This is a genomic window from Micromonospora sp. NPDC018662, from assembly GCF_044391475.1.
Classification (GTDB): Bacteria; Actinomycetota; Actinomycetes; order Mycobacteriales; family Micromonosporaceae; genus Micromonospora.
Window position 1 is genome coordinate 800,145 of record NZ_JBISAC010000001.1, and the last position, 47,453, is coordinate 847,597.

46 protein-coding genes, 1 tRNA gene and 2 pseudogenes are annotated in these 47,453 nt (G+C 71.9%); 33 read left to right on the forward strand and 16 right to left on the reverse strand.

Annotation, left to right across the window (positions count from 1 at the left end; all coding sequences use genetic code 11):
* Positions 1–203 precede the first annotated feature (203 nt).
* Complete coding sequence (locus ACH495_RS03935; protein WP_396856231.1) at positions 204–1,604, forward strand: glycoside hydrolase family 6 protein; 1,401 nt, start codon at positions 204–206, stop codon at positions 1,602–1,604.
* Between the two features lie 120 nt (positions 1,605–1,724).
* On the opposite strand, the gene ACH495_RS03940 is transcribed toward ACH495_RS03935, so the two are convergent.
* Positions 1,725–2,558 carry an alpha/beta fold hydrolase gene (locus ACH495_RS03940; protein WP_396856232.1) on the reverse strand — a complete coding sequence of 278 codons (834 nt, stop codon included), beginning with the start codon at positions 2,556–2,558 and terminating at the stop codon, positions 1,725–1,727.
* Between the two features lie 206 nt (positions 2,559–2,764).
* On the opposite strand from ACH495_RS03940, the gene ACH495_RS03945 reads away from it, so the two are divergent.
* Positions 2,765–5,044, forward strand: coding sequence for a helix-turn-helix domain-containing protein (locus ACH495_RS03945; RefSeq protein ID WP_396856233.1), 2,280 nt, complete (start codon positions 2,765–2,767; stop codon positions 5,042–5,044).
* Positions 5,045–5,063: 19 nt separating this feature from the next.
* On the opposite strand, the gene ACH495_RS03950 is transcribed toward ACH495_RS03945, so the two are convergent.
* Positions 5,064–5,981 carry an alpha/beta hydrolase family protein gene (locus ACH495_RS03950; RefSeq protein ID WP_396856234.1) on the reverse strand — a complete coding sequence of 306 codons (918 nt, stop codon included), beginning with the start codon at positions 5,979–5,981 and terminating at the stop codon, positions 5,064–5,066.
* Positions 5,982–6,082: 101 nt separating this feature from the next.
* Between ACH495_RS03950 and ACH495_RS03955 the strand changes: the two genes are divergently transcribed.
* The 6 genes from ACH495_RS03955 (at position 6,083) to ACH495_RS03980 (ending at position 11,517) form a co-directional block, all read left to right on the forward strand.
* On the forward strand, positions 6,083–6,652 hold the full coding sequence (locus tag ACH495_RS03955) for a TetR/AcrR family transcriptional regulator (RefSeq protein ID WP_396856235.1): 570 nt from the start codon (positions 6,083–6,085) through the stop codon (positions 6,650–6,652).
* A gap of 98 nt (positions 6,653–6,750) precedes the next feature.
* Positions 6,751–7,284: a SigE family RNA polymerase sigma factor gene (locus ACH495_RS03960; protein ID WP_396856236.1), complete on the forward strand. Its 534-nt coding sequence runs from the start codon at positions 6,751–6,753 to the stop codon at positions 7,282–7,284.
* Entirely contained in the window at positions 7,271–8,512 is a 1,242-nt protein-coding gene (locus ACH495_RS03965; RefSeq protein WP_396856237.1) for a hypothetical protein, read from the forward strand. Before ACH495_RS03960 ends, ACH495_RS03965 begins: the two co-directional genes overlap by 14 nt.
* Positions 8,513–9,033: 521 nt before the next feature.
* On the forward strand, positions 9,034–9,330 hold the full coding sequence (locus tag ACH495_RS03970) for a helix-turn-helix domain-containing protein (RefSeq protein WP_396856238.1): 297 nt from the start codon (positions 9,034–9,036) through the stop codon (positions 9,328–9,330).
* A gap of 214 nt (positions 9,331–9,544) precedes the next feature.
* Positions 9,545–10,432, forward strand: a complete 888-nt coding sequence (locus ACH495_RS03975; protein WP_396856239.1) for a helix-turn-helix transcriptional regulator — start codon at positions 9,545–9,547, stop codon at positions 10,430–10,432.
* Positions 10,433–10,527: 95 nt separating this feature from the next.
* Positions 10,528–11,517, forward strand: a complete 990-nt coding sequence (locus ACH495_RS03980) for a hypothetical protein (protein WP_396856240.1) — start codon at positions 10,528–10,530, stop codon at positions 11,515–11,517.
* Positions 11,518–11,564: 47 nt separating this feature from the next.
* Here the strand turns inward: ACH495_RS03980 and ACH495_RS03985 are convergent.
* A pseudogene (locus ACH495_RS03985) lies at positions 11,565–11,828 on the reverse strand (bifunctional ornithine acetyltransferase/N-acetylglutamate synthase); the annotation flags it as partial.
* A 97-nt stretch (positions 11,829–11,925) separates the two neighbouring features.
* Entirely contained in the window at positions 11,926–12,486 is a 561-nt protein-coding gene (locus tag ACH495_RS03990) for a hypothetical protein (RefSeq protein WP_396856241.1), read from the reverse strand.
* Between the two features lie 618 nt (positions 12,487–13,104).
* Here ACH495_RS03990 and ACH495_RS03995 point away from each other — a divergent pair.
* Together ACH495_RS03995 and ACH495_RS04000 are read left to right on the forward strand one after the other, a co-directional pair.
* The gene (locus ACH495_RS03995) at positions 13,105–13,485 is read left to right on the forward strand and encodes a hypothetical protein (RefSeq protein WP_396856242.1); all 381 of its coding nucleotides are present in this window, start codon (positions 13,105–13,107) and stop codon (positions 13,483–13,485) included.
* Positions 13,486–13,500: 15 nt separating this feature from the next.
* Complete coding sequence (locus ACH495_RS04000) at positions 13,501–15,696, forward strand: NB-ARC domain-containing protein (RefSeq protein ID WP_396856243.1); 2,196 nt, start codon at positions 13,501–13,503, stop codon at positions 15,694–15,696.
* A 325-nt stretch (positions 15,697–16,021) separates the two neighbouring features.
* On the opposite strand, the gene ACH495_RS04005 is transcribed toward ACH495_RS04000, so the two are convergent.
* Positions 16,022–17,167: a hypothetical protein gene (locus tag ACH495_RS04005; RefSeq protein ID WP_396856244.1), complete on the reverse strand. Its 1,146-nt coding sequence runs from the start codon at positions 17,165–17,167 to the stop codon at positions 16,022–16,024.
* A 266-nt stretch (positions 17,168–17,433) separates the two neighbouring features.
* On the opposite strand from ACH495_RS04005, the gene ACH495_RS04010 reads away from it, so the two are divergent.
* On the forward strand, positions 17,434–20,346 hold the full coding sequence (locus ACH495_RS04010; RefSeq protein WP_396856245.1) for an AfsR/SARP family transcriptional regulator: 2,913 nt from the start codon (positions 17,434–17,436) through the stop codon (positions 20,344–20,346).
* An 85-nt stretch (positions 20,347–20,431) separates the two neighbouring features.
* On the opposite strand, the gene ACH495_RS04015 is transcribed toward ACH495_RS04010, so the two are convergent.
* The 3 genes from ACH495_RS04015 to ACH495_RS04025 all read right to left on the reverse strand — a co-directional run bounded on the left by ACH495_RS04015 (position 20,432) and on the right by ACH495_RS04025 (position 22,527).
* Complete coding sequence (locus tag ACH495_RS04015; RefSeq protein ID WP_396856246.1) at positions 20,432–21,160, reverse strand: ANTAR domain-containing protein; 729 nt, start codon at positions 21,158–21,160, stop codon at positions 20,432–20,434.
* 467 nt (positions 21,161–21,627) lie between these two features.
* Entirely contained in the window at positions 21,628–22,206 is a 579-nt protein-coding gene (locus tag ACH495_RS04020; RefSeq protein WP_396856518.1) for a DUF5994 family protein, read from the reverse strand.
* Positions 22,207–22,209: 3 nt separating this feature from the next.
* The gene (locus ACH495_RS04025; RefSeq protein ID WP_198039703.1) at positions 22,210–22,527 is read right to left on the reverse strand and encodes a lipopolysaccharide assembly LapA domain-containing protein; all 318 of its coding nucleotides are present in this window, start codon (positions 22,525–22,527) and stop codon (positions 22,210–22,212) included.
* A gap of 552 nt (positions 22,528–23,079) precedes the next feature.
* On the opposite strand from ACH495_RS04025, the gene ACH495_RS04030 reads away from it, so the two are divergent.
* The 7 genes from ACH495_RS04030 (at position 23,080) to ACH495_RS04060 (ending at position 29,480) form a co-directional block, all read left to right on the forward strand.
* A complete protein-coding gene (locus ACH495_RS04030; RefSeq protein ID WP_396856247.1) occupies positions 23,080–23,613 on the forward strand; it encodes a GAF domain-containing protein in 534 nt (177 codons plus the stop codon).
* Between the two features lie 13 nt (positions 23,614–23,626).
* Positions 23,627–24,358, forward strand: a complete 732-nt coding sequence (locus ACH495_RS04035; RefSeq protein ID WP_396856248.1) for a GAF and ANTAR domain-containing protein — start codon at positions 23,627–23,629, stop codon at positions 24,356–24,358.
* A gap of 477 nt (positions 24,359–24,835) precedes the next feature.
* A complete protein-coding gene (locus tag ACH495_RS04040) occupies positions 24,836–25,009 on the forward strand; it encodes a hypothetical protein (protein WP_396856249.1) in 174 nt (57 codons plus the stop codon).
* Positions 25,010–25,049: 40 nt separating this feature from the next.
* A complete protein-coding gene (locus tag ACH495_RS04045; protein WP_396856250.1) occupies positions 25,050–25,808 on the forward strand; it encodes a glycosyltransferase in 759 nt (252 codons plus the stop codon).
* Positions 25,809–25,927: 119 nt separating this feature from the next.
* On the forward strand, positions 25,928–27,064 hold the full coding sequence (locus ACH495_RS04050) for a glycosyltransferase (protein ID WP_396856251.1): 1,137 nt from the start codon (positions 25,928–25,930) through the stop codon (positions 27,062–27,064).
* The gene (locus tag ACH495_RS04055; protein WP_396856252.1) at positions 27,061–28,113 is read left to right on the forward strand and encodes a glycosyltransferase; all 1,053 of its coding nucleotides are present in this window, start codon (positions 27,061–27,063) and stop codon (positions 28,111–28,113) included. The genes ACH495_RS04050 and ACH495_RS04055 overlap by 4 nt, the downstream gene beginning before the upstream one ends.
* Positions 28,114–28,349: 236 nt before the next feature.
* On the forward strand, positions 28,350–29,480 hold the full coding sequence (locus ACH495_RS04060; RefSeq protein WP_396856253.1) for a fatty acid desaturase family protein: 1,131 nt from the start codon (positions 28,350–28,352) through the stop codon (positions 29,478–29,480).
* Positions 29,481–29,533: 53 nt separating this feature from the next.
* On the opposite strand, the pseudogene ACH495_RS04065 reads toward ACH495_RS04060, so the two are convergent.
* Positions 29,534–30,400: pseudogene (locus ACH495_RS04065) on the reverse strand (TOTE conflict system archaeo-eukaryotic primase domain-containing protein).
* Positions 30,401–30,452: 52 nt separating this feature from the next.
* On the opposite strand from ACH495_RS04065, the gene ACH495_RS04070 reads away from it, so the two are divergent.
* The 4 genes from ACH495_RS04070 (at position 30,453) to ACH495_RS04085 (ending at position 33,474) form a co-directional block, all read left to right on the forward strand.
* Positions 30,453–30,764 carry a hypothetical protein gene (locus ACH495_RS04070; protein WP_396856254.1) on the forward strand — a complete coding sequence of 104 codons (312 nt, stop codon included), beginning with the start codon at positions 30,453–30,455 and terminating at the stop codon, positions 30,762–30,764.
* Positions 30,765–30,770: 6 nt separating this feature from the next.
* Positions 30,771–31,916, forward strand: a complete 1,146-nt coding sequence (locus ACH495_RS04075) for a hypothetical protein (protein WP_396856255.1) — start codon at positions 30,771–30,773, stop codon at positions 31,914–31,916.
* A 170-nt stretch (positions 31,917–32,086) separates the two neighbouring features.
* Positions 32,087–32,632 (forward strand): RNA polymerase sigma factor, encoded by a 546-nt coding sequence (locus ACH495_RS04080; RefSeq protein WP_396856256.1) that lies wholly within the window; start codon positions 32,087–32,089, stop codon positions 32,630–32,632.
* Positions 32,629–33,474, forward strand: coding sequence for a hypothetical protein (locus ACH495_RS04085; protein WP_396856257.1), 846 nt, complete (start codon positions 32,629–32,631; stop codon positions 33,472–33,474). The genes ACH495_RS04080 and ACH495_RS04085 overlap by 4 nt, the downstream gene beginning before the upstream one ends.
* Before the next feature lie 47 nt (positions 33,475–33,521).
* Here the strand turns inward: ACH495_RS04085 and ACH495_RS04090 are convergent, their stop codons facing one another.
* Positions 33,522–33,830, reverse strand: a complete 309-nt coding sequence (locus ACH495_RS04090; protein WP_396856258.1) for a hypothetical protein — start codon at positions 33,828–33,830, stop codon at positions 33,522–33,524.
* Between ACH495_RS04090 and ACH495_RS04095 the strand changes: the two genes are divergently transcribed.
* The 7 genes from ACH495_RS04095 (at position 33,801) to ACH495_RS04125 (ending at position 37,620) form a co-directional block, all read left to right on the forward strand.
* On the forward strand, positions 33,801–34,271 hold the full coding sequence (locus ACH495_RS04095; RefSeq protein ID WP_396856259.1) for a transposase: 471 nt from the start codon (positions 33,801–33,803) through the stop codon (positions 34,269–34,271). The two genes, ACH495_RS04090 and ACH495_RS04095, sit on opposite strands and share 30 nt — an antisense overlap.
* A gap of 193 nt (positions 34,272–34,464) precedes the next feature.
* A tRNA-Arg gene (locus ACH495_RS04100) sits at positions 34,465–34,537 on the forward strand.
* A gap of 512 nt (positions 34,538–35,049) precedes the next feature.
* Positions 35,050–35,424, forward strand: a complete 375-nt coding sequence (locus ACH495_RS04105; protein ID WP_396856260.1) for an ArsR/SmtB family transcription factor — start codon at positions 35,050–35,052, stop codon at positions 35,422–35,424.
* Positions 35,421–35,903, forward strand: coding sequence for an SRPBCC domain-containing protein (locus ACH495_RS04110; RefSeq protein ID WP_396856261.1), 483 nt, complete (start codon positions 35,421–35,423; stop codon positions 35,901–35,903). The genes ACH495_RS04105 and ACH495_RS04110 overlap by 4 nt, the downstream gene beginning before the upstream one ends.
* Positions 35,904–35,914: 11 nt before the next feature.
* Positions 35,915–36,478, forward strand: a complete 564-nt coding sequence (locus tag ACH495_RS04115; RefSeq protein ID WP_396856262.1) for a dihydrofolate reductase family protein — start codon at positions 35,915–35,917, stop codon at positions 36,476–36,478.
* Between the two features lie 19 nt (positions 36,479–36,497).
* Entirely contained in the window at positions 36,498–36,947 is a 450-nt protein-coding gene (locus tag ACH495_RS04120) for a GNAT family N-acetyltransferase (RefSeq protein WP_396856263.1), read from the forward strand.
* A 37-nt stretch (positions 36,948–36,984) separates the two neighbouring features.
* Positions 36,985–37,620: a LysE family translocator gene (locus ACH495_RS04125; protein WP_396856264.1), complete on the forward strand. Its 636-nt coding sequence runs from the start codon at positions 36,985–36,987 to the stop codon at positions 37,618–37,620.
* A 20-nt stretch (positions 37,621–37,640) separates the two neighbouring features.
* Here ACH495_RS04125 and ACH495_RS04130 read toward each other — a convergent pair whose 3' ends face one another.
* Complete coding sequence (locus tag ACH495_RS04130; RefSeq protein WP_396856265.1) at positions 37,641–38,378, reverse strand: class I SAM-dependent methyltransferase; 738 nt, start codon at positions 38,376–38,378, stop codon at positions 37,641–37,643.
* 174 nt (positions 38,379–38,552) lie between these two features.
* Here ACH495_RS04130 and ACH495_RS04135 point away from each other — a divergent pair, with 174 nt between their 5' ends.
* Positions 38,553–39,329, forward strand: a complete 777-nt coding sequence (locus ACH495_RS04135; protein ID WP_396856266.1) for an HAD-IIB family hydrolase — start codon at positions 38,553–38,555, stop codon at positions 39,327–39,329.
* Positions 39,330–39,384: 55 nt separating this feature from the next.
* On the opposite strand, the gene ACH495_RS04140 is transcribed toward ACH495_RS04135, so the two are convergent.
* Positions 39,385–40,230: an SDR family oxidoreductase gene (locus ACH495_RS04140; RefSeq protein ID WP_396856267.1), complete on the reverse strand. Its 846-nt coding sequence runs from the start codon at positions 40,228–40,230 to the stop codon at positions 39,385–39,387.
* A 163-nt stretch (positions 40,231–40,393) separates the two neighbouring features.
* Between ACH495_RS04140 and ACH495_RS04145 the strand changes: the two genes are divergently transcribed.
* A complete protein-coding gene (locus ACH495_RS04145; protein WP_396856268.1) occupies positions 40,394–42,181 on the forward strand; it encodes an adenylyl cyclase in 1,788 nt (595 codons plus the stop codon).
* 48 nt (positions 42,182–42,229) lie between these two features.
* Here ACH495_RS04145 and ACH495_RS04150 read toward each other — a convergent pair whose 3' ends face one another.
* The 3 genes from ACH495_RS04150 to ACH495_RS04160 all read right to left on the reverse strand — a co-directional run bounded on the left by ACH495_RS04150 (position 42,230) and on the right by ACH495_RS04160 (position 44,912).
* Positions 42,230–42,820, reverse strand: coding sequence for an ATP-dependent Clp protease proteolytic subunit (locus ACH495_RS04150; protein ID WP_396856269.1), 591 nt, complete (start codon positions 42,818–42,820; stop codon positions 42,230–42,232).
* A 126-nt stretch (positions 42,821–42,946) separates the two neighbouring features.
* Positions 42,947–43,588: a helix-turn-helix domain-containing protein gene (locus ACH495_RS04155; RefSeq protein WP_396856270.1), complete on the reverse strand. Its 642-nt coding sequence runs from the start codon at positions 43,586–43,588 to the stop codon at positions 42,947–42,949.
* A 262-nt stretch (positions 43,589–43,850) separates the two neighbouring features.
* Positions 43,851–44,912 (reverse strand): hypothetical protein, encoded by a 1,062-nt coding sequence (locus ACH495_RS04160; protein ID WP_396856271.1) that lies wholly within the window; start codon positions 44,910–44,912, stop codon positions 43,851–43,853.
* Positions 44,913–45,092: 180 nt separating this feature from the next.
* On the opposite strand from ACH495_RS04160, the gene ACH495_RS04165 reads away from it, so the two are divergent.
* The gene (locus ACH495_RS04165) at positions 45,093–46,106 is read left to right on the forward strand and encodes a potassium channel family protein (RefSeq protein ID WP_396856272.1); all 1,014 of its coding nucleotides are present in this window, start codon (positions 45,093–45,095) and stop codon (positions 46,104–46,106) included.
* 7 nt (positions 46,107–46,113) lie between these two features.
* Here the strand turns inward: ACH495_RS04165 and ACH495_RS04170 are convergent, their stop codons facing one another.
* Positions 46,114–46,587: a MarR family winged helix-turn-helix transcriptional regulator gene (locus ACH495_RS04170; RefSeq protein ID WP_396856273.1), complete on the reverse strand. Its 474-nt coding sequence runs from the start codon at positions 46,585–46,587 to the stop codon at positions 46,114–46,116.
* Between the two features lie 83 nt (positions 46,588–46,670).
* On the opposite strand from ACH495_RS04170, the gene ACH495_RS04175 reads away from it, so the two are divergent.
* Positions 46,671–47,312, forward strand: a complete 642-nt coding sequence (locus ACH495_RS04175; protein WP_396856274.1) for an FMN-dependent NADH-azoreductase — start codon at positions 46,671–46,673, stop codon at positions 47,310–47,312.
* Positions 47,313–47,453 lie beyond the last annotated feature (141 nt).

Sequence of the window (47,453 nt, forward strand, 5' to 3'; positions counted from 1 at the left end):
CCCGCTGTGGGTGGGGGGGGGGGGGGTTGGGGTGTGGGGGGGGGGGGGCGGCCCGGGGGGGGGGGGGGCCCGGGGGGGGGGCGCCCCCCCCCACGGCGCATTGACGGGGTTCACATCTTGGCAGCGGTGCCGCGCTCCGCTACCGTCCATGGGAACGCTCCCATGAACTTAGATACATCTATGTGATCAGGAGGAAACACATCGTGGCTATCCTCTCCCCGCTGCGCCGCAGACCGGCGGCTCTCGGCGTGGCGGCCGTGGCGGCCGTGGCGGCCGTCGCCGCCGGCGTCGGCCTCACCGTCGGCAACGCGTCCGCCGGCACGGTGTCCGGCTCGCTCTACCGCGACCCGAGTTCGGCGGTCGTCCGCTGGGTCGCGGCCAACCCCGGCGACTCGCGGGCCGCCGTCATCCGCGACAAGATCGCGAGTCAGCCGCAGGCCCGCTGGTTCGCCAACTTCAACCCGTCGACCATCCAGTCCGAGGTCTCCGGCTTCGTCGGCGCCGCCAACGCCGCCCAGCAGATCCCGGTGCTCTCGGTCTACGAGATCACCAACCGGGACTGCGGCGGGGCCAGCGCGGGTGGGGCGCCGGACCTCAACCAGTACCAGACGTGGGTGTCCAACTTCGCCCGCGGGCTGGGCAGCCAGACGGTCCTGATCATCCTGGAGACCGACTCGCTGGCGCTCCAGACGTGCCTGAGCAGCGGTGAGCTCAACGCCCGCAACCAGGCGATCTCGACGGCCACCCGGACCATCAAGTCGGCCAACCCCAACGCCAAGGTCTACCTCGACGGCGGCCACTCCACCTGGAACAGCGCGAACGAGACGGCCAACCGCCTCCGGGCGGCCGGTGTGCAGTACGCCGACGGCTTCTTCACCAACGTGTCGAACTTCAACCCCACCTCCAGTGAGGCGAACTTCGGCCGGGGGGTCATCTCCGCCCTGAACGGCATGGGCATCTCCGGCAAGCGCCAGGTCATCGACACCAGCCGCAACGGCGGCGCCAGCGGGGACTGGTGCGGCGACGACAACACCGACCGGCGCATCGGGATGTACCCGACCACCAACACCGGCGACGCCAACATCGACGGGTACCTCTGGGTGAAGCCGCCGGGGGAGGCCGACGGCTGCCGCTACACGGCCGGTTCGTTCCAGCCCGACCTGGCCTTCAGCCTGGCCAACGGCGCACCGAACCCGCCCACCACCACGCCGCCGACGACCGCGCCGCCGACCACGACGCCGCCGACGACCGCGCCCCCGACCACCGCGCCCCCGACCACGCCGCCGCCCACCACCACGCCGCCGCCGACGGGTAACGGCTGCTCCGCGTCGGTCTCGCTCAACCAGTGGTCCGGCGGTTTCACCGCGAGCGTGACGGTCACCGCCGGCTCGGCGGACCTGAACGGCTGGACCGTGACCATCACGCTGCCCGGCGGCGCCGCGATCACCGGCGCCTGGAGCACCCAGGCCAGCGGCTCCAGCGGCACCGTGCGGTTCACCAACGTGAGCTACAACGGGCACGTCGGCGCCGGGCAGTCGACCAACTTCGGCTTCCAGGGCACCGGCACCGGCCCCGGTGCGACGGCCGTCTGCGCGGCCGCCTGACCCCACGCGACACCACGGGCCCGGCGCGGAGGACGACTCTCCGCGCCGGGCCCGGCGGTGTTCACCACAACGGCCGACCTCCCACGGCCGGTGGCGCGGCTCATGGCGTGCCCCTCCGGCTCAGGCGGCGATGAATTCGAGCAGGTAGCGGTTGACCAGCTCCGGGTGGGTCCAGGCGATGTTGTGCGGGCCGCCCGGGATGACCTCGAAGCGCAGGTCGGCGATCAGCCCCGGCAGCCGGTTGGCGGTGGCGTCGATGGGCAGGATCCGGTCCGCGTCGCCGTGCAGCAGCAGCGTCGGCACGTCGATCTTGGCGACGTCGTCGCGGAAGTCGGTGAGCCAGCTGTCGACGCAGGCGTACGCCGCGTAGGCCGAGGCGCCGACCGCGGTGATGAAGCTGTTCTGCCACGCCTGCTCGCTGATCCGGGTGCCGCCGAGCACGTCGACGTTGTAGAAGTTGTCCAGGAAGTCCTTGAAGTACGCCGGCCGGTCGGCGACCACCGCCGCCTTGATGTCCTCGAACACCTGCTTGTCGACGCCGTCCGGGTTGTCGTCGGTCTTGAGCAGGAACGGCGGGATCGCGCCCATCAGCACCGCCTTGCGGACCCGCCCCGAGCCGTACGTGCCGAGGTAGCGGGTCACCTCACCGGTGCCCATCGAGAAGCCGACCAGGATGATGTCGCGCAGGTCGAGGTGCTCCAGCAGGGCGTTCAGGTCCCCGGCGAACGTGTCGTAGTCGTACCCGATCGTCGGCTGGCTCGACCGGCCGAACCCGCGCCGGTCGTAGGTGACCACCCGGTGGCCGGCGGCGAGCAGCTCCCGGGTCTGCTTCTCCCAGGACGCCCCGCTGAGCGGGTAGCCGTGGATCAGCACGACGGCCGGGCCGCTGCCGTGGTCCTCGTAGTAGATGTCGATGTCCGCGCTGTTCTCTTCGCCGACCTTGACGTAGGGCATGTGGGTGTCCTTCCGGAGCGGGGGTCGAGGTGTTCGCCGCGGTCCGGCACCCCCGATGCCGCCGGCCCGTCGCACCACCCAGTCAACCGGCCGGGACCTCCGCGGACCACGAAGAAGACATGCAGAAGTACGCCCGCGGCGGTCTGGCGCCACCCGTACCCGTGGAACACTTGATCTGTCAGAGCGGCAGTTCAGGGAGGCTCCGGGTGACCGACGGTGCGATCGCGTTCGGGCCTCGGCTGCGGGAGTTGCGGCTCGCCGCCGATCTGACGCTGGAACAGCTCGCCGAGCGGTCCGGCGTCAGCGACCGGGCCATCAGCGACATGGAACGCGGCGTCAGTCAGGGGCCGCAGGCCCGTACCGTGCAGGCCATCGCCGACGCGCTGGGTCTCGGGGCCGACGACCGCGCGGAGCTGGCCGCGGCGGCCCGGGCGGGCCGTCGCCGCAGCGCCGGGCCGGTCACCTGGGGCCGGTGTCCGCTCCCGCGACGGGTGATCGACTTCGCCGGCCGCCGGGACGAACTGGCCGCGATCCGCGCCCGGCTCACCGCTGCGGGTGCCGGTGACCCCGCGCCGGTGGTGCTGCTCAGCGGCGCGCCGGGGATGGGCAAGACCTCGCTGGCCGTGCAGGCCGCGACGGAGTTGGCCGACCCGATGCCGGACGGGCGGTTCTTCGTCGACCTGCGCGGGCTCGACGACCGGCCGTTGACCGCGGCCCAGGTGCTGGAGCGGTTGATCCACGCGATCGATCCCTCGGTCGGGGCGGTCCCGCAGGACCTGGACGAGCTCTCCGCGCTGTGGCGGACGCGGGTCGACGGCCGACGGGTCGTCGTGGTGCTCGACAACGCCGCCGGCGACGGGCAGGTGCGACCCGTGCTCCCCGGCACCGGGCCGGCGGCCGTGCTGGTGACCAGCCGCCGCACCCTGAGCGGGTTGGAAGGCGTCCACCGGATCCCGCTCGGGCCGCTGCCCGACGCGGCCGCCGTCACGCTGCTGGCCGGGATCGTCGCCGGCCCTCCGGAACGGGCCGCCGGGCTGGACCGGCTCGCCCGGCTCTGCGCCAACACCCCGCTCGCCCTGCGGATCGCCGGCAACCGCCTGGCCAGCCGTCCGGGGTGGACGGTCGGTGACCTGGCCGACCGGCTCGGTGCCGAGGAGCGCCGGCTGGACGCCCTGACCGCCGGCGACCTCCAGGTCAAGGCCGCGTTCCGGCTGTCGTACCAGCAGTTGTCCGGGGTGGGCCGGCGGCTGTTCCGCCGGCTCGCGCTGGTGCCGGGGCCGTCCACCGGGGCCGAGCTGGCGGCCGTGCTCGCCGAGGAGTCCCTCGTCGGCACCGAGGACGCCCTCGACGAGCTGATCGACCTGGGCCTGCTGCAACACGGCGCCGACGACCGATACTCCCTGCACGACCTGCTGCGGCTCTACGCCGACCTGGAACTGCGGCAGGAGGAGTCCGCCGACGACCGGCGTGCCGCCCGCCGCCGGGCCGTCGACTGGCTGCTCGACACCACAGTCGTCGCCGGCCGCTGGTACGAACCGGGCTTCGGCGCCCCGCCGCCGGACGCCACCCGGCTGGTCGGCTTCGACACCGCCGACGCGGCCCGCGACTGGCTCCAGGCCGAGGCCGAGAACTGGCTGCCCGCCCTGGTCCAGGCCGCTGCGGCCGGGGCACACCAGCGGGTCATCGACGTCGCCGAGTCGCTGCACTGGTTCTCCGACCTGTGGCCGCACTGGGGGCACTGGCACGAGGTCTTCGCGCTCTCCGTCGAGGCCGCCGACCGGCTCGACGACGACCACCTGCGTGCCGTACACCTCGGGTACCTCGCCTGGGCGCACATCTCCTGCCGGGGCGAATTCGACGTCGGCTTCCGACACGCCGAACGCGCCGCCGAGTGCGCCGGTCGGGCCGGCGACGCCCGCCAGCAGGGGTGGGCCCGCTTCTACTGCGCCTGGGCCCGGCTGGAGGCCGGACGCTACGCGGACGCCCTCGCATACGCTCGCGAGTCCGCCGACCGGTTCCGTCAGGCCCGGGACTGGGACGGGCTCCCGCAGGCGCTGCTCGGCATCGGCCAGAGCCTGGGCGGGCTGGAGCGCGACGACGAGGCGGTCGCCGCCTACCAGGAGGTGACAGCGGTCGTCCGCAGCCCGGAGACCGCCCCGTCGGAGCAGGTCGCGCAGATCGCCGACGTGATGGCGGCCCGCATGACGGCCCGGCTCCACCGGCGACACGGCCGGTGGAGCGAGGCGAAGGACCTCATCGACGGCGCCCTGGACCTCGCCGAACGACTCCGGCTCCTGCGGGTGGTGGCGTGGGCGCTTGTCGACCGCGCCGACGCGTTCCTCGGCCTCGGTGACCCGGTGGCCGCCGCGGCCGACCTGCGCCGGGCGGTGGCGGTCCACCGGGAGATCGGCGACGAGTCGCAGGCCCGGCAGCTCCAGGATCGGCTCGACCGGATGCCGGCACCGGACCCGCCGCAGGAGCCGTGACCGGGCACGACCTCTCCGCCTACCGGTGCTCGACGTGGTACGCGCCGTCGCCGGGCACGGCGCGTTCGCTGAGCGCCTTCCAGGCGGTGCCGTCGAGGTCGAAGGCGTCGAGCAGGTAGGCCGAGACCGCGTCCGCGACGAGGGCGACACGGGCCGGATCCTCGTCGGTGGTCTCGGCGACCTGCTCGCCGGCGACGCCGCCCAGGGTGTGGTGGCCTTCGACGATGGTGAGCAGGCTCTTGGGCGCGGGGCTGAGGTGGTAGGCGTCGGTGAACCAGTCCGGCCCTCGGGTGGACATCGCCGACTGGTCCCTGCCGCCGGCGACGACGAGGGCCGGGGTGGTCATGGTGGAGTAGTCCGGCCGCATGAACGGCAGGTGCTCGACGGCGAACGGGGTGAGCGTGTCGCCGGTGCCGGTCGCCGCGATGAGCGCGCCCGCCCTGACCGCGGGGTGGGAGAAGTCCTCGCCGGGCGTGCCGTCGGCGTCGAGGACGCGGGCGCCGAGCAGGGTGCCGGCGGTCTGGCCGCCCCAGGAGTGTCCGACGACGGCGATCCGGTCGTGGTCGACGCTCGCCCGCAGCCCGGCGGCCCGGGCCTGGTCGAGGAGCTCGTCGAGGTGGTCGAGGACGGCGTGCAGGTCGGCGATCCGGACGCGCCAGATGGTGCCGAATCTCGGGTCGTCGAACCCGATGCCGTGCCGGCGGGAGTCGAGGTGGGTGGGTTGGACGACGACGAACCCGGCGCCGGCCCAGCGGTCGACGAGCGGCCCGTACCCGTCCATCGACCAGGCGTTGCCGTGGGAGAAGACGATCACGGGGAGGTTGGTGCCGGAGACCGGCGCGGTGACCTTGACCCGGAGGTCGATGTCGCGTCCGGTGGTGGGGACCGGGAGGGGCTTGACCGTGGCGATCAGGGTCGTGGGTTGGTCGATGGGCATCGTGACGCCTGCCTTCTCAAGGGGTCTGTCATACTCAAGCGGAACCTTGTTCCGCCACCAACGTTAGCGGAACAATGTTCCGTCAGCAAGGAGGGGAAGCGGTGACCGAGTCGTCCGGCGCGCGTCAGGCAGGCGTACGGCGCAACCGCGAGGCGCTGCTGGCCGCCGCCGCGGCCGTGTTCGTGGAGCAGGGGGTGCAGGCGCCCATCCGGGACATCGCCGGTCGCGCGGGCGTGGGCCTGGGCACGGTCTACCGTCACTTCCCGAGCCGCGCCGAACTGGTCACCGCCGTCTACCGCCACCAGCTCGAGGAATGCGTCGCGCTGGCCGCCACGCTGCGACAGGAACCCATCGCCCCCGGTGAGGCGCTGACGCGCTGGATCGACGCGTTCGTGGAGTTCCTGGTGACCAAACACGGCCTCGGGGTCGCCCTCCAGTCCGAGGACCGGAGCCTGCTCACCCTGCACACGCTGATGCTCGACGAGCTCGTCCCGGCATGCGCCTCGCTGATCGACGCGGGCGTGGCGGCCGGGGACATCGACCCCGAGGTGACCGCGTACACGCTCATGCGCGCGGTGGGGAACCTGTGCATCCTCGGCCCGGGCTACGAGCGCGCGCACGCCCAGGACATGGTGGCCCGCCTGCTCGTCGGGTGCCGCCCCGACCGCTGACACGTGCTCCCGGGGCATCCGCACAACTACTTCTGCGCACCGTGCAACGTCCCGGGTGGGTGGCTCCGTTCTACCTCCGTCACGAGGAGGCAGTCGACGTGAGAGCCGAAGACGAGCAAGCATTCCGCGAGTTCGTGACGTCGCAGATGGCGGCGCTGCGCAAGCTGGCGTACATGACCTGCGGCGACTGGCACGCGGCGGAGGACGCCGTGGCCAACGCGCTGGTCAAGCTCTACCCCCGCTGGCGGAAGCTGGACCGGCCCGATCTCTACGTCAAGACCATGGTCTACCGGGCCGCGGTCGACGAGACCCGCCGGCCCTGGCGGCGCGAGCGGTCGGCCGGCGACGCCATGCCGGACGTGGCGCTGCGGGACCCGGCCGGTGCGACCGACGAGCGGATGCGCCTGCGCGCGGCTCTCGACGCCGTGCCGGCCCGGCAGCGGGCCGCGGTCGTGCTCCGGCACTACCTGGACCTGAGCCTGGAGGACACGGCCGGCGTCCTCGGCTGCACCGTGGGCACGGCCAAGAGTCAGGTCTCCCGGGGCCTGGCGAAGCTGCGCGAGTCACTCGGCGGCGAACGCATCGAACTCACCGGGAAGCCGATGGAGGAGTGGACAAATGCAGTTGCATGACCTGGTGGACGCCGTGACGGGCGACGAACCGCCGATGCGCCGCAGCGCCGACGACATCGTCGCGGCCGGGCGGCGGGCCGAGCGACGGCGCCGGACCGGGTTCGCGTCGGCCGGCGCGGCCGGCCTCGTCGTGGTCGCGGTCGCCGCCGCGTTCACGGTGCCCACCCTGGGCGCCGAGCGGAAAACCCCGGTCACGCCGGCCCCGGTCGGCGCGGCGGCGTCCGGGCCGGCCGGGGCCACCTGGCCCGCCGCCGCGCCGTTCACCTTCACCTTCCAGGGGTACGACGCCGGCACGCTGCACGTGCAGAACCCGATCGTCACGTCGACCGCCTACCAGATCGCCTCCGTCTACTCCGACCGCCACACCTCGAACGACAAGCCGATGACGGCGGAGGAGGCCGAGGCGCAGGGCGACGCCGTCGGGCAGAGGCGGAAGGCCGCCCACGGGAAGCCGTCCCTGTGGGCGTACCTGACCGTCTACCGGCCGGGTGCCTTCGACCCCGCCGGGATCCGGAACGGCAGGAAGGTCACCGTGGCCGGGCACCGGGCGGTGCAGGCGACGCTGCCGGTCGGCCTGGACCCGAAGAACCCGATCGACGCGGGCAACAAGCTGTTCGCCTGGGAGTACGCCGCCGACGCGTGGGCGGCTGTCACGTCGATCTCCAGCGACGAGGCCACGCCGAGCTTCGCGGACCTGGGCGGTCTCGTCGAGGGGCTGAAGCCCGCCGCGCCGACACCGGCCCTGGTGCCGTTCCGGGTGGGCTACGTGCCGGCCGGCTACGTGCCGGTGCAGACCGGCACGCACGCCATGCCCGGCCTCAGCGGCATCGCCACCGCCCGCGCCGGTGACTACGGCGGCGCGACGTACACCCGGCCGGCCGCGCCCACCTCGGGCCTGACCGCGCCGTACGACGCGGTCGAGGGCGGCATCAGGGACGGCTTCCACATCTTCGTCCTCCCGAGCACAAGCGCGAACCAGTCGCCGGAGCCCGGCACGACGAGGTGTCACCAGGTGCCCAAACGGCGGGCGCGGGAAGCGGGCCTCGCGATCGGCGACTTCTGCAACATCTGGAGCGCCGACGGCACGGTCGTCCTCCAGGTCACTGCCACCGGCCTCGGCGACACGTTGCCATGGGCCGAGCTGGAGAAGATCGCCAAGGGGATCACGGTCGCCGACGTCGGGGACGAGTCGACCTGGACCCCGGCCGCGACCGCGCTGCGGCCATGACGATCGACGTCGGCTCGTCAGACCAGAAAACCTGGTCCGACGAGACTAGACATCCTCAAGGGCGTGGCATACTCTTACTCGAGTCGAGAGAGAAGATCCGTCAAGACGTGGACGGACCGTCCGGCCGTGAGGTCATGACGGACGGTGAAGTGCAGGTGGAGCCAGGGCACTTTTCGGGGCTGCACCTGATGCTCGCCGCGCGTGTCGAGGCCATGAAGTCGCGTGGGCTCCGACACCGGCGGGCCGTACGACAGCACGTGCAGGAAGTAAGCAGAGGAAAGGGAGGGCCGTACACCGTTGGATCGCCCGCCCTCGGCCGTCACGTCAGGCCGGGCGGACACCGCAGTTTCCATCGAACGAGAGGTGGTCTCCGGTCACGCATACGCGATCCTCGCGCCCGAAGCCGTCCATGACGGCCGGCGCGGATACGACAAACCGACGTTCCGGTCGGCAGATGGTGTTCTGACCCGTAACCCTGGGCCCCGGCGCTTGTGCGCCGGGGCCCTCGACGTGGAGGTGACATGGGGCAGCAGCCCGACGACATGTTCGGCGATGAGAACTACCCGGCCTACACCATCGGCCAGGCCGCGGAGATGCTCGGCGCCACGCAGGACTTCCTGCGCCGCCTGGACGAGGCAAAACTGATCAACCCGCACCGCTCCGGCGGCGGGCACCGCCGCTACTCCCGCTACCAGTTGCGCCTGGCCGCCCGGGCCCGCGAGATGGTCGACCAGGGCACCGCCCTCGATGCCGCCTGTCGGATCATCATCCTGGAGGATCAGCTCGAGGAAGCCCTCCGGCAGAACGGGAAGCGGTGACGGGACCGGCCGGAGGGTGGGCCGTGAGCGCGGTCAGGAGACCCGCAGCGATCGGAAGGACGGGGTTCGGCTCCCAGGACCCGCCGGGCATGGCGTCGCCCTGCCGCGGAGCACATCGACGAGCTTTCCCAGAAGTACCTCGACCCCTCGCCCCGCGGTGCCTACCCCTGGCAGGGAGTGGTTGGCGCAGGCAGCGCTCGCAATACTTCGAGTCATGAACGCGAGGGGACAGCTCGGCGACTTCCTCCAGGCCCGGCGCTCCCAGCTCCGGCCGGAGGACACCGGCGTGGCGACGTACGGTGAGCGGCGCCGGGTGCGCGGGCTGCGCCGGGAGGAGTTGGCGCTGCTGGCCGGCGTGAGCGTGTCGTACTACTCCCGGTTGGAGCAGGGGCAGGCCGTGAACGCCTCACCCGAGGTGCTCGACGCGCTCGCCCGGGCACTGCGGCTCGACGACGCGGAACGCCGCCACCTGGGCGAGCTGGCGGCCGTGACCCGCCGCCGGCCCGCCGTGCGCCGCCCGGCCGCGGAGCGGGTGAGCCCGGCGGTACGCCAGCTCGTCGCGACGCTCGGCGACGTACCCGTGGTGGTGCTCGGTCGCCGCGCGGACGTGCTGGCGTGGAACACCGCGGGCCATGCCCTGTTCGCCGGTCACCTCGCTCCGGAGATCCCGGAACGGCCGAACCAGTACCCGAACATGGCACGGCTGGTGTTCCTGGACGCGCACACCCGCGACCTGTACGCCGACTGGCCCACCAAGGCCCGCGCCGTGGTGGCGACGCTGCGGATGGCCTCCGGGCAGCACCCGGACGACCCGCTGATGGCCGCACTGGTCGGCGAGTTGACGGTACGGAGTCCGGAGTTCGCCGCCATGTGGGCCGACCACCGGGTGAAGGCCGGCGGCGACACCGTCCACCGGATGCGCCACCCACTGGTCGGCACGATGGACGTGACGCAGCAGACCCTGCGTACCGAGGACGGTCAGACCGTCGTCGTCGCCACCACCGAACCCGGCTCGGCATCGCACGCGGCGATGACGTTGCTCGTCCACAGCGCCGTCACCACCCGGGCCGGCGCTCCACAGCAGCCTGTCCGGCGCGAATAGCGCCACCCCGACGCTCGACGCGAGGTGCTCCGCAAGGAGCGCCGGACCCGTCGCGCCCACTTCACGCCCGTCAAAAAACCAGTAAGGGGACAAGAATGCGCACCAGAATGATGACCCTCGCAGTCGCGCTCGCCGCGGCGGGAACCGGCGTCTTGGCTGCCGTGTCGCCCAGCGCCGCGCCGGCCGCGACCGTGGGGCCGGTCCGGCCATCCGCCTCGCCGGTGTCCTCGCGGATCGCGGTCCACTTCGACCTGGCGAAGGGACAGATGCCGGAGAATGTCGCCGTCGGCCCGGACGGCACCGCCTACGTCACCTTCGCGGCCTCTCGACAGGTCGCCGCGGTCACCCCGTCCGGCGCGACGCGGATCCTGGCGACGCTCCCGGCCCCGGCCGACGGCGGCGTCAACACGCCGGTGCTCAGGTTCGCGCTGACCACGGGCATCATCCGAATGACCGACGGCACCCTCTATGTCCTGTACGCGAGCGGCGACGCCGCCTCCACCGGTCTGTACCGGCTGCGCCCCGGCGGGGCCCCGCACCGCATCGCGGCCCTGCCGGCCGACGGACTTCCCAACGGCCTGGCGTTCGACGCGGCGGCGAAGCGGTTCTACCTCACCGACTCGGTGCTCGGCACGATCTCGACAGTCGCTCTGGACGGCGGCCGGGTCGAGGTCTGGTCCTCGGCACCCGAGCTCGCCGCGACCGGTTTCCTCGGTGCGAACGGCGTCAAGGTACGCGCCGGCGCGGTCTGGGCGACCAACCTCGACCAGGGCACGCTGCTGCGTATCCCGCTGCGGCACGGCCGGCCCGGGCCGGTCCGGGTGGCGGCGACCGGTCTGGTCGGCATCGACGACTTCGCGTTCGTCGGTGCCGGTGACCGCCGGGTCGTCGCCACCCTGAACGGACCGAACACGGTGGTGAGCATCGACGCGGCCGGCCGTTCGCGAACGCTGATGACCGCCGCCGACGGGCTGCAGAACCCGACCTCGGTGGCCGTACGCGGCCGTACCTTCTACGTGCTCAGTGCCGCGTACACCACAGGTGTCGACCCCAACCTGGCACTGGCCACCCTGCCGGGTCGCTGAGCCGGGATCCGGGGTGGTTCCCTCCGAGGGAGCCACCCCGGCGGGCGTCAGGTGGTGTAGTCGGGCCGGATGTCGTCGTCCTCCTCGCACTTGCCCACGGCCATCGCCACCCGCCCCCAGTTCGGGTCCGCGCCGTGCACGGCGGTCTTCACCAGCGGGGAGTTCACCACCGCCTTGCCGACCCGCTTGGCCTGGCCGTCGTCACGGGCGCCGGTCACCCGGACCTCGACGAGCTTGCTGGCGCCCTCGCCGTCACGTGCCACCATCCGCACCAACTCCAGCGCGCAGGCGTGCAGCGCCTCCTCGAACTCGCCGAGGTCGACCGGTCGCGGCTCCCACGGGTGGCGTGACCGCCGGCGTCAGCGACGGGCCACCGCCGGTGGCTGACAGAGGCTGCGACATCGGTCCTCACTCACGGGTCAGCCCCGGTGGCAGCGCGTCCTCGTCGGGTCGGACCCGGCGGGCGTTGGCCAGGAGGTCGCGTTCGAGGGTGCGGATCAGTGGTTCCGGGCCGCCGACGCAGGTCCAGGTGTCGTCCCAGAGGGCGGAGACCAGCCAGGACCGGTCGGCGGGGAAGAACAGGTCGGGTAGCGCTCCGTGCGCGTCGCGCATGTGTCCATCGGTGCGCCAGGTGAGGGCCTGCTCGGGACCGGCCTCGACCAGCACGTACGGCCAGTCCCAGTAGAGCGACACCCGCGGGGCGTGCGGAAAGACGACATCGTGGGCGCCGGTGTCGAGATAGGCCAGCCACCAGGGCTGCTCGGGGGTGTGCATCATGAGTTTCTCGACCAGGGCCTGCTCGTAGGCGGCGGCGGTGACGTCGGCAGCCTGGTACGTGGTGGCGTAGGCGGCGAAGATCTCCGGGATGGCGGTGGCGATCGAGACGCCGGCAGTGGTGTGACCGGCGATCCAGTCCACGTCGGCGGCAGCGCCGATGCGCCAGCTCCGCCCGTCCTTGATGACCTGCACCCCACTATTCAAGCGGCCGCAGCCCGGTCCTGCTGTGCTGACCGGGCCGCCCTCGGGGGTACGTCCATGTCCCGGCAGCCTCCACCACGGTCGCAGCGGCATCGGCCGCGGCTGGTCGTGGGCAAGCAAGTGCGCCGCCGGCCCGGGCCGGCGGCGCACACGCAACGGGTGGACGCGTCGAGCGTTAGACGATCGTCAGGCCACCCACTTCACCCAGAGGGGCCATACGGCTGCCTCGCCCAACCCTGCTGCGCAGGAATGGACCGTCGCCAGTGCGGGCTCGGTGAGCAATGCCAGGGAGTGTGCGGGTAGGGAGAACAGGAGGTCGACAGTGACCTGGAGGCCCCAGCTGAAGATCATGTGGGGCACGCTAGTGCCTGTCGATCTTGCGGGTGAGGGAATTTCGCATCGTGGGATGTGTCTGTTATGTGGCCTTCAATATTATTTAGTAATAAGTCTCCTTGTTTAGATAATCATAAATGACATGCAAGGATGGCGATGATTCTAGCGATCTGTGCCGACTGCGGAGACCCGTTGTCGGTTGCCCGCTGGCGTTAGGCTCGCCGATGACGGCAATGCGAAGCGTCTATGTGAGTCGTCGTTCGTGGGAGGCCGGGCATGGAGGACCAGATCGTTCTGGCTGTCGCGACCGCACTGGCGACCAAGGGCGCGGAGGCGCTCGGTGTCGGTGCCCGGAGTGCGATCGGTTCGCTGTTCAGTCTGGTCCGCAGCCGATTCGGGGCGGGGACGCGAGAATCGGCGGTGCTCGACGCCGCGGTGGCGCACCCACAGGAGCGTTGGCGGCAGACTGCGCTCGCCTCGGCTCTGGCCGACGTGATGGCACGGGACCCGGACTTCACCGCTGCTCTCACCGACGAATGGCGCAGGCTGGCGGGGGCGGGCGTCGTCACCGGTCAGGGCCAGGTGGTGAACCACTTCAGCGGGACGGCCGGGAAGGTCGTCCAGGCGCGCGACGTGCAGGGCGACATCACCTTCTAGGTCCGGCCGACTCGGATGTGCGGCGGGCGGGTTGGGGCGCGGCGGTTGGGAACGGACTCCTGCGGAACCGAGCGAACGGTGCCGTCCGGCACGTCGAACGAGCAGTCCGGGAACGTTTCCGGATTGAGCGTCCAGGCCGGTGTCATCCACGGCGGTGTGCATTTCGGTGGCGCTCCCGTCGATCGTCCTCGGATCCCGCGGCAGCTACCGGCACCGTCGCCGAACTTCACCAACAGAACGAGCGAGCTGTCCGCACTGGACGGGTACCTCGCTGAGCGGGGAAACCTCGTCGCCGTCCTGTTCGGGCCGGGCGGCGTAGGAAAGTCGGCACTGGCGAGGCAGTGGGCGCACGGCAGGCTGGACCGTTTCGTGGACGGGCAACTCTATGCCGACCTGCGGGGGTTCAGCGGCACCGAGCCCCTGGACCCGGGCGTGGTGCTGTCCGCCTTCCTCCGGGCCCTGGGGGTGGCCCCGGATCGGATTCCCCTGCACCTGGCAGAACAGGCCACCCTCTACCGCACGGTGACCGCGAACAGCTCCCTACTGGTGGTCCTGGACGACGCGTACTCGGCAGCTCAGGTCAGGACGCTGCTGCCGGCGTCGACCTCGGCGGTGGTCGTGGTGACCAGCCGCCGCCGACTGACCGGTCTGCTGCCCGACGGCGCCCGTCTGGTCGAGGTGGGTCCGTTACCGGCTCCGGAAGCGGTGGAGTTGCTGAGGCGGTCCGTCGGCGAAGAGCGGATCCTCAACGAGTTCGCACCGGCTGAGGAGTTGGCGGGAATCTGCGGCGGTCTGCCCATCGCGCTCGTCGTCGCGGCGGCGCGGCTGGCGTCCCGTCCCAAGTTGACAGTTCGTCGGATGGTCGCCGAGTTGGCCGACGAGGCGCAGCGGCTGACCCGGCTCTCGGTGGTGGACGGTTTGTCGATCAGGACGACGTTCCAGTTCTCGTACCAGACCCTGACGCCAGAGGCGTCGGCGTTGTACCGGAAGCTGGCTCTGCACCCGGGGGCGGAGTTCGGGATGGATCTGATCGCGGCGGTGGCCGGAGCGGGGAGGGCCGACGGGGTCCAGGCCGGCGCCGTGGTGGGGGAGTTGCTGGACGCGAACCTGCTGGAGGAGGTGGCCGAGGATCGCTTCCGCTACCACGACCTGCTCCGGCTGTACGCGCGTGAGATGTCGGAGCAGGACGACCCGCCCGACCGGCGGCAGGCGGCGGTGCGCACGATGCTGGAGTTCTACCTCGCCGCCGCCCGCCGGGCGGACCTCGTGGTGACCCCCTACCGGCGGCGGCTGCCGTACGTCTATCAACATGCGGCGGACGGGCCACCCGAGTTCTCCGACCGGGCTGCTGCCCTCGGCTGGTTGGATCGGGAACGGAGCAACCTGCTGGAGGCCGGCCGGGTCGCCTTCGACCTGGGCCTCCATGAGCTGGCCTGGCAGCTCAGTGACGTGGCCTGGCCACTCCTTCTCTATTTCAAGGGCTACCAGGACCGGGTGGAGATCGACGAGCGCGGTGTGCGGGCCGCTCGGGCCTGGGGAAACGTATGGGCCGAGGCGGTCATGCTCAAACGGCTGGGCCGGGCGTACAGCCGCGTCGGCGCCCACGAGGCGGCCGAGCGCCATGGTCGGGCGGCGGTGGACCGGTATCGGCAAGTGGGCGACATCCAGGGCGTCATCGACGCCGAGGAGGGGTTGGCCACGCTCTATGCCGACACTGGCCGGGAGGAACAGGCGGCGGAGGCGTACACCCGGGTCCTCGCCGGACGGCGGACCCTGCCGAACGTCCGAAGTGTGGGCCTGTCCTGTCTCAACCTGGGCATGCTCCGGACCCGGACCGGCCGGCCGGCCGAGGCGTTACCGCTGTTGGTGGAGGCCGGGCAGATCTTCGCCGAGCTGTCCGAGGTCGACCCCTACAACGCCGCCCGGGTGCTGATCGGCCTGGCCGATGCGTACCTCGGCACCGACGACCTGGGCGCCGCCGAGGCGTCCGCGGTCGAGGCGGTACGCCGGATGGCCGAACTCGGAGCCGACAGTGAACGGGCAGAGGCGGTGTTCCTGCTCGGCCGCATCGCCCGGCGACGCGGCGACGACGAGGCCGCACGACGACACTATCGGGAGGCCGCCGCCGTCTTCGCCGCACTCGCCGCGCCCCGGCTGCCCGACGTGCTCCGCCGGCTCGACGAGTTGGGCGGCGGCGCGGACCAGCAATAGCACGTTCTCGCTGGTGCGCCGGTGGTGCAGGGTTCCGGTCACCCACTGGCGGTGGAGCACTCGAGCCGTAACGGTGAGCAGACCGATCGTCAGCCGGCCAGGTGCGGCCACCTGGCCGAGGCGAAGTGGCGGGTCGCCGCGTACCCCGACGGCGACGTCCCCCCACGAGGTGCCGACGAGGGCGAGGGCCAGCCCGGGATACGCCGTCAGCAGGCCCGCGACGGCCTCGGCCGGATCGCCGCCGTCGACGATGGTCACGACGATGTCGGCCAGCCGGGCCGAGCGGGGCGCCCGCCGGCCGGCCGACAGCGCCACGACGACGGGCTCAGCCGGCGAGGTCATGCCGGGCCTTCCAACGGCGGGGGCGAGGCATCGGCACCGGGCCCGTCTGTCGGTGCCGGCCGGGCTCGGTCAGCTGGAGCAGGCGGTACATGGTGCGCCGCAACAACACGCGGGCATCCCCCGGGCGGCTGGTCAGCGCGGCCATCACCGCCTGCTGGTCGACTCCCGTGGCCATGGAGAGCTGGGGAGTGAACGGCCGGTGTGGGTCCAGCCGGTTGGCGCTCGCGGCCAGTAGGTGCTGAGGCGTGCCGGCGGCGGGCACCGACCGTAGCCCGGGTAGCAGCAGGGTCGGGCGTCCGATGGCGGCGGCGTACGCGGTGACGGAGCCATGGTCACCGATGACGTGGTCAGCGGCGACCACCGGGCCGCGCCAGTCCTCGGTCGGGTCGGGCAGCAGCAGCCCGACGTCGAGGCAGTCCCGGAGCCAGGCTCGGATCTGGCGGTGTCCGTGTGCGTCCCAGACCGCCGGGTGCAACAGCGCGGCGATCCGGTACCGGCCCGGCGGGAGCTGCGTCATCAAATGCGGAAGCAGGTCGGGCCAACGTCCGAAGACGCCGTCCCGGCCCCAGGTGGAGGAGACCACGACGAGTTCCTGCCGCTCGCGCAGCCCCAGGCCGCGCCGGTAGTCCCGCCGCCAGGGGAGGCTGGCGACGAGCCGGTCGGCGCAGGGGTCACCGACGACCACGGCGGCCTCGACCGCCTCCGGACACTGCCGGCGCAGCACCTCCAACTCGTGATCGTGGGAGAGCGCGAGGGCCGTCGGAAGGACTCGTCCGCCATGGGTCAGTCGCTGCGCGTCGAGGCCGTACACCGGCGGGTTCGCGAGCACCGGTCCGCCGTACGGCCCGGGTCGCACCCGTTTGCCGCGTCCTGCTCCGTGGGCCATCAGGAGCAGGGGCGCGTGCAGTTGGTGGAGTCCGCCGTGGGCGGCGGCGAGGCCGAGGTCGAACCGTTCCCGGATGGCCTGGTGCCAGGGGAGGACGAGCGCGCCCAGCCGGTCGAGGAGCCGCTTCACCTGGTGGTTGAAGACGTCCGGCGCCACCGTGAAGACCAGCTGCACCCTCGGGTCGCTCTCGACGTACTCGATCACGTCAAGGAGCCGCCGGCAGCTCGCGATGGTGTGTGCCACGACGAGCACCGTCCGGCAGCCTGACCGGCTTGCCCAGTGGCTGGCGTCGATGCCGACGGGCGTGGATGACCATTCCAGCGACGTCATTGGTGTCCCTCCAACATTGAATATCGGCGGGATTCAGCATCGAGGAGATGGCTGCGGATCAGCTTGCCGGTCGCCTTGCAGCGGGCTTGCAAAGGGCTGGGAAGTGGAATGTCTGATTTTTGATTCTGCGGAGAAAGGTTTGAAGCATCTGGTCGTCGGAAGAAGAATAAAATAGGCAGATGTCGATCAAGAATGGGTGGGCGGAGCCGATGGAGTTCACGATTCTGGGTGCCACGAAGCTCACGGTCGAGGGGCGATCGATCCCGCTGGGCCCGGCAAAGCAGCGCGGTCTGCTCGCCGTCCTTCTCTACCATGCCGACAATCCGGTGCGGATCGAGACGATCGTGGAATTTCTATGGCAGGACTCGGCTGTCGATGCCCGCCGCCCGCTGCTCTACACGCTGGCCAGTCGGGTGCGGGCCGCCTTGCGGGCGGTCGATCTGCAGGATGCCCTGGTACGGCCACCCGGTACGGGCGCCTACCGCCTGACAGTCGATCCTGATCTGGTCGACTACCACCAATTCCTGCGGTTGACCGCCGAGGCGCGGCAGGCGGTCGACCGGGATCAGCATGACCGGTGCGTCGCCCTGCTCACCCGCGCGGACGAGCTCTGGCGGGGTGATCCCCTCGCGGACCTGCGTGGTGCGCGGTGCGAACACCTTCGACGGGATATGCGGGAAAGGCAATTCGGCGCAGCGAAAATGCTGGCAGAAAGCGAGCTGGCCACCGGCCAACACAACCGGGCGCTGGCCCGGCTGGAACCGTTGCTGATCGAGAACCCACTCGACGAGGGCCTGGCGAGGTTGTGGGTCACCGCGCTGCACGCGGCCGGTCGCACCTACGACGCGCGGGACTTCCTGGCCGCCTACCGGCGCCGCTACCGCCGTACGATGCGCACCGATCCGGTACTGGACATCGCGGATCTCCAGCCCACCGCGTCCGCCAGGAACCACCTCGCCGTCGTGGACGCGGAGGTGCCGACGCCCCGGCAGTTGCCGAACGACGTACCCGACTACACCGGGCACCGCGGGCTGCTGGACGAGTTGGACGTCCTCGCCGCCGGCGAGGGCACCTCGAAGGTGGTGGTGCTGACCGGGATGCCTGGGGTGGGCAAGACCACCCTCGCCGGGCACTGGGGGCGTCGCCGGCAGGGGTGGTTCCCCGACGGGCAGCTCTACCTCAACGCGGAGGCGCACGGCCCGGTGCCGCCCGTAGGTGCGCAGGAAGCGCTGCACCGCTTTCTCGTCGCCCTCGGTGTCCCGGCGGATCGGGTGCCCGCTGACGCCCACCGACGCGTCGAGCTGTACCACCGGCTGATGGATGGGCGGCGGATGCTCGTCGTGCTGGACAACGTCGTCGACTCCGACCAGGCGCAGCAGCTCCTGCCCCGCTCCGACGCCAGCCTCACGGTGGTGATCAGCCGCAATCGGCTCCGCGGGTTGAGTGTCCGGCACGGCATCCGCAGCCTCACCGTCGCACCCCTGTCGCCCCTCGAACGACATCACATGCTCGGCCGAATCATCGGACCCGAACGCACCGACGCGGAGCCCGCAGCGCTGGAGACGCTGGCCTGGCTGTCGGGCGGGCTGCCGCTCGCGCTACGGGTCATCGGCGAGCACGTGGCCTCCCGGCCCCAGGCGCGGCTCGGCGACCTGGCCGACGAACTCACCGGCCGGCTGCTCGACATCGAAGGCGACGACACCGATGAGATGACCCTGCGGACCGTCTTCGCCTGGTCGGTCAATGCGCTCGCCCCGATGCCCACCCGGCTCTTCCTGAGCCTCGGCCTCTTTCCGGGCGGCACCATCGGGGTCGAGGCCGCGGCGGCGATGATGGCGGTGGACGTCGCCGGGGCTGAGCGGGCCCTCGACCGACTCGCCCGCGCCCACCTGGTCAACCACGACACCGTCCGGCGGTATCGGATGCATGACCTGCTGCGCCGGTACGCCGCCGACCGAGCCCAGGCGGAGGAGCCGGCCGAGCAGCGGCAGGCGGCACTGCACCGACTGCTGGACTGGTACCTGCTGACGGCCGTCAACGCCGTCACTGCCCTGGAGCCGAACCGCGCACCCGTCCCCGACCTGCCCGACCCGGGCGCGGTGACACCGATGACCTTCACCTCGGTCGGCGTCGCCCTGCGATGGTGCGAGACGGAACGGACCAACGTGCTCGCTCTGGTCCGCAGCGCGGCGGCAGAAGGCTTCCACCGGTACGCCTGGCAGATCGTCGACACGGTCCACGAGGTCTTCGACCGCTCTGGAAGCCAGGAGGACATGCGGGAGATGTTGCGCATCGCCCTCGACGCCGCGACTGCCGACGGTCACGACCCGGGCCGGGTAGGCACCCTCGTCAACCTTGGAGCCACCTACTTCACCACCCACGACCACGAGCGCGCCGGCAGCCTGTTCGCCGAGGCTCTGCGTCTCGCCGAGGAGAACGGCTTCGCCGAGCTGCAGACGGTCTGCCGGCACAATCTCGCCTCCGTGCACCTGCGGACCGGGGCGACCACCACCGCCATCGAGACCTTCCAGTCGGTCCTGACCGACTGTCGCGCGGCCGAGAACGCGACAGGTGAGGCGTACACGCTCTACCACCTCGGTGACGCCCACCGCCAGCTCGGACAGTACGACCAGGCCCGTCTTCTCTACCAGCAGGCCCTCGCCATCTGGGACCGGATCGGCTCGCTGCGCGGTCGAAGCCTCAACCACGTTCGGCTCGCCGAGCTCAGCCTCGACACGGGCCAGCCCGAGATCGCACTCGACCTTGGCCGGGCCGCTCTCGACCTGCACGACCGGGTCACCGACGACACGATCCGTTGCGACGCCCTCACCATCTCGGCCGAAGCGCAACTCCGCCTGGGGCGGCACCGTGGCGCGCTGGCCGACGCCACCCTCGCCCGGGTGATCGGCGACGAGCTGGCCGACCCGCTACGCCAGGCACGCGCCCTCGCCGTACTGGCGGAGGCCCTCCGCGCGGTGGGCGACCACGACAACGCTCTCCGTCGGGGCCGGGAAGCCCTCGACCTGCTCGACGACATCGACGACCCGCAGCGACAGGCCATCCGGGAGCGCGTCTCCGCGCACATCCAATAGGAGCAATCGGTGCCCTCGCCGAGGCGGTTCTGGGTCCTGACCGGCCTGAAGGGACTGACCACCCGCCCGGACGACCGAGCTGAGTTCACTGGACAGGATCAGGACGTGGACGAACTTCTGGCCGCCGGTCGACCATGGCCTGTGCCGCTTCGCCGATCGGGCGGTCGGCGTCCTGGGACACCTTGGTCAGGATCGCGAACGCCTCGGTGGGGGTGCAGTGGCGTTCGGCCATGATGATGCCCTTGGCCTGCTCGACGGCCACGCGGCCGGCCATCGTCTCCTGCATCCGCCGAGCCAGCGTGGCGGTGATGTCATAGAGGTGCGTGTTGGCCAGGGCGACTGCGGCGTACGTTGCGAAGGTCTCCAGGATCTCGATGGTGTCGTCGTCGAAGGTGTGCGGTGTGCGGGCGTAGACGTTGAGTGCGCCGACGACCGCTCCCTCCATCGGCAGGCCGATCGACACGAAACTGCCCATGCCGGTTTTCGATCCGCGTTCGGTCCGGTCGGGCCGGCGGTCCTCGGCGGCGGGGTCGGATACCGGCAGGATGTCGACGCTGGCAGCGGCTTCTCGGCAGGGGCGGCGCGCGTGGGCGTACTGCCGCTCGTTCACGCCGCGAGCCGGGTTGTGGGTGGACACCGGGGTGTGCCCGGTCCCACCACGGACGAGCGTGACCCAGACCTCAACCGGTGTGGGCAGGACGCGTGTGGCGAGATCGGCGACGTGTTGCAGGACGTCGTCGAGGTCGACCTCGCCGAGCTTGATGCCGCTGAGTTCGGCGAAGACGTCGGCGGGGTCCGTCGGTGGGCGGCTCATGGCGTCAGGTCCTCACGGCCGGCGCGCCCGTCGAGGAGCCGGGGCGGGCGCGCGGGTGGCAGCCCGCGCAACGCGGGCCGCTGCACGGACCCCACGGGACGGAGCCGGGACCAACGCCGTTGCTAGACGCCGATTCGCCACACCCGATACGGCGGATGTGAACTACAGGGCCGTCAGGGTACCCCGCTTCCGTCGAGTACGTCGGATGCGTGACGTCGGCGGCGGCGAGTTGAGATTCGAGGTGGTCCCTGGTCGGGCGGCAGCGTGTCCAGTACGCGGATCACGTTCTCGTGCGGCTGTGCGGTTCGGTCGGGACGGGTCAGGGTGCTGTCGCGATGCAGGCCGTCGAGCCGACCGAACGGCCGGCGCCTCGTACTGCTGGACGACCCGCACCGCTCGGGCGGCGGTGCCGAGACCGGTGACGCCGACCGCCACCGGCGCGATCACGATGACTGCCCGCAGGGCGTTCATGAGGGCACTCCGGTCGGGGGAGGGGTGGTGAAGGGGTCATTGACGGGGCGGCGGCCGATCGGAGCGTTGCTGCCCCCTTCGTTGTCCCACACCGCGTACGCGTCGGAGCCGGTCGCCGCCGCGGCCTGGGGCCCGACCGGTGCGCCGGCCAGGATGTCGGGCGCGCGCCTGAGGTTGGTCGGGTCGGCGGCGGTCGCCATCGCCCACTCGGCTGCCGCGCGTGGGGTGCCGGGCGGCACCACCAGCAGGTCGACCTGGACGTCGCGGCCGGTGGTGGCGACCAGCAGGGCGGGATCGAGGGTGTCGAACCAGCCGATCCGGACCACGTCCGGTCCGACGGTCAACCGGCGGAATCTGCTGTCCCAGGTGCGGAGGTTGAGCATGAGGTGCCGGATCCGACCATGGCGTTCGGACAGGGCGAGGACGAGACCGGGGAGTTCGGCGGCGGGGTCCCAGGAGCGCGGCCACCACCCGCCGTCCAGGACCGCCCGAGCCCGGACCGGGGCGAGGACCAGCCGAGGCGAGGACAGCGCCGACCCGGGGGTCGTGGCGAATCGTCGCGTGGTGACGGAGATGGCTCATCCGTCCTCCCGGGTCGGGCGGGGCGGCAGCGGGACGCGAGCGATGCCGGTCGTCGACGGAGGAGTCGGACCGGACCCGGCCGGGCCGCCGGGCCGCGTGCCGGGACGCCCGAGCATCCTCAACTGCACGATCCGGGCGGTGCCGGGCAGGGCGACGAGCAGGACCCCGAAGACCGCGGCCAGCAGCAGCGCCACCCCCATCGGCAGGGTGCCGTGAGCGCCGAGGAACGACACCTCGGCACGTTGCCCGTTCTGCAGTACGAAGATCAGGAGCAGCAGGAGCACGAACGCGAACACCACGGCAGCGACCCACACGCCCCCGATCCGTGAGCGCTTCACCGACGGCCGCGGGGGCATCGCGCGAGAAGCATCGGTGCCGCCACGGGCGTCCGGCGAGAAGGATTGAACATGACTGTTCCGAGGTGCGGTCATCACGAACCGCCGCCTTCCGATGAAGATCTGGCGCGCCTGGACGCCGTGGTGCGCTGGCGCGCCTGGATGATGGCGGGCCCGCGACGGACTGTCGCGGTCCGACGTGCCGGTCCGAGGGAGATGCCTGGCCAGGAATGCGACGGAGATCCGGCGACCTGACCGGTGCATGCGGTGCGGCGGGTGGTCAACGCGGTGACCTCGATCGGTGGGGGTGCGTCCGCCAGCGGCGGACTGTCAGCCACCGGGGTCCCGAGCGACACCGCAAGCGTACGCTTCCGCGACCGGCTCGTCAGCGGTCGGAGCCGTCGCGGGTCCGGCCGGCCGCCGGTCGCGCCGCGGCGTCACGCGGGAGTACGGTGTGACAGTCGCCCGGGACCTCGGCGCGGTATGCCAGCGCATCCGTTCGACTGATCCGGGCCGGAGTCAGCAGTGGGCATGGATCACCCGGGGCGCGGCGATCCGCCGACCGCCGACCGTCGGCTGCGGCTCTGGACCGTTCTCGTCGATGCGGCCCGGGGTGGCGCCGTCGCGGTCGATCATGTCTGCGCGGCGGCGGTGTCGGTCGCGGGCGTCGACTCCGCCGCCGTCGCGGTTCTCCTCGACGCCACGCCGCGCGAGCTGGTGTACGCCACGGACCGGACCGCGTCGGAGCGGGAAGACCTGGCGCTGACCCTCGGTGAGGGGCCGTGCGTGGACGCGACCGCCGGCGGACCTGTCCTGGTCGCCGATCTGACCGTGCCGGAGTGCCGCACCCGCTGGCCGGTGTTCGCGCCGGCCGCGGTGCTCGCCGGGGCCGGTGCGGTGTTCGCGTTGCCACCACGGGTGGGCGGGATCCGCCTCGGTGTCCTTGACCTCTACCGGGCCCGCGCCGGTGACCTCGGGGCGGAGCGACTGGCCGACGCGCTGGGTCCTGGCGGACACGGCATGCGCGGACCATCCCGTCGGGTGACCGGTGGAACCACTGATTGACGAGGTGACTGACATGGCCGAGACCCCGCTGGCCGACGTTTTCGTGGAGATGGCCGACACTCTCGTCGACGACTTCGACGTGATCGAGTTCCTGCACGTGCTGACCGAGAGGTGTGTCGAGCTGCTGGGTGTGTCGGCGGCCGGGCTGCTCCTGACCGACCAGCGGGACACGCTGCAGGTGGTCGCCGCCTCCTCCGAACGCACCCGACTGCTGGAGCTGTTCCAGCTCCAGACCGACCAGGGGCCCTGCCTCGACTCCTTCCATTCGGGGCAGCCGGTGTCGGTCGCCGACCCGACCCTGACCACCGCCCGGTGGCCGAGGTTCACCGCCGCCGCGGCCGAGGTCGGTTTCGCCGCGGTGCACGCCCTGCCCATGCGCCTGCGCTCCGAGGTCATCGGCGCGCTGAACCTCTTCGACGTCCGACCGGGGGCGCTCGACGAGGACAAGCGCCGCATCGGTCAGGCGCTCGCCGACGTGGCCACCATCGGACTGCTGCAACACCGCGCCATCCACCGGCGCGACATCCTCACCGAACAGCTACAGACCGCCCTGCACAGCCGCGTCCTGATCGAGCAGGCCAAGGGGGTGCTCGCCGAACGCCTACAGGTGGACGTGGGCCAAGCCTTCGCGATCTTGCGCGACGGTGCCCGCAGCCGTAACCGACGACTGTCCGAACTGTCCCAGGCGATCGTCGACGGCTCTGAGCAACTCACACCGGGACCGGCCGCCGACCGGCCCGGCTGACGACCGTCTCCGCAGCCGAGTCGGCTGCCAGGGGTGTCGGTCGGGGAGATGCCGGCGTACGGTGACGGTGTCGCCCGGGTCCCCGGTGGCCGCCAGTCTCGCCGCCACCAGCCCATTGAGGGGCGATCAACAATGATCACACGCACCGTGACACCGACGGCCGGCTCGCCCCTTCCGCTCATCGCGACGTTTGCCGACCGCTGACCGCTTCCCGGGGTCCAGGTCATCGGCACCCGGCATGGCGAGGCCCGGATCGGCGTAGCCTGAAGCGGTCCGGATCGACCGGGTCTCACCGCGGCGACGCTGGCCACGCCGGCTGCGCCCGGGGATCACAGGTACGTGCCGCACCATTCGCCGGTCACGGCGACAGGTCGACCGCCCGCCGCGCCTCGGCACCCCGAGGACCGGATTCGACCAGGGCCTCCACACCGCCCCCCGTGATCATGACCGTCCGGAACGGCTTCTCGAGGGGCAGACATGAAGATCGCCAGGTACAGGATCGTCGCGACGCTGCGCGAGCGCGGCCAGCAGACCAGGGCCGACTGGGTCGAGCGGGAACTACCGGAGCGGGTGGACCCCGCCAAGCACGCGGGGCTGCTCGCCACCCTGCGTCTCGATCCGGCCGACCTCGCCGACGCGCCGTCCCCGTGAAGGTCGCCCTGCTCGGTCCGGTCGCCTGGCGCGCCTGGACGTGACCCTCTTCGCGACGCTCGACTCCGTCACCTCGGCCACCCTCGACGGCGTGTGCCCCCGGGCGTACGCCGACGACCCGGACCTGGACGGCCGGGTGTGGGAGGCGATGCACGTCTCCCAAGCGATGGCCCGTTCGTCCTACGTGTCGATCTCCGACGCCGACCGGAGCGCCGAGCTCGACTACGTCGCCGCGGTGCACCACGGCGTCGACCTCACCGGGCTGCCGTTCACCCGCGACGCCGGTCCCGGACTGGCCGCCTTCGGCCGGATCCACCCGGACAAGGGCACCCACACCGCCATCGAGATCGCCCGCCGCACCGGCCAGCCGCTGACCATCTGCGGCCTCGTGCAGGACGAGCGGTACTTCGCCGAACAGGTGGCCCCGCACATCGACGGCGACCAGGTCGTCTTCCTCGGCGCGGTCGGCCCTCGCCGCCGTGCGGAGGTGCTGGGGGCGAGCACCGCGCTGCTGCACCCGATCGCCGTCGACGAGCCGTTCGGGCTGTCGGTGGTGGAGTCGATGGTCTGCGGCACGCCGGTCGTCGCGTACGCCCGAGGGTCCATGCCGGAGGTCGCCGACGACGGGGTGACGGGGTTCCTGGTGCAGACCGTCGAGCAGGCCGTCGACGCGGTCACCCGGGCCGCCGGGCTGGACCGGGCCGCCTGTCGGACCCGGGCCGGGCAGCGCTTCGGCGCGGACCGGATGGTCACCGACTACCTGGCGGTCTACGACCACCTCACCCGATCGCACCGCTGAACCCGATCACCGCCCACGAATCCGTTCCGCCGGCCACACACGCTGGCCGGCGTGCGTCGACACCGCGTGAGGCCGTCCCGCACTCTCGAGGCGGCCGACAACCGGAAGGCCCGACACCCATGCGCAGCTACGGATTCCTCAGCACCCACCCACCGACCCGGTGTGGACTGGCCACCTTCAACTCCGCCCTCGCCGCTCACCTGACCGCCGACGGTACGCGCGGCGGCATCGTCCGGGTCACCGACCACGGCGACGACCTGCGGGCCGGGCCCGGGGTGGTGCACACCTGGTCGACCCGTACCCAGGCCGGATGGCGGGACGCCGCGACGGCCCTGAACGCCTTCGACGTGGCCGTCGTCCAGCACGAGTACGGGATCTACCCCGGTGCCGACGGCGAGGACGTCCTGCCGCTGCTGCGTCGGCTCACCGTGCCGAGCATCGTCGTCCTGCACACCGTGCTCCGCCGGCCCTCGGCCCGGCAGAAGTCCCTGCTGGAGCAGATCGTCACCGCCGCCGGTGCGGTCGTCACGATGACCGACACGGCTCGCGACCGGCTGCTCGTCGGCTACACCGTACGGCCGGGCAAGGTGACGGTCATCCCGCACGGCGCCACCGAACATGTCCGGGTACCCGCCGACCGCCGTACCCGGCCCCACCTGCTGACCTGGGGACTGCTCGGTCCCGGCAAGGGCATCGAGTGGTCCTTGCGGGCCCTCGCGCGGTTGCAGGACCTCGAACCGACTCCCACCTACACCGTCGCGGGCCGGACCCATCCGAAGGTGGTCGAGCACCGAGGGGAGGCGTACCGGGCGGGGCTGCACCGGCTCGATGCGGAGCTGGGCGTCGCGCACGCCGTGGACTACCAGGACGTCTACCACGACCAGGCCGCCCTGGGCCGGCTGATCCGCTCCGCCGACGTGGTCGTGCTGCCCTACGACTCCCGTGAACAGGTCACCTCCGGGGTGCTCATCGAGGCGGTGGCCGCCGGGGTGCCCGTCGTGGCCACGGCGTTCCCGCACGCTGTCGAGCTGCTCACCGGCGGCCCCGGTCTGGTCGTACCCCATCAGGATCCGGCGGCGCTGGCCGACGCGATCCGGCGGATCCTGACCGAACCGGGCCTGGCCGCGCGGCTGGCCGGCCGCGTCCGGCCGCTGGCCGCGGACCTGCGCTGGCCGGCGGTGGCGGCCCGCTACGGCGCACTCGCCGAGCGGCTCGTCGCCGCCCGCCGTCCCACGGTCAGCGCGGCGTCGGCGTGACCGCGACCACCGGGCTGTCCAGCATGCCGGGCAGCGGCCGCCGGCATCCGACGCACCGGCCCAGCTTCGCGCACCTGAGCCGGTTGAGTGACGACACCGGCCTGTTCGAGCACGCCCGGCACGCCATCGTCCGCCGCGAGCACGGCTACTGCACCGACGACGTCGCGCGCGGCCTGGTCGTCACCAGCCGCGAGCCGGATCCGGCCGCGGAGGTGCTCGGGCTGGCGGAGCGCTACCTCGCGTTCCTCACCCACGCGCAGGACACCCGGGGTGCCTTCCACAACCGGCTCGGCCACGACCGGCGCTGGGCCGACGAGCCCGGGCTCGGCGACTGGTGGGGTCGCGCGCTGTGGGGGCTCGGCACCGCCGCGGCCCGCAGTCCCGCGCCCTGGATCCGGGAGGAGGCGCTGATCGCGTTCAGCCGGGGCGCCACCAGACGCGCCCCGACCCCGCACGCGATGGCCTTCGCCGGGCTGGGCGCGGTCGAGGTGCTGCGCCGCCACCCGGGCCACGCCGCTGCGGCCGCACTGTTGGGGGACGCCGCCGCCACGATCGGCACCCCCGGACCCGACCCGCTCTGGCCCTGGCCGCGGCCGCGCCTGACCTATGCCAACGCGGCCCTCGCGGAGGTCCTCATCGCGGCCAGTCAGCTGCGCCACGACGGCCCGCCCCTGGGCGACGGCCTACGGATGCTGACCTGGCTGCGCGACCTCCAACTGCGCGACGGGCGGCTGTCGGTCGTACCCGCCGGCGGTTGGGCACGCGGTGCCCCGCGGCGGCGCCACGACCAGCAGCCGATCGAGGTCGCCGCGTTCGCCGACGCCTGCGCCACCGCCGCCACGGTCACCGGCGACCACGAGTGGGAAGCCGGGGTGCGGCAGGCGGTGGGGTGGTTCCTCGGTGAGAACGACATCGGCACCCGGATGTGGGACCCGGCGACCGGCGGCGGCTACGACGGGCTGACCCCGCACGGCCCCAACCTCAACCAGGGCGCCGAGTCCACCCTCGCGCTGATCGCCACCCTCCAGCACGCCCGGCGGTGGTCGTGACCGGGAGCCTCGCGGTCCGGCAGGACGTCGTCCTCACCCCGGATCCACGCCGGCGAGCTGTGGCTGCCGTACGGGGCCAGCGACGCCCGGGTCGGTTTCGCCACGGTGTCGGTGGCCGCGCTCCTCGATGCGATGGCGCGATCGCCGCACCGCCCTGCCGCATCGGCGGCGGAGTAGGCTGGGGGCGTTCGCCCCGGACCCCGGCGACGCGCTGAGCGTCCATGCCGGGAGGATCCATGAGCACCATCGACCAGACCATCGGAGCGGTGCCGCCAGGGTCGCAGCGCCGTCGCGGCAGCGACTACGCCGAACTGTTGAGCCGGGTGCGCCAGGCGGGCCTGCTCGAACGACGCCCGACCTACTACCTGGTCATGATCGCCGCCAACGCCGCGCTGCTCACCGCGGGCTGGACGATCTTCGTGCTGGTGGGGGACTCGTGGTGGCAACTGGCCACCGCCGCGTACCTCGCCGTGGTCTTCACCCAGAGCGGTTTCCTCGGCCACGACGCCGGCCACCGGCAGATCTTCCGGACCCGACGCGCCAACCACCTGGTCGGGCTGGTGCACGGCAACCTGGCCATCGGGCTCGCTTTCGGCTGGTGGGTCGACAAACACCATCGCCATCACGCCCACCCCAACACCGAGGGCCGCGACCCCGACATCTCGGGCGAAGCTCTTGCGTTCACCGGGGCACAGGCCCGCAGGCGGCGCGGTGCGGGACGGCTGCTCGCCCGCCACCAGCGGCTCCTGTTCTTCCCGATGTTGCTGCTCGAGGCCGTGGCCCTGCACGTCGCCAGCGTCCGTGCGCTGGCACGGTCCACCTACCGGGAGCGTGGCCGGGAGGCCCTGCTGCTCGGGCTGCACGCCGCCGCATACCTCACCGCGGTCTTCGTGGTGCTGTCCCCGCTGCGCGCGGTGGCCTTCGTCGTCGTGCAGCAGGGCCTCTTCGGGCTGTACCTGGGGTGTGCCTTCGCCCCCAACCACAAGGGCATGCCGATCCTCGGTGCGGACGAGGATGTGGACTTCCTCCGCCGCCAGGTCCTCACCTCCCGCAACGTCCGCGGCAACCGGCTGACCGATTTCCTGCTCGGCGGCCTGAACCACCAGATCGAACACCACCTGTTCCCCAGCATGCCCCGCGCCGCACTGCGCCACGCCCGGCCGATCGTCCGCGCCTTCTGCCGCGAGCACGACCTGCCCTACGTCGAAACCGGCCTGCTCGACTCGTACCGGCAGGCGTTGCGCCACCTGCACCGCGTGGGGCGCGGTGCCCGGCCGGCCGGCGAATCCGCGTCACCCGTCGAGCCGACCGGACCGACGGAAGCGGCGATGCCTCTGCCCGAGATGGAGCGCGTCGATCTTCGATGACGTGCGCGTCGTCCGCCGGGGGGTCGGGTAGGACGCCAGGTGACGCGGAAGCGTCACCGTGCCGTTGGTCGGGCCGTGCATCGCGGCGAGGGTTTTGTTGCTCTGCTCAGCGTCGACAGGAACGCCCACTGGTCCGCGTACGGCTCGAGTGTGCCGAGGAAGGTGGTCAGCCCGTCCTTGCGGCGGCGACCCTGCAGGGGCGCGGCGATGAGGTTGCCGAAGCCGCCCTCGGGTAGCACGTCCTGGTTGGGGAACAGCCGGTCGTACGACCGCAGATTCATCGACCCGCGTAGCACCATCGCCTCACGCAGCAGGACCGTGCCGACGGCCCGTGCGGTGGTAGCGGCAACAGCACCGGCGAAGAAGACCCACACGTGGGCGCCGCGACCTGACTGGGAGGTCTCCAACGCGGCCGGCACCGCGCTGGCCCGTGCCGCCTTCTATGCGAGGGCGTCGAGCGCCGCAGTCGGCCCGTCGAAGTCCGCCACGACGAAGTGGCAGGTGTTGCCGGGCGTCAGCGGGTACAGGCCCATGAACACGTCGCCGACCAGATGCGCCGCGACGACCTCCGCCGTCCGGGGCAGGTAGGTGGCACCCCGCCGGTCTATACCCTTACGCCAACCGCCGGCGACCGCGGGCATCCACCCGGCAGCGCCGGTACGGGCGTTGTCCCACCGCACGGCGTACACGTCGGCCCGGGCCCAGAACCGGTCGGCGAACAACGCCAGCTTGTCCCGAGTCGGCGAAGCCATGGTGACCAGCCCTGGCGGCGCAACCGGCGCGGACAACTGCTCCGGCGCCGCAGTCGTGTCCTGGCCGCGCAACTCCAGCAGACGTCCCAGCCGAGCGTTCTCCGCCCGTAACCGCTCCACCTCCCGCCGAAGATCGACGAACTCGGCCACCGAACCCATGCCGACCATCCTCGCGCATCGGCCTCCGAGCACCACGGCGCCGGTCCGCTATTCTCCGCCGATGGCATCGAAGGGGACCGCCGCGCTGGAGGCGATGATCGAGGAAGCCACCCTCGACACGGACGATTACGAGGACGAGCGGGGAGGCCTGTTCGCCATAATCGAGGAGCGTCTGGCGGTGCCGTTCACCACCAACGTCCTCGGTGTCGAGGTCACCGTGCGGAAGGTCGAGCTGACCGCGGACAATATCGCTGCGGTCTGCGTCCGGGGCCGCCACCGGCAGCGGGTCGGCCTTCTCGACCTGCCGCTACCCACCCCTGCGCCGGACGGTGCCGCGTGGATCGACGCCTACCGTCGCTGGGCCGGAAGTTAGGTCACGATGAGCGAGTACCAGTACTACGAGTTCACCGCCGTCGACCGGCCCCTCACCGGCCGAGAGCGGGCCGAGCTGCGGTCGCTGTCTACCCGCGCCGACATCACCGCCACCAGTTTCGTGAATACCTACGAGTGGGGCGACTTCAAGGGCGACCCACACACGCTGATGGAACGGTACTTCGACGCGCACCTGTACCTGGCGAACTGGGGCACGCGCCGGCTCATGCTGCGGCTACCGAAACACCTGCTCGACCCCACCACCGTCGCCCAGTACTGCCAGAGCGACAGCGCATCCGCCTGGACCGCCGGCAAGCACGTCATCATCGACCTCCACGACGAGGACGAGGACGGCGCCGACGAATGGGACCTCGACGGCCACGGCCTGCTCACCTCGATCATCCCGGTCCGTGCCGGCCTCGCCGCCGGAGACCTGCGCCTGCTGTACCTGGCCTGGCTGCGCTGCGTACAGTCCGAGGAGATCGCCGACGACGAGCCCGAACCGCCGGTCCCCGCCGGGCTGGGCACCCTCGACGCGCCCCTCGCCGCCGTCGCGGAGTTCCTGCGCGTCGACCCTGACCTGATCGCGGCTGCGGCGGCTGGGTCGGCGCCGGTCGCCTCCGGTGAACCGACCGCTGCGCAACTACGCACCTGGGTCGTCGGGCTGCCCGCTCGGGACAAGGACGCCATCTTGACCGACCTGATCATCGGCGGCGACAGCCACCTACGCAGCCAACTGCTGCGCCGCTACCGCAACGCACACCCCACCGACGCGTCCACCCCGACGGCCGCCCGCACCGCCGGGGAACTACTCGCCACCGCCGCGAAGTTGCGCGCCGAACGGGGACGACGGGACGCCGACCAGCGCGAACGCGAGAGGGTTCGCCGGGAACGGGCCGCCGCAGCCGCCCGGCAACGACACCTCGACACCCTCGCGGTCGACCAAACCGCCGCATGGCAGCGGGTCGACGAACTCATCGCCACGAAGAAACCCCGCGAGTACGACCTCGCCGTACAACTCCTCGTCGACCTGCGCGATCTCGGCGAGCGCGACGGGGACAGCTCATCGTTCCGACACCGGCTGGCCGAGCTACGGGCGGTGCACGCCCGCAAGCCCAGCCTGCTCGAACGCCTCAACCTCGCAGGCCTCTGACGCTTGATTCGCCGCCCGGTGAGCTGGCCACCATCGACCACACGAGCTGCAGCTTTCGCGCCCGGCGCCCCCCACGGCCTCAGACGTTGACCGTCGGCCTGCAACAGATCCGGCGTGGGCGGCCATAGTGTGGTGTGAGGCATCAGGTACGGCCGTCGGACGAGGAGTTGTTGTCCTCGATCGTTGCCGGTGACGAGTTGGCGTTCGGTCGGTTCTTCGATCGGTACTCCCGTCCGGTCTACAACCATGCGTTCCGGCTGACCGGGTCGTGGTCCACGGCCGAGGACGTCACCCAGGCGACGTTTCTCGTCGCGTGGCGCCGCCGGCATGACGCCCGACTGGTGGACGGATCGGCGTTGCCGTGGTTGCTGGTCGTCGCCACGAACGCGGTCCGCTCGGAGTGGCGGTCGGTGCGTCGGTGGCTTGCGCTGATCCGGCGTCTACCGGCGGAGTGGACTGCCGATGGTGACCTCGCCGACGAGGTTTCCGCGCGGCTCGATGACGAGCAGCGGATGACCGAGGTCCTCTCGGTGGTCCGCCGGTTGTCACCGGCGGAGCGGGAGGCGGTGGCCTTGTGCCTGTGGTCCGGCGTGTCGTACCCGGACGCGGCGGCCGTGTTGGGCATCAGCGAGGTGGCGGTGCGGTCGAGGGTGAGTCGCGCGCGCAGCCGCCTGGCGCGTCTGATGCCGCAGGAGATCCAGGAGGGGAAACGGTGAACGACATTCTCGACCTGCCCGCGGAGCGGGACCTGCCGCCGGAGGCGGCGCTCGCCATGCGGGCCCGGATCCTCGGCTTCGCGAGCCCGCCTCCGGCGCGTACTCCCCGACTGAGGATCTCCGTGGCCGTGGCGGTGCTGCTGGCCGTGGCATCTGGTGCCGCGGCGGTGGTGTGGGGCCGGCCGGAGCGCTCGACCGTGCAGGTGTTGGCCATGGGGGCCGGGGAGCTGTCGCCGACGCTGCAGGATGCGGCCGAGCGGTGCCTGCAGTGGAACTTCCCGCAACGGCAGAGCCGCCAAGACCCGGAGAAGCGACCCGTCCCGATGTCCCTGGCCGACCTGGCAGTGGCCACGGAGCGAGGTGACCGCGCGCTGGTGTTGTTCATGAACGACTTCGGCTACGCCACCTGCGACGTGGAAGGGGCGGGAACGGCCCGGGAGTCCGGCGGAGGCGCCACCGAGCCGTGGCCGCACGGTGAATGGCTGCCCGGGCCGGTGCAGCGGCTGCTGCTGACCTCCACCGAGGCCGACGGCGGGGACGTCAGCGTCAGCGGCCGGGTCAGCAGCCGCGTCCACCGGCTCGTACTCGATCACGGCGACGGCCACACCACCACAGCACGACTTTCCGAAGGTGCGTTCGGCCTGATGACCAGCGACGCAAGGCTCAAGGCCGGCAACGCCCCTGAACTGGTCAGCTACGACGCCGAAGGCGCGGAGATCGACAGGCGTCCGCTGTTCCAGGCCGAAGACCAACTCGAGCACTGTTACGCGGGCCCGGACGGGAAGCGGATCTACGGCAAACCGACCAGCGACTGCCGTCCTGCCGAGAAGTGGGGCGATTAGCCATGATTGGGGGGTGGCTGCTGGCTGCTGCCCCGGGACGTGGGTCGTCAGTCGCGGACCAGCCCCGGTGGCAGCGCGTCCTCGTCGGGTTGGACCTGGCGGGCATTGGCCACGGGGTCGCGTTCTAGGGTGTGGATCAGTTGTTCGGGGCCGCCGATGCAGGTCCAGGTGTCGTCCCAGAGCGCGGAGACCAGCCATGACCGGTCGGCGGGAAAGAACAGGTCGGGTAGCGCGCCGTCCAGGTCGCCGAGGCGATGGTCGCCGCCGCCCGGCAGCAGACCGTGAACCTGCCAGGGCAACGCGCCGCCGCCGTGGTCGTCGGGCAGATGGCCACCGAGATCCTCGCCCTCGATCAACGCATCGCCGCCATCGACGACCTCATCGCCGAGCACCCGCTGGCGCCGATCATCGAGAGCCTGCCCGGCATGGGTCCCTTGCTGACCGCCGAGCTGCTCGTTCATACCGCGGGAATGACCGAGTACGACAGTCCGGCGAAACTCGCGGCTCATGCCGGCCTGGCGCCAGTTTTCCGCGACTCCGGAACGGTTGCCGGGAACCATCGGCCGCCCCGCCGCTACCACCGAAGGTTGCGGCACATTCTGTGGATGGCGGCGTTCACCGCCGCCAGGGAATGCTCCACGTCGCGTGCCTATTACGAGAAGAAGCGTGCCGAAGGAAAGAACCACCGGCAAGCCATACTCGCCCTCGCCCGACGACGCGTCGACGTCCTCTGGGCACTGATCCGCGACCGCAAGACCTTTACCCGACCGGCACCGGCGATCCGGGCCGCAGCCTGAACAGACCGCTTTCCGCCGACGCGACCCGATCGCGCCGGCCACTTCACCCTGCCCGCCAAGATCAACCGGAGTCACGTGGAGACTCGGGCTGTGGTCCTGGGCTGGGCGAACAGCGGTCCGGGTGACGTGGGTGAACGCGGGCCACTCCCTGCCACCCCAGGTGAACCCCCAGGTCGCTAGACTAGGCCCTCGCGCCCCCGTAGCTCAGGGGATAGAGCATCGGTTTCCTAAACCGTGTGTCGCAGGTTCGAATCCTGCCGGGGGCACAAACTGCGGCCCTGACCAGCAAGAAGCCGGCCAGGGTCCCGATTTTTGTCTAGGTAGTGGTGTATCGCCCCTCGAAAACTCCCGGTAACGCTGGCGGGCGATCGGGGGTCCGTCCAACGGCATGCCGGGGGCGTGGCAGCGGTCGCTCGGGCCCTGCTGTTTCGGATGGCTACGACTGAGCAGCGCGTTGCTCCGGGAGCCGGTGGAGTGGCCCGGTAGGACGAAGCTCAACGGTACGGTCTCGCGGCCGCAGCCATCGGCGTGTGGCACACCCGTCCTGCCAGCATTCCTTGACGTCTGACAGTTGACGGGGAGATCGAGCACCCTCACTCGGCGCGAGCGTGCATCGAGCGGCCCGGACGGCGGCGGAAGCGGCCTCCGTCCTCCCGCCGGCTGCTCGGCAGCACGTCAGGCCTGCTGACAGGAGCGAGCCTGCCCGGTGACTCATCGTTGACAACATCACCCGAGTGCCAATACGTTTAACACGTTGGTTAAGTGAAGGGAGCCTCCGATGGCTGGTACCGACCAGCTCAGCGCGGTGTTCTCGGCGCTGGCCGACCCGACTCGACGGGCGATCCTGGCCGAGTTGGCCGCACGCGACGCCACGGTCACCGAGCTCACCGCTCCGCTGTCCATCTCGATGCCGGCGGTGTCGCGGCACCTGAAGGTGCTCGAACGCGCCGCGCTCATCTCGCGGTCGCGGTCGGGCAAGTGGCGCGCGAGCCACCTTGAGGCTGCCCCGTTGCGCGAGGCGGCCGATTGGATCGATCGCTACCGGCGGTTCTGGGACTCGTCCCTCACCCGCCTCGATTCCCACCTCGCCGCGGTGCAGGCCGCCGGCCGGGAAACGGACCGGATGGTCGACGACCACAGGGAGATGGAATGAGACCGACAACTCCGCAGCTGGCGATCTCGCGTGTGTTCGACGCGCCGCGGGAGCTCGTCTATCGGGCCTTCACCGATCCCGACCAGCTGGCGGCGTGGTGGGGTCCGGTCGGCAACTCGCTGCCGCCCGACGAGATCGAGTTCGACGTGCGCCCCGGCGGCTTTCAACGGTGGACGGAGGTCAACGCCTCCGACCCCGACCTTCGCGTGCACGTCCACGTCGACCTCACCGACGTCGCCGACGGCGAACTGCTCGAAGGCGTCATGCACGTCGGTGGCCGGCTACAGGAGGGCATCGAGCCGTTCGAGACGAGACTGCGGGTCGAGTTCCACGACGAGGCCGACGGGCGGACGCGACTGGAGATCCGCCAGTGGCTCCCCGAACATCTGGCGCGCCCCAGCGAGGAGGGTTGGTGCCAAGCGTTCACCAAGCTGGACACGACGCTGATGAATGTCCAGGCTGTTGCAGCTGATCATTGAGAGGTAGAGGCATGGCAAAGCTGATCTACGTGAACAACGTTTCGCTCGACGGCTATTTCGAGGACGAAGGCGGCGTGTACGCCTGGTCGCCGATGGACGACGAGTTGTTCGTGCTCTACACCGACCTTCTCCGGTCCGTGGGCACGTTCCTCTACGGGCGGCGCCTGTACGAGGCGATGGCTGTCTGGGAGACCGACGCCGCGCTGGCCGCGCAGTCCGACCTCATGGCCGACTTCTCGAACGTCTGGAAGGCGGCGAGCAAAGTCGTGTACTCCACGAGCCTCGACGCGGTGTCCACTGCCGACACCCGCATCGAACGCCAATTCGACCCCGCCGCGATACACGAGCTGAAGGCCGCGGCCACCAGTGATCTCACCGTGGGCGGGGCGAACCTCGCGGCGCAGGCTTTCCAGGCCGGGCTGGTCGACGAGTGCCACCTGTTCGTCTGGCCCGTTATCGTCGGCGGGGGCAAGCCGGGGCTGCCGACCGGCATGCGCGCCGACCTTGAGCTCGTCGAGGAGCGCCGATTCCGCAACGGCGTCGTGCACCTCCACTACCGCACTCCCGGGCGATGAACGACAGAAGCGTGTGACGGTGGACGATCCCTCGGTCTCGGTGAGGCATGGCACCAGCAACGACGCCGCAGCGGTAGCCGATCTCGCGGCTCAACTCGCACAGTCGTTCCCGTTCTCCCGAACGCGGTTCGACGCCAGCTATGCCTCGCTGCTGGACATGGAGCATGCCTGTCTGCTGCTTGCCGTCGACGGCGATACCGCACTCGGCTACCTCCTGGGTTTCGAGCACGCCACCTTCTACGCGAACGGACCGGTGGCAGTCGTAGCGGAAATCCTGGTTCATGCCGAATGTCGGGGGCGCGGCATCGGCCGCACGCTGATGGAGGCATTCGAGCGCTGGGCCGCCAGCCAGAGGTGCGGCCTCGTCGCGCTCGCCACCCGGCGCGCGGCGCCGTTCTACGTCGCGCTCGGGTACGAGGAGTCGGCGATCCATCTGCGGAAGGTGCTGCGCGAGCCCGCAGAACGGTGACGGCCCGGCGGTGTCGCCGTGGAGGGAAGGAAGGGTGATGTCGACCTGGCAGGTGCTGACCTTCGGTGGCGTCGTCGCCCTCGGTGCCATGTCGCCTGGACCGGACTTCGTCGTCGTGACGCGCCGCTCGGCCCTTGCCGGGCGCGCGCACGGGATGGCGGCAGCGCTGGGTGTGGCCGCCGGGGTGTTCGCGTGGGCGATCGCCGCCGCCACCGGTGTTGCGGCACTGGTCGCCACGACCCCCGTCGCCTTCACCGTCGTCAAGCTCGTGGGCGCGGGCTATCTGGTCTACCTGGGTGTCGACGCACTGCTCTCGGCGCGGCGCTCGCGCGACCTCCGATCCGATCCGAACGCCGCGTGCGCCGCCGGGACGGGTCTGCGGGGGTCGTTCCGTGACGGTCTGCTGTGCAACGCGCTCAATCCCAAGGCGGCGATCTTCTTCGTCGCGCTCCTGCCCCAGTTCCTTCCGGCCGATGCCGGCGTCGTCCCCATGCTGACGCTGTCACTGATCGCCGTGGTCATCACGACCTGCTGGTTCCTCACCGTGGCGAACCTGGTCGCCGTGGCTCATCGGGTGCTGTCCCGACCAGCCGCACGTCGTGTCACCGACGGGGTGAGTGGGACGGTGCTGGTCGGCCTCGGATTCTGCCTCGCGTTCACCGCCGCCAGGTAGGCCCTGACGACGGCCGTGCGTCAGCGGGCCAGCCGGTAGACCGACACGTGGGAGCGGGATTCCTCGGTGAATTCCGCGCCGGACCAGTCGGCGTGCCGGCTCTCCAGCGTGAAGCCGGCCAGCTCGCCCATCAGGTCCAGCTCGGCCGGCCAGATGTAGCGGTGCGGGGTGCGGAAGAGCCGCGCCTCGCGGCCGTCGCCGAAGTGGAAGTGGTGCGACACGACCCGCTGGCGCAGCACGTCGTAGGTGTCCAGGCCGATGTAGCCGGCCTCGGCGTGCCACACGGTCGCCTGCTGGCCCGGGGGCAGCTTGCGCAGCTCCGGCACCCACAGCTCGATCACGAACCGCCCGCCCGGCCCGAGGTGGCGTGCCGCGTTGCGGAAGCAGGCCACCTGCTCGTCCTGGTGGAGCAGGTTGGCGATGGTGTTGTAGACCAGGTAGACCAGGCTGAACTCGCCCGGCACGGTCGCGGCGGCCATGTCACCGACCACCACCGGGATCGTGGCGGCGTCGGCCTTCGTCCGCAGCCGCTCCACCATGGGTACGGAGAGTTCGATCCCGCTGACCTGCACGCCGCGTTCGGCGAGGGGCACCGCCACCCGGCCGGTGCCGATGGCGAACTCCAGCGCCCGTCCGCTCCCGGCGAGCGCGGCGAGCCGGTCGACGGTGGGGCCGAGCACGTCGGGCGCGAACATCCCGGCGCCCGGCGTGTCGTAGCGTCGGGCGGCCTCGCCGTCCCAGATCTCGTCCTGGCGCATCGGGCCACCATCGGGGTCGATGACGCCGCGTGTCCAGCGCTTTTCCCGATCGCCGTACGCGGTCTGCTTGTTACTCTCCGTCAATGGGCGGAGTTCCCGGGCGCTCAGGAACGCGTCAGGCCGCATCGGTACCCTGCTAGTCCCGACCAGCCCGCGACGACACATGAGGTATTCGTGAACGATCTTCGAGTGGTGGCGTTCGACCTCGACGACACCCTGGCGATTTCCAAGTCCCAGATCGATCGTCGGATGGCGGAGCTGCTGGGTCACCTGCTCGCCGAGGTGGATGTCCTGATCATCTCCGGCGGCCGGTTCGAGCAGTTCGAGTCGCAGGTGCTGGCGCACCTCGATCTCACCGAGGAGCAGCGTGACCGGCTGCACCTGATGCCGACCTGCGGCACCCGCTACTACCGTTGGTCGTCCGGCGACTGGCGGCTGGTCTACGCGGAGGACCTGAGCGAGGCCGACAAGGCGCGGGTGATCACCGCGCTCACCGAGTCGGCGCAGGCGCTCGGCCTGTGGGAGGCGAAGACCTGGGGCGACATCGTCGAGGACCGAGGCAGTCAGATCACGTTCTCCGCGCTGGGGCAGTCCGCTCCGCCGGCCGAGAAGTACGGCTGGGACCCGGACGGCAGCAAGAAGCGGCGGCTGCGGGACGCGGTCGCCGCGAAGCTGCCCGACCTGGAGGTCCGCGGCGGTGGCTCGACCTCGATCGACGTCACGCGCAAGGGCGTGGACAAGGCGTACGGCATGCGGAAGCTGCTGGAGCACCTCGACCTGAAGATCGACAACGTGCTCTTCGTGGGGGACCGGCTCGACGTGGGCGGCAACGACTACCCGGTCAAGGCCATGGGCATCCGCAGCGTCGCGGTGACCCGCTGGGAGGAGACCGCCGACTACGTCGAGGCGCTTGTCGACGACCTCGTGAAGCAGCGCGCCGAGCGCGCCTGACCGAAGCGGCGCCGAGCGCGCCCGACCGCGACCGCGGCCGGGCGCGCTCGGTCGTTCAGCGCTTGGCGCGGATCGCCTCGGCCAGCGTGGTGGGGGCGCGGCCGAGCAGCGTGGCGAGGTCGTCGCCGACTTCCAGTTCGCCCCGGGCGAGACCGCTGTCGCTGTCGGCGAGCACGGCGGCGTACCCCTCGGGCAGGCCGGCGGCGACCAGCATCTCGGTGTAGCGGTCCGCCGGCAGGTCGGTGTAGTCGACCGGCGCGCCGGTCTGCCGGGCCACCTCGGCGGCGAGTTCGGTCAGCGTGAACGGCGCGCCGCCCAGCTCGTACACCCGGTGGTCGTGGCCGTCGGAGGTGAGCACCACGGCGGCGGCCTCGGCGTAGTCCGCGCGGGTGGCGGCGCTGACCCGCCCGTCGCCCGCCGCGCCCGCCACCCCGTGCTCCCGGTACGCGTCGAGCTGGTCGGTGTAGTTCTCCAGGTACCAGCTGTTGCGCAGCAGGACGTAGGGCAGCCCGGAGTCCCGGATGAGCCGCTCGGTGTCCCGGTGCTCGCCGGCGAGGCGCATGCGGGCGGTGTCGGCGTGGGCGATGCTGGTGTAGACGACCAGCCCGACGCCGGCCTCCCGGGCGGCGGCGACCACGTTGGCGTGCTGCGGCCGGCGCCGGCCGACCTCGCTGCCGGAGACGAACATCAGCTTCTCGGCGCCGGCGAGGGCGGCGCGGAGCGAGTCGGGGTCGTCGTAGTCGGCCCGCCGGGTGACGACGCCGCGGCCGGCGAGGTCGGCGAGCCGTTCGCGGTCGCGGCCGACCGCGATGATCTCCCCGGCCGGTACGCCGCGGTCGAGCAGCGCGGTGACGATGAGGCGGCCGAGCTGGCCGGTGGCCCCGGTGACGGCGATGGACATGGGCGCGCTCCCTGTGGTTGCGAGTTCAACTTTCTTGAGGCGCAACCACGGTGGCGTCGCGATGCTTCCCGGTTCCGGAACCGGCGGGCTCTGGCGGGAGCGACGGTGATGCGGTAGGAACGGCCAGAGAGCGCTCTCCCACCACCATCGAACAGGCAGGCAGATGCGATCAACCGACCCCTCCCGCCGCCGCTTCCTCACGCTCACCGCCTCGGCGGCCTCCCTCACCGCGCTCGGTCTCCCCGCCGGCGCCGCCGTCGCGTCCCCGGTCGCGCGGCCCACCCGCGAGCCCGACCTCGGCCCGAACGTCTTCGTCTACGACCCGACCACACCGGCCGAGGAGATCCAGTCCACGCTGGACCGGATCTTCGCCGCGCAGGAGCACAACGAGATGGGCGCCGACCGGTACGCCGTGCTGTTCAAGCCCGGCCGCTACGAGGTGGACGCCCGGCTCGGCTACTACACCACAGTGGCTGGTCTCGGTGCCCACCCGGACGACGTGGAGATCCACGGCGCGGTCCGGGTGGTCGGCCAGCCCGACCCGAACTCGCCCGCCGGCATCTCCGCGTTGACCAACTTCTGGCGCTCGGCGGAGAACCTCGCCGTCACCCCGACCGACTGGTCGAACCAGTGGGCCGTCTCCCAGGCGTCGCCGATGCGCCGGGTACACGTCAAGGGCGTGCTCTGGCTGGAGCCCGGCAACGGCGGCTACTCCAGCGGCGGCTTCATCGCCGACTCCAAGGTGGACGGCGTCACCATCAACGGCTCCCAGCAGCAGTGGCTCACCCGGGACAGCGAACTCGGCGGCGACTGGACCAACGGTGTCTGGAACCAGGTCTTCTCCGGGGTGATCGGGGCGCCCGCGCAGGGCTTCCCCGACCCGCCGTACACCACGCTGCCGACCAGCCCGGTGGTCCGGGAGAAGCCGTACCTCTTCGTCGACGGCGCGGGCCGCTGGCGCGTCGCGGTGCCCCGGCTGCGCCGCGACACGGCGGGCACCACCTGGGGCGCCGGTGGCGTGCCGACGCCCTCGCTGCCGCTGACCGACTTCTTCATCGCCCGGCCCACCGACACCGCGAAGCGGATCAACACCGAACTCGCCCAGGGCCGGCACCTGCTGCTCACCCCGGGCGTCTACCGCCTGGACCGGGCGCTGCGGGTGCGCCGGCCGAACACCGTCGTACTCGGCCTCGGCATGCCCAGCCTCGCGCCGGTCACCGGCGACGCGGCGCTGCGGATCGAGGACGTCGACGGGGTACGGATCGCCGGCGTGCTGGTCGACGCCGGCCCGGTCGAGTCGGAGGTGCTGGTCGAGGTCGGCGGGCGGCACAGCCACCGGTCGCACACGGCCAACCCGATCTCGTTGCAGGACGTCTTCTTCCGCGTCGGCGGCCCGTCCGCCGGTCGCGCGGTGACCAGCCTGGTGGTGCACAGCCGGCACACGCTCATCGACAACATCTGGGCCTGGCGGGGCGACCACGGTCAGCCGGGCACCATCGGCTGGGACGTCAACACGGCCGCCACCGGCGTGGTCGTCAACGGCGACGACGTCACCGCGTACGGGCTCTTCGTCGAGCACTACCAGCGCTGGCAGACGATCTGGAACGGCGAGCGCGGCCGGACCGTGTTCTACCAGAGCGAGCTGCCCTACGATCCGCCCAGCCAGGCGGCCTGGCGCAGCCCGACCGGCGACGGTTGGGCCTCCTACCGGGTGTCTCCGCACGTCCGCACGCACGAGGCGTGGGGGTTGGGCGTCTACGCGTACTTCAACCAGGGCGTGGACATCCGCTGCGACCGGGCGATCGAGGCGCCGCGCCGGGCCGGGGTGCGGTTCCACGACGCGATCACGGTGTTCCTGAACGGCAGCGGCGGGATCGAGCGCACCGTCAACGAGGCCGGCACCCCGGTCGTCGGCTCCTACGGCACCAGCCCGGTGGTCAGCTACCCCTGACCGCGGTGAGCGGCCCGGCCGGCGAGACGCCGACCGGGCCGCACCCGCTCAGGCCGTGAGCTGGTCCACCCGGGAGAGCACCTCGTCGATCAGGCCGTACTCGCGGGCCTCCTCGGCGGTGAACCAGCGGTCCCGGTCCCAGTCGCGCTGGATCTCGTCCAACGAGTGCCCGCTGTGCTCGGCGATCAGCTCCTGCATGGTGCGCTTCACGTGCAGCATGTTCTCGGCCTGGATGGTGATGTCGGCGGCCGTGCCGCCCATCCCGCCGGAAGGCTGGTGCATCATGATCCGCGCGTGCGGCAGCGCGAACCGCTTGCCCGCCGTGCCGGCGCAGAGCAGGAACTGCCCCATCGAGCCGGCCATCCCGAGCGCCAGCGTCGCCACGTCGTTCTTCACGTACCGCATGGTGTCGTAGACGGCCATGCCGGCGCTGACCGAGCCGCCGGGGGAGTTGATGTAGAGGTAGATGTCCCGCTCCGGGTCCTCGGCCGCGAGCAGCAGGATCTGCGCGCAGATCTGGTTTGCCGAGTCGTCGGTGACCTCGGTGCCGAGGAAGATGATCCGCTCCTTGAGCAGCCGCTCGAAGACCCGGTCGCCGAAAGCCGGCTGTCCCTCGTCCCGCATCCAGATGCCACCCATGACCGCCCACCTCCGTAGCGCCGGTGGGCGGGGGACCGCCCGGCGAGCCGGCGGTCTCCAGCGTCCGCCGGGCGCACCCGTGCGGCCCAGGCTTTCTGCCCGGGGCAGATTCGCCCTCGGCAGAAGCTATCCGGCGGTCACCCGCCGCCGGGCCGTCCGGGCCCGCCGCCGCACCGCCACCACTGCGGTACGCGGACTGCGGCGGGCGGCCGGGGCGGAGGGGAGCGGCCAGATCCGGATGCCACCGCCGAACCCGATCGGCGTGGCGAGGCCGAGGGCGGGACCGACCGGCGTCGAACCGAGCCGGTCGGGGCGCAGCGCGCCGCCGAGCAACGGCATGGCCGCGGCCTGGCGGTGGACGACGTGCGGGCGGATCGGCCCGATCGACCGGCGCACGCCGTGCGGGCGGGTCGCGCCGACCGGCCGGCGGCTGACGTGCAGCCGGGGCGGGCCGACCCGGAGCTGGGGGCCGGTGCGGGCGGTCGGCACCCGGTCGAGGCGGGCCAGCGGGGCCCCGGGGCCGACCGGCGTGGGCCGCTCCCGGCGCAGCTCGTCGCGCGCCTCTTCCAGCAGGTCGGCGAGGTGGATCCCGAGCGCCCGGCAGATCGCGGCCAGCACCTCGGAGGACGCCTCCTTGCGACCGCGTTCGACCTCGGAGAGGTAGGGCAGGGAGACGCCGGCAGCCTGGGCCACCTCGCGCAGCGTGCGGCCCTGACGCAGGCGGATCCGCCGCAGCACCCCGCCGATCACCCGTCGCAGCAAGGACATGCCGGCCTCCTCGCGGTCGCCGATCCGGACGTCCCCATCATGCCCCCTCGCGGCCGTGCGGACCGGCCCGCTCCCGGCCCGGTCGGGTTTCGTGGCGCCGGCCGGCCCGGTCGGCCCGGTCGGCCCGGTCGGCTCGGTCGGCTCGGTCGGCCCGGTCGGCCCGGTCGGCCCGGTCGGCCCGGTCGGCCCGGTCGGCCCGGTCGGCCCGGTCGGCTCGGTCGGCCCGGTCGGGTCTCGTGGCGCCGACCGGGCCGGTGCCGGATCAGCGCCAGAGCACCGCCCGGCCGTGCCAGCTCGGCGCGAGGAAGTCCGCCTGGCCGATGATCAGGCCGGCGTCGTTGACGTTGATCGCCCGGCTGGCCACCGCCCCGCTCGGCATCGGCAGGAACTGCGAACTCGCCGTCGGGCTGGGCCAGATCATCGCCCGGTCGCCGGTGCCCTCGGTGCCGATCACCAGGCCCGCGTCGTTCACGGCCTGCGCGGTGGGGGAGACCGCGCTGGTGGCCAGCCGGCGCATGCGGGTGCCGTCCCAGAAGAAGGCGGTGAACCGGCCGTCCGCCGTCTCGCTGGTGCCGACCACCTGACCGAGGTCGTTGAGGCCGTTCGCCGTGCTGGTGGGACCGCCCAGGGTGCCGAGCGGCGTGACGGTCCCGTTCCGCCAGACGAACGCCTGGTACGCGTCCGCGGCCGGATCGTCCCAGTCCTGCCAGCCGAAGGTGCCGGCGACCGTGCCGGCCTCGTTGACCGCGACCGCGCTCGCACCCGGCGGCGCGGCGATGGTGAGCTGGGTGTTCCCGGTGCGGACGAAGGCCCGACGCCCGGCGAAGCTGTCCGTGACGTGGTACACGCCCACCACCCGGTCGCCGGCCGTGCCGTACGCGATGGCGAAGATGCCACCGGTCAGGCCGAGGTCCTGGATCTTCCCGTCCACCCAGGCCACGGCGTGGCTCCGGCCGTCGGCCGCCTGGGCGGTGCCCACGACGCGACCGCGGTCGTCGATCGCCTCGGCCTGGCTGTTCGGCCCGCCGAGCGTGCCCAGGTCCTCGATCTTCCCGTTCACCCAGCGCACGGCGTGCCAGTAGCCGCTCGCCACCCGCGCCGAGCCGACCACGACCCCGGCCGTGTTGACGTCGGCCGCCGAGGTGGCGAGCCCGCCGAGCGTCGGCAGCAGGGTGGCGGTCCGGTTGGCCGTCGACATCGGGGCCGGCGCGGTGGCGGCCGGCGTGCCGGCCCGCGACGGTGCGCCCGCCAGCGCGGGCGGGGCCGCGGCCAGCACCGTGCCGAGCACCACGCCCACCGTGGTCAGTGCGGTACGTGTTCGCATCCGGATTCTCCTCGTCACGATCGGTAGGTCACCGAGTCTTGCCCGCTATGACGCCGGTGAATGTGACGAGACTCTTACCGCCCGTGCCGCCCCCGACCGGGCCACCGCCCGCCCGGCCGGCTGCCGGCGTACCCGCTATCTTGAGGGCGTGCAGGCGACGGTGGCGGAGCGGGACCGACGGTGATCCATTTTCCCGCGCAACGGCGCGGGCCGCTGAGCGCGCTGAGTCTGCGCCTGCTCGCGGCCCTCGGCCTGGTCTTCGCCACGGTGTTCGTGGTCTGGCTCGACCGCGACGGCTACCGCGACGTCAACGAGGACGGTCTCACGCTCCTCGACTGCTTTTACTACACGGTGGTCTCGCTCTCCACCACCGGGTACGGCGACATCACCCCGGCCAGCCCGTCGGCGCGACTGATCAACGTCCTGTTCGTCACCCCCGCCCGGGTGCTCTTCCTGATCATCCTGGTCGGCACCACCCTGGAAGTCCTGACCGAGCAGTACCGGACCGGCCGTCGCCTGTCGCGGTGGAGGAGAACCGTGAAGGATCACGTCATCATCTGCGGCTACGGCACCAAGGGCCGCAGCGCGGTCTCCGCGTTGCTGGAGAACGGGGCGGACAAGTCCAAGATCGTGGTGGTCGAGCGGAGCGGTGCGGCGCTGCGCCAGGCCACCTCGAACGGGCTGGTGACGATCGAGGGCTCGGCGACCCGCTCGTCGGTGCTGGAGGAGGCGCACATCCGCACCGCCAAGGCGGTCATCATCGCGACCGACAGCGACGACGCCTCGGTGCTGGTGGCGCTGACCGTCCGGCAGCTCACCGCCGGCCAGGTCCGGATCATCGCGGCGGTCCGGGAGGCGGAGAACGCGCCGCTGCTCAAGCAGAGCGGCGCGCACCACGTGATCGTCTCGTCGGCCACCGCCGGTCGGCTGCTCGGCCTCTCCACCTCGGCCCCGCCCCTGATCGACGTGGTGGAGGACCTGCTCACCCCGGGTCAGGGCATGGCGCTGGCGATGCGCTCGGCCGAGCGCAGCGAGGTGGGCCGCTCGCCGCGTGAGCTGGAGTCGCTGGTCATCGCGCTGGTCCGCCGGGGCAAGGTGGTCACGTTGAACGACCGAGCCGCCGCGACGATCGAGACCGGCGACATGCTGGTCCACGTCCGCGACGACCGCCCGCAGACGACCACCCCCGCCTGAGGCACGCTCAGCAGCCGTCCGGGCTCTCCACGACCGCCTCGGTGCAGGCCGGGGCGCAGCCCTGGCTGGCCCGCCGCAGCAGGTCGTAGAGCAACTCCCGTTCGCCGGGCGCCAACGCGCCGAGCACCTCGTCCTCCGCGTCGGCGAGCGCGCACTCGGCCTCGCGGATCCGCGTCACGCCCGCGCCGGTGAGGCTGACGACGTGCCGGCGGCGGTCGGACGGGGAGCGGCGCCGCTCGACCAGGCCGGCCGCCTCCAGGTCGTTGAGCAGCCCGACCACGTTGGTGCCGTCGATCTGGAGCGTGCCGGCCAGCCCCTGCTGGCTGATGTCGCCCGAGTCGCGCAGCACGGTGAGCGCGACCAGGTGTCGGAGGCGCAGGCCGAGCGGCGTCAGCACCGATTCCGAGCGCAGCCGCATCCGCCGGGCCAGGTGCTGGAGCAGCGGCCCGGAGCGGCGCTCGTCGGCGGGCTCGGCTGGCATGTGACCCAGTCTACGCGGAATGAGGAACATCGACCTGCTATAAATGGTTCGTGCTACACGAACGATCGATGGAGGAGTAAACGATGGCCCACCTGTTGCACATCGACTCGAGCATCACCGGTGAGCGGTCCGTCAGCCGTCGCCTCACCGCCCGCGCGGCCGACGCCTGGCGGGCCGCCCACCCCGGCGGCACGGTCACCTACCGGGACCTCGGTCAGGACCCGCTGCCACACCTGGACACCGCCGGCGGTCTCGCCCGGTCGGTGCCGCCCGACCAGCACACGCCCGAGCAGCGCGCGTCCTGGCGGCTGACCGAGGAACTGGTGGGCGAGGTCCTGCGCGCCGACACGATCCTGCTCGGCCTGCCGCTCTACAACTTCGGGCCGCCCAGCAGCGTCAAGGCCTGGGTCGACCACCTGATCGCGCCCGGCCTCGCGCTCGACCCGGCCACCGGCGCCGGGCTGCTCGGCGGGCGCGAGTTCATCGTGTTCGGCACCCGCGGCGGCGGGTACGGCGCGGGCACCCCGCGCGCGGGCTGGGACCACGCCGAGCCCTGGCTGCCGCACGGACTGTCGCGCACCGGCCTGGAGCCGCGGTTCATCTCGGCCGAGCTGACCCTGGCCCCGGTCAACCCGGCGATGGCCGAGCTGATCCCGCTGCACGAGGCGAGCCTCGCCGCCGCCGAGCGGGCGATCGACGAGCTGTGGGTGCCGGCGGTCGTCTGACCGGTCCGGGAAACCACGAGCGGGGGGGGGGGGGCCCCGGGGGGGGCGGGGCCCCCCCCCCCCCGGCGGGGGGGGGGGGGGGGGGGAGAAGTAAAAAAGGGGGGCGCCCGGCGCCCACCCCCCCACCCGGTGGCGGGGCGG

Excerpts from the sequence above, each read along its gene's own strand:
- ACH495_RS04150 (WP_396856269.1), bottom strand. The coding sequence starts at position 42,820 with ATGGGTGGCATCTGGATGCGGGACGAGGGACAGCCGGCTTTCGGCGAC.
- ACH495_RS04060 (WP_396856253.1), top strand. The coding sequence starts at position 28,350 with ATGAGCACCATCGACCAGACCATCGGAGCGGTGCCGCCAGGGTCGCAG.
- ACH495_RS03975 (WP_396856239.1), top strand. The coding sequence starts at position 9,545 with ATGAACGCGAGGGGACAGCTCGGCGACTTCCTCCAGGCCCGGCGCTCC.
- ACH495_RS04035 (WP_396856248.1), top strand. The coding sequence starts at position 23,627 with ATGGCCGAGACCCCGCTGGCCGACGTTTTCGTGGAGATGGCCGACACT.
- ACH495_RS04015 (WP_396856246.1), bottom strand. The coding sequence starts at position 21,160 with ATGAGCCGCCCACCGACGGACCCCGCCGACGTCTTCGCCGAACTCAGC.
- ACH495_RS04130 (WP_396856265.1), bottom strand. The coding sequence starts at position 38,378 with ATGCGCCAGGACGAGATCTGGGACGGCGAGGCCGCCCGACGCTACGAC.
- ACH495_RS03995 (WP_396856242.1), top strand. The coding sequence starts at position 13,105 with ATGGAGGACCAGATCGTTCTGGCTGTCGCGACCGCACTGGCGACCAAG.
- ACH495_RS03940 (WP_396856232.1), bottom strand. The coding sequence starts at position 2,558 with ATGCCCTACGTCAAGGTCGGCGAAGAGAACAGCGCGGACATCGACATC.
- ACH495_RS04140 (WP_396856267.1), bottom strand. The coding sequence starts at position 40,230 with ATGTCCATCGCCGTCACCGGGGCCACCGGCCAGCTCGGCCGCCTCATC.
- ACH495_RS04010 (WP_396856245.1), top strand. The coding sequence starts at position 17,434 with ATGTCGATCAAGAATGGGTGGGCGGAGCCGATGGAGTTCACGATTCTG.
- ACH495_RS04050 (WP_396856251.1), top strand. The coding sequence starts at position 25,928 with ATGCGCAGCTACGGATTCCTCAGCACCCACCCACCGACCCGGTGTGGA.
- ACH495_RS04110 (WP_396856261.1), top strand. The coding sequence starts at position 35,421 with ATGAGACCGACAACTCCGCAGCTGGCGATCTCGCGTGTGTTCGACGCG.
- ACH495_RS04030 (WP_396856247.1), top strand. The coding sequence starts at position 23,080 with ATGGATCACCCGGGGCGCGGCGATCCGCCGACCGCCGACCGTCGGCTG.
- ACH495_RS04040 (WP_396856249.1), top strand. The coding sequence starts at position 24,836 with ATGAAGATCGCCAGGTACAGGATCGTCGCGACGCTGCGCGAGCGCGGC.
- ACH495_RS03980 (WP_396856240.1), top strand. The coding sequence starts at position 10,528 with ATGCGCACCAGAATGATGACCCTCGCAGTCGCGCTCGCCGCGGCGGGA.
- ACH495_RS04105 (WP_396856260.1), top strand. The coding sequence starts at position 35,050 with ATGGCTGGTACCGACCAGCTCAGCGCGGTGTTCTCGGCGCTGGCCGAC.
- ACH495_RS04070 (WP_396856254.1), top strand. The coding sequence starts at position 30,453 with ATGGCATCGAAGGGGACCGCCGCGCTGGAGGCGATGATCGAGGAAGCC.
- ACH495_RS04145 (WP_396856268.1), top strand. The coding sequence starts at position 40,394 with ATGCGATCAACCGACCCCTCCCGCCGCCGCTTCCTCACGCTCACCGCC.
- ACH495_RS04175 (WP_396856274.1), top strand. The coding sequence starts at position 46,671 with ATGGCCCACCTGTTGCACATCGACTCGAGCATCACCGGTGAGCGGTCC.
- ACH495_RS04125 (WP_396856264.1), top strand. The coding sequence starts at position 36,985 with ATGTCGACCTGGCAGGTGCTGACCTTCGGTGGCGTCGTCGCCCTCGGT.
- ACH495_RS04115 (WP_396856262.1), top strand. The coding sequence starts at position 35,915 with ATGGCAAAGCTGATCTACGTGAACAACGTTTCGCTCGACGGCTATTTC.
- ACH495_RS04170 (WP_396856273.1), bottom strand. The coding sequence starts at position 46,587 with ATGCCAGCCGAGCCCGCCGACGAGCGCCGCTCCGGGCCGCTGCTCCAG.
- ACH495_RS04000 (WP_396856243.1), top strand. The coding sequence starts at position 13,501 with ATGTGCGGCGGGCGGGTTGGGGCGCGGCGGTTGGGAACGGACTCCTGC.
- ACH495_RS03950 (WP_396856234.1), bottom strand. The coding sequence starts at position 5,981 with ATGCCCATCGACCAACCCACGACCCTGATCGCCACGGTCAAGCCCCTC.
- ACH495_RS04160 (WP_396856271.1), bottom strand. The coding sequence starts at position 44,912 with ATGCGAACACGTACCGCACTGACCACGGTGGGCGTGGTGCTCGGCACG.
- ACH495_RS04155 (WP_396856270.1), bottom strand. The coding sequence starts at position 43,588 with ATGTCCTTGCTGCGACGGGTGATCGGCGGGGTGCTGCGGCGGATCCGC.
- ACH495_RS03965 (WP_396856237.1), top strand. The coding sequence starts at position 7,271 with ATGCAGTTGCATGACCTGGTGGACGCCGTGACGGGCGACGAACCGCCG.
- ACH495_RS03970 (WP_396856238.1), top strand. The coding sequence starts at position 9,034 with ATGGGGCAGCAGCCCGACGACATGTTCGGCGATGAGAACTACCCGGCC.
- ACH495_RS04075 (WP_396856255.1), top strand. The coding sequence starts at position 30,771 with ATGAGCGAGTACCAGTACTACGAGTTCACCGCCGTCGACCGGCCCCTC.
- ACH495_RS04095 (WP_396856259.1), top strand. The coding sequence starts at position 33,801 with ATGGCCACCGAGATCCTCGCCCTCGATCAACGCATCGCCGCCATCGAC.